Annotated in this window: 58 protein-coding genes, 1 other RNA gene and 1 other annotated feature (1 of these 60 cut by a window edge); of the genes, 18 read left to right on the top strand and 41 right to left on the bottom strand. The window is 54.9% G+C overall.

Annotated features, from left to right (window positions below; translation table 11 throughout):
- The 3 genes from tssC to glgS all read right to left on the bottom strand — a co-directional run.
- Window positions 1-236: the start of a type VI secretion system contractile sheath large subunit gene (gene tssC, locus B3B59_RS02885; RefSeq protein WP_286808044.1), read on the bottom strand. It extends 1,300 nt beyond the left edge of the window; 236 of the gene's 1,536 nt are visible here — the first part of the coding sequence; it begins with the start codon at window positions 234-236; its stop codon lies off the left edge, out of view.
- A 42-nt stretch (window positions 237-278) separates the two neighbouring features.
- Window positions 279-770: a type VI secretion system contractile sheath small subunit gene (tssB, locus tag B3B59_RS02880; RefSeq protein WP_286808043.1), complete on the bottom strand. Its 492-nt coding sequence runs from the start codon at window positions 768-770 to the stop codon at window positions 279-281.
- A gap of 757 nt (window positions 771-1,527) precedes the next feature.
- On the bottom strand, window positions 1,528-1,728 hold the full coding sequence (gene glgS / locus B3B59_RS02875) for a cell surface composition regulator GlgS (RefSeq protein ID WP_212477963.1): 201 nt from the start codon (window positions 1,726-1,728) through the stop codon (window positions 1,528-1,530).
- Window positions 1,729-1,922: 194 nt separating this feature from the next.
- Between glgS and B3B59_RS02870 the strand changes: the two genes are divergently transcribed.
- The gene (locus B3B59_RS02870; protein WP_286808042.1) at window positions 1,923-3,521 is read left to right on the top strand and encodes an FAD-NAD(P)-binding protein; all 1,599 of its coding nucleotides are present in this window, start codon (window positions 1,923-1,925) and stop codon (window positions 3,519-3,521) included.
- A gap of 24 nt (window positions 3,522-3,545) precedes the next feature.
- On the opposite strand, the gene B3B59_RS02865 is transcribed toward B3B59_RS02870, so the two are convergent.
- Both B3B59_RS02865 and B3B59_RS02860 read right to left on the bottom strand, forming a co-directional pair.
- Window positions 3,546-4,004: a DMT family transporter gene (locus B3B59_RS02865; protein ID WP_286808041.1), complete on the bottom strand. Its 459-nt coding sequence runs from the start codon at window positions 4,002-4,004 to the stop codon at window positions 3,546-3,548.
- A gap of 3 nt (window positions 4,005-4,007) precedes the next feature.
- Entirely contained in the window at window positions 4,008-4,442 is a 435-nt protein-coding gene (locus B3B59_RS02860) for a DMT family transporter (protein WP_046885942.1), read from the bottom strand.
- Between the two features lie 99 nt (window positions 4,443-4,541).
- Between B3B59_RS02860 and B3B59_RS02855 the strand changes: the two genes are divergently transcribed.
- Entirely contained in the window at window positions 4,542-5,477 is a 936-nt protein-coding gene (locus tag B3B59_RS02855; protein WP_286808040.1) for a LysR family transcriptional regulator, read from the top strand.
- A 27-nt stretch (window positions 5,478-5,504) separates the two neighbouring features.
- On the opposite strand, the gene B3B59_RS02850 is transcribed toward B3B59_RS02855, so the two are convergent.
- Both B3B59_RS02850 and fhuE read right to left on the bottom strand, forming a co-directional pair.
- Complete coding sequence (locus B3B59_RS02850; RefSeq protein WP_040075960.1) at window positions 5,505-6,140, bottom strand: carbonic anhydrase; 636 nt, start codon at window positions 6,138-6,140, stop codon at window positions 5,505-5,507.
- Between the two features lie 144 nt (window positions 6,141-6,284).
- The gene (gene fhuE / locus B3B59_RS02845) at window positions 6,285-8,444 is read right to left on the bottom strand and encodes a ferric-rhodotorulic acid/ferric-coprogen receptor FhuE (protein WP_286808039.1); all 2,160 of its coding nucleotides are present in this window, start codon (window positions 8,442-8,444) and stop codon (window positions 6,285-6,287) included.
- Between the two features lie 259 nt (window positions 8,445-8,703).
- Between fhuE and B3B59_RS02840 the strand changes: the two genes are divergently transcribed.
- Entirely contained in the window at window positions 8,704-8,844 is a 141-nt protein-coding gene (locus B3B59_RS02840) for a hypothetical protein (RefSeq protein ID WP_046885940.1), read from the top strand.
- A 31-nt stretch (window positions 8,845-8,875) separates the two neighbouring features.
- Here B3B59_RS02840 and B3B59_RS02835 read toward each other — a convergent pair whose 3' ends face one another.
- The 8 genes from B3B59_RS02835 to B3B59_RS02800 form a co-directional block, all read right to left on the bottom strand.
- Window positions 8,876-9,355: a GlcG/HbpS family heme-binding protein gene (locus B3B59_RS02835; RefSeq protein ID WP_286808038.1), complete on the bottom strand. Its 480-nt coding sequence runs from the start codon at window positions 9,353-9,355 to the stop codon at window positions 8,876-8,878.
- Window positions 9,356-9,444: 89 nt separating this feature from the next.
- Complete coding sequence (locus tag B3B59_RS02830) at window positions 9,445-10,056, bottom strand: response regulator transcription factor (RefSeq protein WP_286808037.1); 612 nt, start codon at window positions 10,054-10,056, stop codon at window positions 9,445-9,447.
- Entirely contained in the window at window positions 10,049-11,377 is a 1,329-nt protein-coding gene (locus B3B59_RS02825; RefSeq protein WP_286808036.1) for a sensor histidine kinase, read from the bottom strand. The genes B3B59_RS02830 and B3B59_RS02825 overlap by 8 nt, the downstream gene beginning before the upstream one ends.
- A gap of 130 nt (window positions 11,378-11,507) precedes the next feature.
- Window positions 11,508-11,675 (bottom strand): hypothetical protein, encoded by a 168-nt coding sequence (locus B3B59_RS02820; RefSeq protein ID WP_046885936.1) that lies wholly within the window; start codon window positions 11,673-11,675, stop codon window positions 11,508-11,510.
- A gap of 137 nt (window positions 11,676-11,812) precedes the next feature.
- Window positions 11,813-12,022, bottom strand: coding sequence for a fumarate hydratase FumD (gene fumD, locus B3B59_RS02815; protein ID WP_040075964.1), 210 nt, complete (start codon window positions 12,020-12,022; stop codon window positions 11,813-11,815).
- A gap of 107 nt (window positions 12,023-12,129) precedes the next feature.
- Complete coding sequence (locus tag B3B59_RS02810; RefSeq protein WP_039029111.1) at window positions 12,130-12,942, bottom strand: MetQ/NlpA family ABC transporter substrate-binding protein; 813 nt, start codon at window positions 12,940-12,942, stop codon at window positions 12,130-12,132.
- A 28-nt stretch (window positions 12,943-12,970) separates the two neighbouring features.
- The gene (locus B3B59_RS02805; protein ID WP_040075965.1) at window positions 12,971-13,639 is read right to left on the bottom strand and encodes a methionine ABC transporter permease; all 669 of its coding nucleotides are present in this window, start codon (window positions 13,637-13,639) and stop codon (window positions 12,971-12,973) included.
- A complete protein-coding gene (locus tag B3B59_RS02800) occupies window positions 13,632-14,654 on the bottom strand; it encodes a methionine ABC transporter ATP-binding protein (RefSeq protein WP_233802111.1) in 1,023 nt (340 codons plus the stop codon). Before B3B59_RS02800 ends, B3B59_RS02805 begins: the two co-directional genes overlap by 8 nt.
- Window positions 14,655-14,762: 108 nt before the next feature.
- Between B3B59_RS02800 and B3B59_RS02795 the strand changes: the two genes are divergently transcribed.
- The 4 genes from B3B59_RS02795 to lpp all read left to right on the top strand — a co-directional run bounded on the left by B3B59_RS02795 (window position 14,763) and on the right by lpp (window position 17,262).
- Entirely contained in the window at window positions 14,763-14,930 is a 168-nt protein-coding gene (locus B3B59_RS02795; protein WP_233802113.1) for a hypothetical protein, read from the top strand.
- A 160-nt stretch (window positions 14,931-15,090) separates the two neighbouring features.
- A complete protein-coding gene (locus B3B59_RS20530; protein WP_419395493.1) occupies window positions 15,091-15,285 on the top strand; it encodes a hypothetical protein in 195 nt (64 codons plus the stop codon).
- 7 nt (window positions 15,286-15,292) lie between these two features.
- Window positions 15,293-16,714 (top strand): pyruvate kinase PykF, encoded by a 1,422-nt coding sequence (pykF, locus tag B3B59_RS02790; RefSeq protein ID WP_040075967.1) that lies wholly within the window; start codon window positions 15,293-15,295, stop codon window positions 16,712-16,714.
- A 311-nt stretch (window positions 16,715-17,025) separates the two neighbouring features.
- Window positions 17,026-17,262 (top strand): murein lipoprotein Lpp, encoded by a 237-nt coding sequence (lpp, locus tag B3B59_RS02785; protein WP_001082307.1) that lies wholly within the window; start codon window positions 17,026-17,028, stop codon window positions 17,260-17,262.
- A 63-nt stretch (window positions 17,263-17,325) separates the two neighbouring features.
- Here the strand turns inward: lpp and ldtE are convergent, their stop codons facing one another.
- The 7 genes from ldtE to sufA all read right to left on the bottom strand — a co-directional run bounded on the left by ldtE (window position 17,326) and on the right by sufA (window position 23,960).
- Window positions 17,326-18,339 (bottom strand): L,D-transpeptidase LdtE, encoded by a 1,014-nt coding sequence (ldtE, locus tag B3B59_RS02780; protein WP_233802115.1) that lies wholly within the window; start codon window positions 18,337-18,339, stop codon window positions 17,326-17,328.
- A 96-nt stretch (window positions 18,340-18,435) separates the two neighbouring features.
- Window positions 18,436-18,852 (bottom strand): cysteine desulfuration protein SufE, encoded by a 417-nt coding sequence (gene sufE / locus B3B59_RS02775; protein WP_046885933.1) that lies wholly within the window; start codon window positions 18,850-18,852, stop codon window positions 18,436-18,438.
- A gap of 14 nt (window positions 18,853-18,866) precedes the next feature.
- Window positions 18,867-20,087: a cysteine desulfurase SufS gene (sufS, locus tag B3B59_RS02770; protein WP_286808035.1), complete on the bottom strand. Its 1,221-nt coding sequence runs from the start codon at window positions 20,085-20,087 to the stop codon at window positions 18,867-18,869.
- Window positions 20,084-21,358: a Fe-S cluster assembly protein SufD gene (gene sufD, locus B3B59_RS02765; protein WP_286808034.1), complete on the bottom strand. Its 1,275-nt coding sequence runs from the start codon at window positions 21,356-21,358 to the stop codon at window positions 20,084-20,086. Before sufD ends, sufS begins: the two co-directional genes overlap by 4 nt.
- The gene (sufC, locus tag B3B59_RS02760; RefSeq protein WP_046885930.1) at window positions 21,333-22,079 is read right to left on the bottom strand and encodes a Fe-S cluster assembly ATPase SufC; all 747 of its coding nucleotides are present in this window, start codon (window positions 22,077-22,079) and stop codon (window positions 21,333-21,335) included. The genes sufD and sufC overlap by 26 nt, the downstream gene beginning before the upstream one ends.
- A 16-nt stretch (window positions 22,080-22,095) precedes the next feature.
- Window positions 22,096-23,583, bottom strand: a complete 1,488-nt coding sequence (gene sufB / locus B3B59_RS02755; protein WP_046885929.1) for a Fe-S cluster assembly protein SufB — start codon at window positions 23,581-23,583, stop codon at window positions 22,096-22,098.
- 8 nt (window positions 23,584-23,591) lie between these two features.
- Window positions 23,592-23,960, bottom strand: coding sequence for a Fe-S cluster assembly scaffold SufA (gene sufA / locus B3B59_RS02750; protein WP_233802121.1), 369 nt, complete (start codon window positions 23,958-23,960; stop codon window positions 23,592-23,594).
- 437 nt (window positions 23,961-24,397) lie between these two features.
- Between sufA and B3B59_RS02745 the strand changes: the two genes are divergently transcribed.
- Entirely contained in the window at window positions 24,398-24,553 is a 156-nt protein-coding gene (locus B3B59_RS02745) for a hypothetical protein (protein ID WP_212477951.1), read from the top strand.
- 223 nt (window positions 24,554-24,776) lie between these two features.
- Here the strand turns inward: B3B59_RS02745 and B3B59_RS02740 are convergent, their stop codons facing one another.
- The 3 genes from B3B59_RS02740 to ydiJ all read right to left on the bottom strand — a co-directional run bounded on the left by B3B59_RS02740 (window position 24,777) and on the right by ydiJ (window position 28,523).
- Entirely contained in the window at window positions 24,777-24,971 is a 195-nt protein-coding gene (locus B3B59_RS02740) for a YdiH family protein (RefSeq protein WP_040075977.1), read from the bottom strand.
- A gap of 88 nt (window positions 24,972-25,059) precedes the next feature.
- Entirely contained in the window at window positions 25,060-25,470 is a 411-nt protein-coding gene (menI, locus tag B3B59_RS02735; protein WP_040075978.1) for a 1,4-dihydroxy-2-naphthoyl-CoA hydrolase, read from the bottom strand.
- Window positions 25,467-28,523, bottom strand: a complete 3,057-nt coding sequence (ydiJ, locus tag B3B59_RS02730; protein ID WP_233802125.1) for a D-2-hydroxyglutarate dehydrogenase YdiJ — start codon at window positions 28,521-28,523, stop codon at window positions 25,467-25,469. Before ydiJ ends, menI begins: the two co-directional genes overlap by 4 nt.
- A 312-nt stretch (window positions 28,524-28,835) precedes the next feature.
- Between ydiJ and ydiK the strand changes: the two genes are divergently transcribed.
- Window positions 28,836-29,948 carry an AI-2E family transporter YdiK gene (ydiK, locus tag B3B59_RS02725; RefSeq protein WP_212477949.1) on the top strand — a complete coding sequence of 371 codons (1,113 nt, stop codon included), beginning with the start codon at window positions 28,836-28,838 and terminating at the stop codon, window positions 29,946-29,948.
- Between the two features lie 187 nt (window positions 29,949-30,135).
- Window positions 30,136-30,243, top strand: an RNA gene (gene rprA / locus B3B59_RS02720) — antisense sRNA RprA.
- Window positions 30,244-30,247: 4 nt separating this feature from the next.
- On the opposite strand, the gene B3B59_RS02715 is transcribed toward rprA, so the two are convergent.
- The 3 genes from B3B59_RS02715 to ppsA all read right to left on the bottom strand — a co-directional run bounded on the left by B3B59_RS02715 (window position 30,248) and on the right by ppsA (window position 36,661).
- On the bottom strand, window positions 30,248-32,623 hold the full coding sequence (locus tag B3B59_RS02715) for a glycoside hydrolase family 3 N-terminal domain-containing protein (protein ID WP_286808033.1): 2,376 nt from the start codon (window positions 32,621-32,623) through the stop codon (window positions 30,248-30,250).
- A gap of 3 nt (window positions 32,624-32,626) precedes the next feature.
- Window positions 32,627-34,027, bottom strand: coding sequence for an MFS transporter (locus tag B3B59_RS02710; protein ID WP_286808032.1), 1,401 nt, complete (start codon window positions 34,025-34,027; stop codon window positions 32,627-32,629).
- Between the two features lie 255 nt (window positions 34,028-34,282).
- Entirely contained in the window at window positions 34,283-36,661 is a 2,379-nt protein-coding gene (ppsA, locus tag B3B59_RS02705; protein WP_046885923.1) for a phosphoenolpyruvate synthase, read from the bottom strand.
- A gap of 337 nt (window positions 36,662-36,998) precedes the next feature.
- On the opposite strand from ppsA, the gene ppsR reads away from it, so the two are divergent.
- The 8 genes from ppsR (at window position 36,999) to B3B59_RS02665 (ending at window position 45,108) form a co-directional block, all read left to right on the top strand.
- Window positions 36,999-37,832 carry a posphoenolpyruvate synthetase regulatory kinase/phosphorylase PpsR gene (gene ppsR, locus B3B59_RS02700; protein WP_040075986.1) on the top strand — a complete coding sequence of 278 codons (834 nt, stop codon included), beginning with the start codon at window positions 36,999-37,001 and terminating at the stop codon, window positions 37,830-37,832.
- A 152-nt stretch (window positions 37,833-37,984) separates the two neighbouring features.
- Window positions 37,985-39,031, top strand: a complete 1,047-nt coding sequence (aroH, locus tag B3B59_RS02695) for a 3-deoxy-7-phosphoheptulonate synthase AroH (protein ID WP_233802131.1) — start codon at window positions 37,985-37,987, stop codon at window positions 39,029-39,031.
- Window positions 39,032-39,201: 170 nt separating this feature from the next.
- Complete coding sequence (gene hemP, locus B3B59_RS02690; protein WP_040075988.1) at window positions 39,202-39,396, top strand: hemin uptake protein HemP; 195 nt, start codon at window positions 39,202-39,204, stop codon at window positions 39,394-39,396.
- 68 nt (window positions 39,397-39,464) lie between these two features.
- Complete coding sequence (locus B3B59_RS02685) at window positions 39,465-41,450, top strand: TonB-dependent hemoglobin/transferrin/lactoferrin family receptor (RefSeq protein ID WP_286808031.1); 1,986 nt, start codon at window positions 39,465-39,467, stop codon at window positions 41,448-41,450.
- Window positions 41,451-41,497: 47 nt separating this feature from the next.
- Window positions 41,498-42,526: a hemin-degrading factor gene (locus tag B3B59_RS02680; RefSeq protein WP_233802135.1), complete on the top strand. Its 1,029-nt coding sequence runs from the start codon at window positions 41,498-41,500 to the stop codon at window positions 42,524-42,526.
- Entirely contained in the window at window positions 42,523-43,344 is an 822-nt protein-coding gene (locus B3B59_RS02675) for a heme/hemin ABC transporter substrate-binding protein (RefSeq protein WP_212477942.1), read from the top strand. The genes B3B59_RS02680 and B3B59_RS02675 overlap by 4 nt, the downstream gene beginning before the upstream one ends.
- Window positions 43,344-44,336, top strand: coding sequence for a FecCD family ABC transporter permease (locus B3B59_RS02670; RefSeq protein WP_233802137.1), 993 nt, complete (start codon window positions 43,344-43,346; stop codon window positions 44,334-44,336). Before B3B59_RS02675 ends, B3B59_RS02670 begins: the two co-directional genes overlap by 1 nt.
- Window positions 44,329-45,108 (top strand): heme ABC transporter ATP-binding protein, encoded by a 780-nt coding sequence (locus B3B59_RS02665; protein WP_286808030.1) that lies wholly within the window; start codon window positions 44,329-44,331, stop codon window positions 45,106-45,108. The genes B3B59_RS02670 and B3B59_RS02665 overlap by 8 nt, the downstream gene beginning before the upstream one ends.
- Here the strand turns inward: B3B59_RS02665 and selO are convergent.
- The 13 genes from selO to infC all read right to left on the bottom strand — a co-directional run.
- Entirely contained in the window at window positions 45,105-46,547 is a 1,443-nt protein-coding gene (gene selO / locus B3B59_RS02660) for a protein adenylyltransferase SelO (protein ID WP_286808029.1), read from the bottom strand. The genes B3B59_RS02665 and selO overlap by 4 nt on opposite strands.
- A gap of 54 nt (window positions 46,548-46,601) precedes the next feature.
- Entirely contained in the window at window positions 46,602-47,321 is a 720-nt protein-coding gene (locus B3B59_RS02655) for an EAL domain-containing protein (RefSeq protein WP_286808028.1), read from the bottom strand.
- Window positions 47,322-47,591: 270 nt separating this feature from the next.
- Complete coding sequence (locus B3B59_RS02650) at window positions 47,592-48,056, bottom strand: C40 family peptidase (RefSeq protein ID WP_040075998.1); 465 nt, start codon at window positions 48,054-48,056, stop codon at window positions 47,592-47,594.
- A gap of 73 nt (window positions 48,057-48,129) precedes the next feature.
- Window positions 48,130-48,885, bottom strand: coding sequence for a vitamin B12 ABC transporter ATP-binding protein BtuD (gene btuD, locus B3B59_RS02645; RefSeq protein WP_207293589.1), 756 nt, complete (start codon window positions 48,883-48,885; stop codon window positions 48,130-48,132).
- Window positions 48,885-49,436 carry a glutathione peroxidase gene (locus B3B59_RS02640; RefSeq protein WP_046885913.1) on the bottom strand — a complete coding sequence of 184 codons (552 nt, stop codon included), beginning with the start codon at window positions 49,434-49,436 and terminating at the stop codon, window positions 48,885-48,887. Before B3B59_RS02640 ends, btuD begins: the two co-directional genes overlap by 1 nt.
- Window positions 49,437-49,472: 36 nt before the next feature.
- On the bottom strand, window positions 49,473-50,453 hold the full coding sequence (gene btuC / locus B3B59_RS02635) for a vitamin B12 ABC transporter permease BtuC (RefSeq protein ID WP_212477937.1): 981 nt from the start codon (window positions 50,451-50,453) through the stop codon (window positions 49,473-49,475).
- A 101-nt stretch (window positions 50,454-50,554) separates the two neighbouring features.
- Complete coding sequence (ihfA, locus tag B3B59_RS02630; protein WP_006820203.1) at window positions 50,555-50,854, bottom strand: integration host factor subunit alpha; 300 nt, start codon at window positions 50,852-50,854, stop codon at window positions 50,555-50,557.
- Between the two features lie 4 nt (window positions 50,855-50,858).
- Complete coding sequence (gene pheT / locus B3B59_RS02625; RefSeq protein WP_286808027.1) at window positions 50,859-53,246, bottom strand: phenylalanine--tRNA ligase subunit beta; 2,388 nt, start codon at window positions 53,244-53,246, stop codon at window positions 50,859-50,861.
- Between the two features lie 15 nt (window positions 53,247-53,261).
- A complete protein-coding gene (gene pheS / locus B3B59_RS02620) occupies window positions 53,262-54,245 on the bottom strand; it encodes a phenylalanine--tRNA ligase subunit alpha (RefSeq protein ID WP_286808026.1) in 984 nt (327 codons plus the stop codon).
- Window positions 54,246-54,307: 62 nt separating this feature from the next.
- Window positions 54,308-54,432, bottom strand: a sequence feature (Phe leader region).
- Entirely contained in the window at window positions 54,383-54,427 is a 45-nt protein-coding gene (pheM, locus tag B3B59_RS02615; protein ID WP_001386830.1) for a pheST operon leader peptide PheM, read from the bottom strand. (Overlaps the previous feature by 45 nt.)
- A 235-nt stretch (window positions 54,433-54,667) precedes the next feature.
- Entirely contained in the window at window positions 54,668-55,024 is a 357-nt protein-coding gene (rplT, locus tag B3B59_RS02610; protein WP_000124850.1) for a 50S ribosomal protein L20, read from the bottom strand.
- A gap of 51 nt (window positions 55,025-55,075) precedes the next feature.
- Window positions 55,076-55,273: a 50S ribosomal protein L35 gene (gene rpmI / locus B3B59_RS02605; RefSeq protein ID WP_003030583.1), complete on the bottom strand. Its 198-nt coding sequence runs from the start codon at window positions 55,271-55,273 to the stop codon at window positions 55,076-55,078.
- A 97-nt stretch (window positions 55,274-55,370) separates the two neighbouring features.
- A partial coding sequence (gene infC, locus B3B59_RS02600) for a translation initiation factor IF-3 (protein WP_286808024.1) occupies window positions 55,371-55,763 on the bottom strand: 393 nt, incomplete at its 5' end.

Genomic DNA, 55,763 nt, shown 5'->3' with positions numbered 1-55,763 from the left:
TTTTCCACCTGCTGCCCGGATTTACGGATACAGTCCATAAAGACCTGCATCGCCGCCGTCAAACGCTCGCCCGCAGGCGCATCGGCAAGGGCAGCATCATCCATAAAGGCGTTGATATCGCCAAGATGGGAAGCCGGCGTCAGATTAATTTTTTCGAACAGGGAGGCGTAAACGCTCTCTTTTTCCAGCACCGTAGTATGACCCGGTGCCGCAGCAGTTTCAGTATTGACAGTCATCAGCATGTTCCCGATTAATCCATTAAAAGAGAGGCCCGACGGTTATTTCGGGGCCAGCGCACTCATTTCGTCGCGTAATTCCTGAGACAGAGCCGGATCTTTGAGAATTTTCTCGAGCTCTTTTCTGAAAGTGGCGTTATCAAGGAGATTGGATTTAAGGTCGCGTAATAAATTACGCATTGCCAGCATGGCGCGAAGTTGAGGTATTTGACGAGCAACCTGTTCTGGCTCGAAATCTTTGATATCGGAAAAATTCAGTTTTACATTTTCTGCGGAGTCACTGTTTGCCAGCGTATTCTTAACGCTCAGGTTCACCTCTGGATTAAATTCTGAAAGTACGCTGTTGAAGTTGTTTTTATTGACGTTGATTTTCTCTCGTTCAGACAATGGCCGGGATTCTTTGCCATTACTGAAATCACCCATAGTGAGGAGTTTAAGCGGCAGTTCGATTTTCTTCTGCGCGCCCCCTGTATGCAGGCTCAATTTTAAATTTATTCGAGCTTTTGGCACTTCATTCTGGAACGTGTCAGCCATAGCATTCCCTTTCCTTGCAAAATGTTTATTGAGTGGATGGGCACTTTATTGCAAAAGCGATAATAGTGTAAACCACTAATAAAGATCAACATTTTAGATCTTTGAGCCGCCATAAGAAATTACTTAAGAATTTTCTTCTTCATTGAGAATATGATTAACATTACGCATGCCTGACAGATAAGAGAAATTAGCTGCTTTGTTTGAAAAGGCTAGACATATAGGCTATTAATATAAAAATCATTACTTTTATATCGAAATTATCATTATTTATTGATGTAGATCACTCCATTCAACAACGTATCTTTATTACTGCTTTTATGGAGATTATTTCATTAAGAATATTCTTCGGCCTGTTCTTGCAGGCCTGCGCTGAGATTGACTCCATTATCAGACAAAAAATATCTCAAGCATTTTTGGTTTAAGACTTTCAGAGAGAATTGCGGGCTTCTTCATTCTGATTATGCAGCGCCGGAGACGAACCGCAGACTATTCTTTTCATTCGATACTGAAGGCAAAATCAACAGCAGAAATAAGAGATAGCGTTGACACCACCTACAAAGTATCTCGTCAGGTAAATGTCCAGGCAGGTCGCTATTATCTGAACAGAATATGTTGGTAGCCCTAACCGATTGACAGAATGGGGGGCGGTGGACGGATTCACCCGGACGCACCATTCTGCTGAATCTCAGTGCCTCTCTTTTTAATCACCCTTTTCGACGAAAAGAAAACGGGCCCGAAAGCCCGTTGATCGTGATGATTAGCTCAGCGCTTTTTCCTTTGCCCTTGTCGCCTGCTCCAGGTAACGTTGATATCTTTCCCGAAACCAGACCTTTTGTTCGTCATTCATATTGCCAGTGACAGCACCAATATCAACGGGTCGTCCCATCGCCTGCATCCGGGCAAAACTGCGCGCCAGAAAGTCAAAATTGGTGACGGAATACGGATTGTGTTCGTTCATAGCATCTCCCTCCTGATTGTTGTTTATCGCAAGGTCATATGCTTTCTGAAGTCAGTATTCGCCTGTGGCAGAACATTTTTTACGCACTTCGTGCCTCGTTTACCCGCCAGACCTGCCGGGTTTCACATTTTTCGTCCACACTTGATCTACAGGACTTTTTTCGGCATGGCGTTGAGATAAGGATGCATAAAAAAATGAAAAAAATAGCGATTGTCGGCTCGGGTCCCACAGGGATTTACACGTTCTTTTCGTTGCTTGAGGCGAAAGAAGCGTTATCGATTACGGTTTATGAACAGGGTGATAAAGCCGGTATCGGCATGCCGTACAGCCGTGACGATAACTCCAGGATGATGCTGGCCAACATCGCCAGTATCGAAATCCCCCCTCTCTTTATGACTTACCTCGACTGGCTACGTCTGCAAACTGTTGAACATTTGGCCCGTTATGACGTTGCACGAGACTCCCTGCACGATCGCCAGTTTCTGCCCCGCTTGCTTCTGGGCGAATACCTGCGCGATCGCTTTCTCGCCTGCGTGGAACAGGCGAAAAAACAAGGCTTCGACGTTGAGATAAAAGAGTCTTGTCAGGTTACTGACCTGCAAGCAACACAAGACGGGGTCATGTTGTGGGAAGATTCGGCACCCGAGCCGCGTAGTTATGATTTTGTTGCGATTGCTACCGGGCATGTCTGGCCGGATGAAGAGGAGTCTAGCCGCACGTATTTCCCAAGCCCCTGGTCCGGCCTGATGGAAGCAACGGTTCCGGCCTGTCGGGTGGGCATTATGGGCACCTCATTGAGTGGTCTCGATGCGGCCATGGCGGTGGTGATCCAGCACGGGACGTTTATCGAATCTGATTCACAGCCATGCCGCTTTGAGCTCGATGATGGCCGCGAAGGGTTGAAGGTAGCGTTAATGTCGCGCACCGGAGTGTTTCCCGAAGCGGACTTTTACTGTCCGCTGCCCTACGAGCCCCTTGAGGTGGTCACAGACGCCGCGCTAAAGGCTGAAATCGAACAGGGCCCGGAGGGGTTACTCGACCGCGTCTTTGCCCTGATGGTAGAGGAGATGAGCCTTGCCGATCCGGCCTGGAGTGACCATATCGCGCTTGCGACCCATGATGCAGATAGCTTCTCAAAAGCCTGGTTTGCTGAACGTCGTGAGCATGACCCTTTTAAATGGGCCGAAGAGAATCTGCGTGAAGTCGAGGAGAACAAACGTAACAAGCATACCGTCCCCTGGCGATACGCTATTTTGCGTATGCATGAGCCGGTTCAGGAGATCGTGCCTCACCTGAACGATGACGACAGAAAACGGTTTAAATCCGGCCTGGCCCGGGTCTTTATCGATAACTATGCGGCAATCCCCTCGCAGTCGATTCGCCGCCTGCTTGCACTGCGTGAGGCGGGGATCATCAACATTATCGCGCTGGGCACAGACTATCGTCTGGATATTCAGGAAGACCGAACCATCATTACCACTGACGAGCGGCGCTATGAATTTGATGTCTATATTGACGCACGCGGTCAGCGGGCACTAAAAACCAAAGATCTGCCGTTCCCACGCCTGCGCGAACAGGTTCAGGCCGTCGGGGACGACATTCCGGACGTGACCGAGAATTACACTCTGCACGATCCCGTCGAAGCACGAGGCCGCATCGCCTTTGGTGCCCTGCCATGGCTGATGCAGGACCGACCCTTTGTGCAGGGTCTGACCGAAAGTGCTGACATTGGTGCCGCCATGGCGAGGGCGATTCTCTCTCCGTCGCAACGGATACGCCGACGCTTAGCCTAGCGTCGGCGTGACACAACGGGGGCGCTATGAGCGACGTTTTTCAGCAACGCTGCTGGCGTAGATAAAGCACAGGGCAATGCCCAGGCAGATCACGGCGGCAAAGCGGTTGAAGGAAAAAGGGATAGCCGCATTGCCCAGCCAGCCAAAATTGTCGATAAGCAGGCTCATGGCCAGTTGCCCAAAAATGACCGCCACCGTGGCTACGGCGGTGCCGATGCGCTGCACCGCTATCACCATAATAATGATGTAAGGGACGCCAAACAGGGCGCCGACCAGTTGCCATTTCGGAACATCCAGCAGCGTGACCGGATGAGCGGGTTCAAAGAAGAGGATGAGCAGCGACGTCACCAATGCGCCCACAGAAAAGGTCAGAAACGCGCTCTTGAAGACCCCCACTTTACTGCCAAGCTGCCCGTTAATCGCAGCCTGAATACTCAACATCGCCCCGCCAATCACGGCGAGCATAACCATTACTATCGTCATATCCTACCCCTGCGCGACGAAAATGAGCGCGGCAATAATAAACACCAGCGCAAGAAGCCGTTTACGGTCAATTTTACGGTGCGGCGTACCAAACAGGCCGTAATGATCTATCACCAGGCTTTTGAACACCTGCCCGGCCAGAATACCTATCATCGTTAGCGCAATGCCGATCATTGGGGTGGTAACCGTCAGGATAATGACGTAAACCGGCCCAAGAATGCCGCCCAGCAGCTGCCAACCAGGTTGCGAAAAATACGAAGGCGCATTACGTGGACTAAAAAAGAGCATCAGCAAAAACGTTAATGCCGCGCCTACGCCAAATATGCTCAACGTTGCCCATAAATCGCCCACCTCTTGTCCCAGCGGCCCCAGCAGACCGGCCTCTACGGACAGTCCCATCCCTCCGGCAATGACTAACCCGATCAATAAAAATTGCATAGTAGTAACTCTTTTGTTGTTCAGGTCCGGAAGGGTACGCGTTTGTATTCATGAGAAAAATGCTACAATCGGATAAACACCTTTGCAGGATCTGCATCAATGACCGATTCGGGTAGTATCACCCTGCGTACCTTGCTTATTTTTATAGAAGTCTATGAAACGCATAATTTTTCCGTGGTGGCACGCCAACAGGGGATCTCGGCTTCACAGGTGTCGCGGGTGATCCATCAGCTCGAAGATGCGCTCGGTCAGCAGCTCTTTTATCGCAACACGCGCTCAATCATCCCCACCGAAAATGGTCATCTGTTTATCCGCTATGCCCGAGAAATGACTCGTAGCCTCGACGAGGCGCGTCGGGAGCTAGCCGCCAGAACCCAGCAGCCCACCGGTCTGGTGCGTATTAACGCTCCGGTGTTTTTCGGCCAGCGGCACGTTGCCCCTGCCCTGCCGGGCCTGAGCGAGCGCTATCCGGGACTGGATATCGAGCTCATTCTGACCGACGACTATATTGATCCGCATAAGGACGCTGCTGATGTGATCTTTCGCATCGGCGCGCTGACCAACTCGTCATTTCACGCCCGTACCTTCGGACGCCAGGTGTATCATCTGGCCGCCGCCCCCGGCTATCTTCGCCACTCTGGCACGCCTGCGAGCCCTGACGACCTTTCATCTCACCGTTGTCTGGTGTACCGGGGTTCTTCGGGTCCTAACCGCTGGTTTTTCCGCGCGATGGGCGCTGACTGGACGCACTACCCGGTGTCGCCCTTGATGACGTCTAACAATGCGGAGGCTTTGCTCATCGCCGCGCTGGGGGGTATGGGATTGGTGCTGTTTCCGGACTGGCTGATTGGCGATAAGCTGCAAAGCGGGGAACTTGTTGCGCTACTGCCCGAACTTGAGGCGACCATCAATACCGAGCCGCAACTGATTTCGGCACTTTATCCCGATGCGCGTCATCCTTCTCTGAATGTCAGGGCGGTCATTGATTACTATCTGGAGGCGTTTGGCTCACCCCTCTACTGGCAGAGGGGATAAAAAAACGCGGCCTGAGCCGCGTTTAGATTATTCGCAGTAAACGTCCGGATTATCCGAAAGCGAAACAAACGATTTGCTGTTTTTATCCAGCGCATGAATCACGCCGCTTTCAATATCGTAGACCCAGCCATGCAGGCGCAGCGCGTTGTTACGCAGACCGACCGCGACAGACGGATGGGTTTTAATGTTATTAAGCTGCGCAATGACGTTTTCCTGCACCATCGCGTTCACTTTATCTGTCTCGTTTTCCCAGCTTTTCTTATCCACTACCGCTTTCGCCGCGTCTGAGTAACGTAACCAGTGGGCGACAGCCGGCATCGGCTCCAGATCCTGGTTCGCGGCGATGGCTTTCATCGCGCCACAGTTGGAGTGACCGCAAATCACGATATCGGTCACGCCCAACGCAACCACCGCATATTCGATGGTTGCTGACACGCCGCCAGGCTCTGGGCCGAATGACGGAACGATGTTGCCCGCGTTACGAATCACAAAGAGCTGTCCCGGTTCCTGCTGGGTGACCAGTTCCGGTACCAGGCGGCTGTCGGAGCAGGAGATAAAAAGCGCTTTGGGGTTCTGGCTGGAAGCCAGGCTGCGGAACAGTTCTTTACGTTGTGGGAAAATTTCTTTCTGAAAGTTGAGGAAACCCTCAATGATATGTTGCATAGCACTGTCTCTTTTTCGGTTTTAATGACTGCATGACAAAGATCACAGTTTTAAAGTGTACCACCGGCAGGTAAAACCGGAAGGGGAATTAAGCGAGATGACACGTTTTGCAAGAAAATCCCCGGCCAGGCCGGGGAAGGAAAATCAGAACTGGTAATTGAGGCTCACCGAGAAGTGACGGGGATCGCCATAGACGGCGGAGTCATCCAGGTATGAATAGTATTCACGATCAAACAGGTTGCTGACGTTCGCCTGCACCGCTAGCTGTCGGGTCAGCTGATAGCGAGCAAACAGATCCACCAGCGGATAGCTGCCCTGATGGAGGCGCTGCGTCTCGCCATCAGGCCCGGTCACGTCTTTGTAGACCCGGTTTTGCCAGTTCACGCCGCCGCCGACTGTCAATTCCGGCAGCATCGGAAGCTGGTAACGGGTAAAGAGCTTGAGCTGCGTTTGCGGCGCATAGCTGTTAAACCGGCCGCGCTTATCCCGCGCCACGTAACGCGTCGCGCTGAAGGTGAGCTGCAGATTATCGGTGACGGCACCGTTAACTTCCAGCTCAGCCCCTTTGCTCACCGCGCCTTCCGTCTCCTGATAGGCCTGCTCGCTGGAGCCGTTAACAAACTGGCCGCTGATCGCCTCGGCGGCATGCTCCTGCTCAATGCGGAAAATTGCCAGATTGGTCGTCAGGCGGCCATCCGCCCAGTCGGCTTTCAAACCGGTTTCGTAGTTTTTGCCGGTCACCGGCGAGAGCCATGCGCCGCGGGTGTCGCGTTTTGTCTGCGGTGAGAAGATTGAGGTATAGCTGGCGTAGCCCGACAAACTGTCGGTGATGTCATAAACCACGCCGCCATATGGGGTGAGGTTATATTTACGCATCTCACCGCTGCTGCCGTTGGTGTTGTACTGGGTGTAACGCGCCCCCAGAATCAGCGACAGCGGATCGGTGATCGACAACCGTGCTGCGGTGTAGGCTGATTTCTGCCGGACAACATCATCCGCATTCTGATACCAGTCGCCCCAGGTCGGTTCTGCTACGCTGCCGTCCCAGTTATTGCTAAAAATGCCCATCTGCTCGCTGTCCAGCGGGCCATCGCGGCTTTCGGTCGCATTATGCTGGCGGCTATAGTTGGCTCCCGCCATCAGCTGATGCTGGCGTCCCAGCAGCTCGAAGGGGCCGCTGAGATACGCATCCCAGGCGTCGAGCTTACGTTCGCCGCGATCTTTACTGCCCCAGCCGGTGGTGCCTTCGCCGGTGTTCACATCGGGGTTGCCCATCACATACAGCAAGGTATCGTTAAAGGTCTGCTCTCCGTGCGTCCCGTTAAGGCGGAATGTCCAGCCATTATCCCAGGCGTGGGTGAGGGTCGCGAAGACCTTACGTGATTCAACCTCATAACCCGTCCAGTCGGCCGCCGTGTTGGTACTGCGGTTGTAATGGGTTCTGGTGCCATTGCTATAAAGACTCGGCAGGCCGCCCCAGGTTGGATTAGCGGTATTGTTCTGCTGATAATCCCAGCCCAGCGATAACGTTGTGCGTTCGGTCAGATCGGCATCCACCACGCCGTAGAGGAATTTCTTTCTTTTATGGTAGCGATCCAGCCAGCTGTCTTGATCCTGATACCCCGTCACCACTCGCCCGCGCAGGCTGGCGTCGCTGTTAAGCGGTGTGGCGAGATCGGCGACGTAGCGCTGTGCATTCCAGCTGCCGTAGCTGGCGCTAATATTCGCTGCGGGGGTTTTCGAGGCAGCTGTTTTTCGTACCATGTTAATAGAGGCCCCCGGATCGCCAGCCCCGGTCATGAGCCCGGTCGCCCCGCGCACCACTTCAATGCGATCATAGATGGCGGTATCTCCCGCCGCGTCGCCGTAGTTCCACGCATCGCCCGTGGCGGTGGGGATGTCATCGTAAGAGAAGCTCGTGATCGCAAAGCCGCGCGAATAGTAATAACTACGCTCGCTGTCGATGGCCTGGGACGAAACGCCCGTGGCGTTGGTTAAGACGTCATCCACCGACTGGAGGTTTTGATCCGCCATCCGCTGGGTGGTTACCACGCTCACCGCCTGGGGGATGTCGCGCGGTGCCAGCACCATTTTCGTGCCCGCCCGCGTGGTTTTTACCGCATAGTTTTGCTGTGACTCAGCCGTGTTTTCGCCGCTGCCATACACCACCATGTCTGCTTCGTCAGCGGCATATGCCGGCTGCACCAGCGCATGGATTGCCACCGCCAGCAGCGAGACGGTAAGCGAGTTGAGTGGGGTCAACGCGCCGAGTTTCTTGCCACGCTTTCTGCGTATAAATGTCATTTTGTGCCCTGCCCTTTTTCGTCTTTTACGCCTGCGTCTGATGCCTGCGACGCGTCAATGCGAATAGTAATGAGAACTATTTGTTTTATTATGAGGAGGGCAATGTAAGGGATATGTCAGCAAATGTATAGCGCTCGTCAACAATCTCGCCATGCAGTGCAGTGTGAAACGTCGCGGTAACCGCACAGATTGCGACGTGCAGTTTGCCTGTCACCTGCCTATACTGAGCCGATGATCAAACTGATAAAGCAGGTGATGTATGGAAATCGATCTCGATAATCTGGTCTTTAGCGGGCTGGATGAGGCAGAAGAGCGTAACGCAGAGCGTCTGGAAGATGCAGATAAGAAAGCTCAGGAAATTATCGCGGACAACGACTGCGGCGACGCCTGCAAGATCTAAATGAAAGGCCCCGATACCTCGGGGCTTTTTATTACTTATCGAGGCCTTCAATGGCTTGCTGAGCGCAGGCTTCATCAAGATGGCCCCCCGGTGCGCCGCCGATACCGATGGCCCCAATCACCTCATCCCCCTCCTTCACCGGTAGCCCACCCGCCAGCAGTAAGAAGCCCGGAACATCACGCATGTTTTGTGCCACGGCATTGTTTTGCGCCGCCTCCATCACCTTGCCGGAGGAATTTTTGGTGCTCAGCGCAGTCCAGGCTTTCATCTCACTGGCCTTAACCGTATGCGGGCCCGCGTTATCCGTGCGCTGGACGGCTTTTACCACGCCTGCGCGATCGACCACGGTCACCGTGACCTGATAGTTTTTGGCCATGCAGGCCTGAATGGCCGCCGTCGCCAGGGCATTGGCCTGGGTCAATGAGAGGCTCTTCTGAGCGACAGACTGCGCCTGTGCCGATACGCTTACCAGACCCGCGATCAGGGCCGCTGCCATCATTCTCTTTTTCATTGCTCATTCTCTTGTGAGGGGAAACAGGCACAGAGTACGAAAGCGCGCGATGAAACGTTATTCGGTTGATTACGCAATCCACCTGGTAGTTATACGGATTGCAATTTGTCATATTCACGTATGGCCTGCACCAGGCTGGTGACGCCCAGCTTGGCGAAGACTGCCGCCCGGTGCGCCTCTACCGTACGCGGGGAGAGATGCAGCCGCTGCGCCACCTCTTTGTTACTGTGCCCCTCCATCAGCGCTTTCAACACCTCATGTTCGCGGGCGGTGAGCTGCTCAAATAAGATCCGCACGCGCCGGCTTTCCTGCCAGCGCGTCATGCGCGCGTTGCTCTCCTCCAGCGCGCAACCGAGGGTTTCGATAAGCTTATCGGCGTCCAGAGGCTTAGTGAAGAACTCAAACACCCCGTTATGAAATGCCCGGCGACAGGCGTCGATGGTCCCATGTCCGGTCATCAGGATCACCGGCAGCAGCGGCCACGGCCACTGCCCCTCTTCCAGCCACGTCAATCCCCCTTTCCCCGGCATGCGCATATCCAGCAGCAGGCAGCCGGTCAAGGATGGGTCGCTGCCGTGTACGGCAATAAAGGCGGCAATACTCTCGAAGGGAACGACCTGCCAGCCCATATCCGAGAGCAAAAAGGATAACGATTCCCGGATGGCCGCATCGTCATCGATTAAATAGACGTGACTACCCATGTGTTGTCTCCTCCGGATGGGTGAATTGCAGCGCGATCCGGGCTCCGCCTTCGGGCGCATTATGCAGTGAAATCGTGCCGTTCATTCTCTCTACCAGCGACTCCGTCAGGGTCATCCCCAACCCGATGCCCCCCTGCCGGCCGCTATAAAACGGCATAAAGGCCTTCTCGAGGGCTTCGGGGGTAAAGCCGGGGCCACCGTCGGTTAATGTTACCAGGAGATGCTCAGCCCGACGCTGGCTGGCAATATGTACCCAGCCCGCCGGGCGCTCTTGCTGGGCCTGAATGGCGTTGCTGAGCAAGTTATGCAGCACCTGCTCCAGCCATAAACGGTCTGCCAGGATGCTGCGCCCATCAGGGGGAAAATCGTGGGTAATGCGAATATGTTTCGCGCTGCGCTCATGTTGCAGTAAATTGCCCACATGCTGCCAGCACTCGGCCAGATCGACCGCCTGTAAATCCACTTTCTCTTCGGCCACATGTTCACGAAAGCGGTTTAGCAAGGCGCTGATCCGCTGCGTTTGCACCAGGGCTGCGTCCAGTGCCTGTCCTGTGACATCCAGATTCCCTTGTCGCACCTGTCGCTTTGCACCCTGTATCCAGGTCTGCGCGGCCGTCAACGGCTGGTTAATTTCGTGGACAATCCCGGCGGTGATCTCCCCCAGCGTATTCAGGCGGGCATGCTGATAATACCAGGCGCGGCGTTCGGCATTCTGCCGCTGCAGACGCTGCCAGAGGAACAGTCGGCCGACCCCGGTCACCGCGCCGCAGAGCAGAATCAGCAGCATGAACGGCCCGGCAGAGACCTGAAACCAGGCCGGCTTTGCCTCGGCGCTCAGCAAGAACGGTTGAGTGTGCTGAGGAAACGGGCGCTGCCAGTGCCAGAAGGCTGTGGTGTCGGGTGCGGCAACAGGATCGGTGAGATTCAGGCGCAAGGCGGTAAAACGGTGGTGGGTCTCCAGCATGGATTGCAGGTCAATGCGCACCCGGATTTGTCGCCAGGGGTTATAGAGCCAGTATTGATTTCCGCCTGAGGGTTCAACGCGTGCGGCATCGAGGGGACGGTTAGCCGTTTTTTCCAGCGCCACAATTTGCGGAAATTTTTTGCGCAACGCCAGCAGATCTTCATCGCCGCTAAGCAACGGCAGAACCGATTCGTTTTGGGTGAGTACCGCACCGATGGCTGACCAGAGGGCGCTGAAATCCCGATCGCGATCCCAGTACTGACGGCGGATTTGCTCGGCGTAGAGTAGCGCGCTACAGAGCAGACTAAAGGAGAGCCAGAGCAGGAGGCTACGTCTAATAAAGTTTTTGCTGTTCATCCGTTTAGCTGGCGTGGTGGGTAGACGCCAGAAACCTTAGCAGATTGTCAGGTTACGGACAAAAGGTGCCGGGGATCCCGGTCACAGAACGCACACCTCGTTCCAGTAAGTTTCCCGCATGAGGCGGTTTTTAACGTTGCGTTTGCGCATGGAACCACTCCGGGTCGATAGTGGCGATGTCCACGCCATACAGGCTGGCGACGGGCAAAATCGACTCAATAATACGTTGCGCACTGTTCTCTGCACGCGTTTCGGGTGTGGCAAAAAACCGCCGTAACGTACTTATCCATTTTCGCATGGTCCTGTTCCTCGTCATTTCAGCCTGCCCTTAGTTAAGCAGCAGAAAGAGGACGAGGGAAATACCAAAACCGGCAGAGGTTTTGCGAAATTCGCACAAACCGGACGGGCAGCGCAAAGCGCCCGCGTGCGTGGTGGTTAGCCTGCCAGCGCTTTAATGACGCGCTCCATCGCTTCGGTGGTTAATTCACTTCGCTTCACGCGCTGGTTCGCCAGTGATGTTCTCACTACCCCGGCAATCACAATATGCTTCGGTTCCTGTCCCAGATCACGCATCTCAAGCACCACTTTTCCTACCACCCGGCACATCTCCTGATACAGCGCGTCGTCTTTGCTCACATTGCCCATCGCTTTCACTCCTTTGCCCGAAAAGGCCAGCTTAAAGCATTCATACCTCATATACAAAAAAAGCCCGGCGAGTGGCCCACCAGGCTTTTTTAAAATAAATCAGGGGATTAGTTATTTACCGGGATCACCGCGCCTTTATATTTGGTGCGGATCCAGTCCTGAATCTCTTTCGAGTGCAGCACGTCCACCAGCGCCACGATATCTTTCTTCTTCTCATCGCCACGATGCACGGTGATGATGTTGGCATACGGGTTGTTCTCACCGCTCTCTACCGCGATGGGGTCGTGAACCGGATCCAGACCGGCATCAATCGCGTAGTTGGCGTTAATCACCACGGCGGCGCCTTCGTCGTTGTTATACATCTGCGGCAGCAGAGAGGCCTCCACGTTCGGCGTAAACTGCAGTTTTTTCGGGTTTTCCACGATATCGCTAATGCGGGCGGTTACTTTGTCGATACCCGGCTTCAGCTTGATCACGCCCTCTTTCTCAAAAATGGAGAGGATTCGGCCCTCTTCAGACACGGCGTCACGCATGATGATTTTGCCGCCTTCCGGCAGATCCTTCAGCGATTTGTATTTTTTAGAGTAGATACCGATAGGCTCAATGTGGATAGCGCCTGCGCTGACAAAGTCATACTCTTTGTCACCGGCGTGGTCTTTCAGCACACTGTTCAGATAAGGGATATGCTGGAAATAGTTGGCGTCGATATCACGCCCCGCCAGCGCGGTGTTCGGCAGAATATAGTCCTGGAAAGGTTTAATCTCCAGGTCGATACCCTGCTTCGCCAGAATCGGCTTAGCCTGCTCCAGAATTTCCGCATGCGGGGTGTTAGACGCACCCACGGTCAGGGTGTCTGCCCAGGAGGCAAAGCTCAGGGCGCTCAGGGTTGCGGCGGCGATCAGCGTCAGTGTTTTTTTCATGATGTTGGTTCCTGTGTGTTATTCGTGATTATCTTTTATCTAACAGTGAAGTAATGACATCGCCGCAGAACTGGATAATGAAAACGATGATTAAAATGGTCACCGTTGCCACCAGCGTGACGTCACCATGGTTGCGCTGGAATCCTTCCAGATAAGCCAGATTTCCTAAACCGCCAGCACCAATCACCCCTGCCATTGCGCTGTAGCTCACCAGGGCAATCAGCGTGACCGTCATGCCTGATACCAGCGCGGGTGATGACTCCGGCAATAAAACCCGAAAGATTAATGTGCTCAGTCGTGCGCCCATCGATCGCGTGGCTTCAATAACGCCTTTATCCACTTCGCGCAGGGCGATCTCTACCAGACGCGCATAGAAAGGGGCCGCCCCGACAATCAACGCCGGCAATGCGGCGTTAGCGCCAAGAATGGTGCCCACCACGGTTTTGGTGAAGGGGATCAGCAGCACGATCAGAATGATGAATGGAATCGAGCGGAAGACGTTCACCACAATGGAGATCAGGCTATAGACCGTGCGATTCTGGAACATACCGCCGCGGGCGGTTAAAAAGAGCGCCAGTCCCAGAATCAACCCCAGCGCAAATGTCGCCACGCCAGACAAGGCGGTCATGTACAGCGTCTCCTGGGTGGCGGCCCAGAGCTGGTCCCACTTCAGGTGTGGGAAGAGATTTTCAGCCATGTTTAACTACCTCGCCTTCAATATCGCTTTGCTGCAGGTCGGCGAGGATATTGTTGAGTTGTTCTTCCGTTGCAACGACGTGCAGCCAGAGCTGTCCGAAGACGCCGTGAGCGGTTTGTGTCATTTTGCCGTGCAGAATGTTAAAGGGCAGGCCATAGCGCAGGGTCAGCTCCCCAACGATGGGCTGATGGGTGCTGTGACCGGTGAAGGTCAGTTTGATTACCGTGCCTTCCAGCGCGTTTGTCAGTTCCGGATTGAAGGTCTCCTCTTCTGCATACTGGCTTACCTGACGCACAAATTGCTGCGTGATCGCCTTTTGCGGATGGGTAAAGACCTGCAGCACCTCGCCCTCCTCCACCACTTTGCCGTTTTCCATCACCGCCACGCGGTCGCAGATTTTGCGCACCACGTGCATTTCGTGGGTGATTAATACAATAGTCAGCTTAAAGCGACGATTGATGTCCAGCAGTAGATCGAGGATCTGATCGGTGGTTTGCGGGTCAAGCGCCGAGGTGGCCTCGTCGCAGAGCAGCACATCCGGATTATTGGCCAGCGCCCGGGCAATGCCTACGCGCTGTTTCTGCCCACCGCTCAGTTGGGATGGATAAGCATTTTCACGCCCTTTTAATCCCACCAGTTCTACCAGCTCGGCGACGCGCGCAGCGATGCTGGCTTTGGATACGCCGGCAATTTGCATAGAGAAGGCGATGTTCTCACTCACCGTGCGCGACCAGAGCAGATTAAAGTGCTGAAACACCATGCTGATCTTCAGACGTGCCTGACGCAGGGCCTCGCCTTTCGCCGCGGAAATCTCCTGCCCGTTAATGGTCACCGTGCCTGTAGTCGGTTTTTCCAGTCCGTTTAGCAGGCGAATCAGCGTACTTTTACCGGCACCGCTGTAGCCAATGATGCCGTAAATTTGCCCCTGCTCAATCGCCAGGTTGACGTCGTCAACGGCGGTCAGCGAGACTTTTCCGTCATCAAAAATCTTCGAAATATTCCTGAGAACTATCATTCTTATACTTATCCGTTAGCATTTAGCGGTTTAGCAGTATGGATGTCCAAATGATAGTAATCAGCCGTGATTATCTTTGAAATGACCAAAAAGGAATTTCATATAATTTTGAGTTATAAACGGCAGTTTGACTGGGGAGAGCGGGATATCTGCATTATGGAAAAGGTCAGCTATTTTCCGCAAATGCACCTCTGGTTCGCCTTTTACCTGGATTCACGGGCCAGAAAGGGCGGCGTATCGCTGGAAAAGCAGCAAATCTGGCAAATTTGCGGTTAGGTTTTTCGTTGCCGCAACATCCGCCTGGGCAAGCTTAACGCGTTGATAACAATCCTTTGTGAATCTGCACATATAATTTTTGAAACGCTGTTTTCATTTTCCTTTTGCGCATACTTAGGCGTATAATGCGCGCCTAATCCCTGATGAATGGTTTCAGCGCTTGGAATACAAAAAACAACGCATACAACTTTCCCTCTCCTCCTGGGCTGAAACACAGGCACACTTTCTTCTGCACGCTCAATTGATGTCACCTATCCTTACTGCGTGCCATAAAATCATTCGCAACACAGGTTTGACTCTGAGGCCCAGCGCCCCCGGAGCGAGATTTCCATATCCTTCTCAACTTAAAGACTAAGACTGTCATGAAAAAGACGAAAATTGTTTGCACCATCGGCCCGAAAACCGAATCTGAAGAGATGCTGACCAAAATGCTGGACGCCGGCATGAACGTTATGCGTCTGAACTTCTCTCACGGTGACTATGCTGAACACGGCCAGCGCATTCAGAACTTGCGCAACGTGATGAGCAAGACCGGTAAAAAAGCAGCAATCCTGCTGGATACCAAAGGTCCAGAAATTCGTACCATCAAACTGGAAGGCGGCAATGACGTTTCGCTGAAAGCGGGCCAGACCTTCACGTTCACTACAGACAAGTCCGTGGTCGGCAACAGCGAAATCGTTGCTGTGACTTACGAAGGCTTCACCAGCGATCTCTCCGTGGGCAACACCGTGCTGGTGGATGACGGTCTGATCGGCATGGAAGTGACCGCTATCGAAGGTAAGAACGTTGTTTGTAAAGTGCTGAACAACGGCGACCTGGGTGAGAACAAAGGCGTGAACCTGCCGGGTGTCTCCATCGCGCTGCCTGCCCTGGCAGAAAAAGATAAGCAAGACCTGATCTTCGGTTGTGAGCAAGGCGTTGACTTCGTGGCGGCCTCTTTCATCCGTAAACGTTCTGACGTCGTTGAAATCCGTGAGCACCTGAAAGCGCACGGTGGCGAAAATATCCAGATCATCTCCAAAATTGAAAACCAGGAAGGTCTGAACAACTTCGATGAGATCCTCGAAGCGTCTGACGGCATCATGGTTGCTCGTGGCGACCTTGGCGTTGAGATTCCGGTTGAAGAAGTGATCTTCGCGCAGAAGATGATGATCGAAAAGTGTGTGCGTGCACGTAAAGTGGTTATCACCGCAACGCAGATGCTGGACTCCATGATCAAAAACCCACGCCCAACCCGCGCTGAAGCAGGCGACGTGGCTAACGCCATCCTCGACGGTACCGATGCCGTTATGCTCTCTGGCGAATCCGCAAAAGGTAAATACCCGCTGGAAGCAGTCTCCATCATGGCGACCATCTGTGAGCGTACCGACCGCGTGATGAAGAGCCGTCTGGACAACAACAACGACAGCCGTAAGCTGCGCATCACCGAAGCCGTCTGCCGCGGTGCGGTAGAGACCGCTGAGAAACTGGAAGCGCCGCTGATCGTTGTGGCAACCCAGGGCGGCAAATCTGCGAAAGCTGTACGTAAATACTTCCCGAACGCCACCATCCTGGCACTGACCACCAACGAAACCACAGCACGTCAGCTGGTGCTGAGCAAAGGCGTGGTTCCGCATCTGGTGAAAGAGATTGCTTCTACCGATGATTTCTATCGTCTGGGTAAAGAAGTGGCTCTGCAGCTGGTTGAGTGCGGTCTGGCACAGAAAGGCGACGTTGTGGTGATGGTTTCTGGCGCGCTGGTACCATCAGGCACCACCAATACCGCATCTGTTCACGTTCTGTAATAATTACTGTCCGAATTAATTAGTTTAAAAAGCGCTCTTCGGAGCGCTTTTTTTATTTGTGCCATCGACCATAGTCATTAAAAAATCAAATCGGGTTTTTCTATTTAATACGCACTTTTACTAAGATGAATCCGATTAAAATATTTTGTTTTAACAGCATTTTTTGGCTGATATAGCCGATTTCGATGCTTCTTTGAGCGAACGATCAAAAATAGGCGGATTCCCAACAAAAAAATATTCTCAACCTAAAAAACTTTGTGTAATACTTGTAACGCTACATGGAGATTAACTCAATCTAGAGGGTATTAATAATGAATCGTACTAAACTGGTACTGGGCGCGGTAATCCTGGGTTCTACTCTGCTGGCAGGTTGCTCCAGCAACGCTAAAATCGATCAGCTGTCTTCTGACGTTCAGACTCTGAACGCTAAAGTTGACCAGCTGAGCAACGACGTGAACGCAATGCGTTCCGACGTTCAGGCTGCTAAAGACGACGCAGCACGCGCTAACCAGCGTCTGGACAACCAGGCTACTAAATACCGTAAGTAATAGTACCTGTTAATAAAATGGCGCACATTGTGCGCCATTTTTTTTGCCTGCGATTCCCCTTCCCTACTGCGTAACCTGCTCGCGCGTCTCCTCAACAGAGGTCATCGGCGTGCGCTGATTCTGCACCGACTGCACAGTGTGATTCGCTGAAGGCGTGGCCCCTACCGAAACGGCGACCGGAATGCCTGCCCTGCGTGACATTGCTTTATCCACCAGCGCTTTATCGCTACCGCTCTCAGCAACAAAGGACGCAAAACCAGCAGGCTGCGGAATAGGCAGGATCTGTGGATTATCCCCTTCAATAGCCGCCAGAGGGCGGTGCACCTCAACATAGCGTCTGCCGTCCGGCTCGACGGCGAATTTCACCGGCTCATTGATGATCTGCACCCGGGTACCGACCCGAACCTGCGAGAAGAGCGCTTTAATATCCGGCGCATTCATACGCATACAGCCAGAACTCACGCGCAGGCCTACGCTGTCGGGTGCGCTGGTGCCGTGAATCAGGTATTCGCCGTTACCCACCCCCAGACGCAATGCGAAGCGCCCCAGTGGATTATTTGGCCCTGCCGGGACCACGGGCGGCAGTTTTATCCCCTGCGCCAGTGAGCGCGCCCGGATGCCGGCTGGTGGCGTCCAGGTGGGATTGGGGATCTTCTGGCTGATGCGGGTCGTGGTGACCGGCGTCTCCAGCCCCAACTGGCCTATCCCCAGAGGATAAACCTGCACGCTATTCTCCCCGGGGGGGAAATAATAGAGCCGCAGTTCGGCAAGATTAACCACAATTCCTTCGCGCGGCGTATCGGGCAGTAACATTTGCGATGGAATAGTAATCACCGTACCCGGAGCCGGATAAACCGGGGCAATGGTGTTATTGGTTTCGAGAATTAAGTGCGCAGCAGTATTAAACCGGCGGGCGATTGCCTGCAGATTTTTATCGCCTTCCTGAATAGTGTAAGTCTGATTCTGGCCTATTAGGCGACTGCCCGCAGGCGGCAATGGATAATCTACCGCTCTGGCGCTATTTACCGCGCCGAGCGACCCAAGAAGTAAAAGTGTAATCAGAGACGCGCGCTTCATGCTGATATTCCTTATTCACTGACAGGACGTCAGAAAGCTGAAAACCAGCGAGGCGGGAACCGCCTCGCGAAACAGAATGAATGCTGTCTGGTAAGTTTAGCTAATGTTGGCGGCTTTGGTGCGGATTGCGCGGATCATCGCTTCCAGCCCCTGAGAACGGGACGGCGTTAAGTGTTGTGTCAGCGCCATCTGTTCAAACCACGGGCGCACATCGAAAGCCAGAATGTCCTGCGGAGACATCTGATGATAGAGAATAAACACCACGGCGATCAGCCCCTTCACAATGGCCGCATCGCTATCGCCCTGCAGTTCTATCACCCCCGCCTCGTTCTGATGCATCAGGATCCAGACCTGGCTCTGACATCCCTGAATAATATTGTCCGGGTTATGGGCTTCCGGACTAAGCTCAGGCAGTCGCTGCCCAAGCTCAATGATGTACAGGTACTTCTCTTCCCAGTTTGCGCAACGTGTAAAGTTACGCAGTAATTTATCTCTGTCTGGCAACGCGGCCATCTCTTGCCTCCCTGTTAACCTAACAGCTGGTGGATGCGTTTGAGTCCCGCCACCAGCCTGTCGATCTCTTCTGTGGTGTTATACATGACCAGCGACGCGCGGCACATGGCCGGAACCTGATAAAAGGCCATCAGCGGCATTGCACAGTGGTGCCCGGTGCGCACCGCAACGCCGTAATTGTCGAGGAAGCTCCCCACATCATAGGCGTGATGTTTACCCAGGTTAAAGGCAATGACCCCTTTACGATCTGCCGGTCCATAGAGAATCAGATCCGGCACCTCGGCCAGGGCGTGCAAGGCGTAATCCATCAGCTTCTGCTCGTACGCGGCAATCTTCTCCAGACCAATGGCTGAGACATACTCTATAGCAGCCCCAAGACCAATAATGCCGCCGGTGTTTGGCGTACCCGCTTCAAAGCGCCAGGGCGCTTTAGCGTAGGTCGTCCCCTCGGTGAGGCTGACGGTGGCGATCATCGACCCGCCCCCTTCCCACGGCGGCATAGCCTGCAGGATATCCTCCTTCACGTAGAGCACGCCGATCCCGGTCGGTCCGTAGAGTTTATGTCCGGAAAACACATAAAAATCGCAGTCCAGCGCCTGGACATCGGTACCCTGGTGCATCACCGCCTGGGCACCGTCCACCAGCACCTTCGCCCCCACCTGATGCGCTTTCGCTACAATCTCCGCCAACGGGTTTTCGGTCCCCAGAACGTTAGAGATGTGCGTCACCGCCACCAGTCGGGTACGTTCATCAAGCAGCGCATCCAGCTGCGCCAGCTGCAGCGTACCGTCCTGGTTCAGCGGGATCACCCGCAGTTGGGCCCCCACGCGCTCACAGAGCATCTGCCACGGCACGATGTTGGCATGATGTTCCATCTGAGTGATGACAATATTATCCCCGGCATGAACCGAGGCGCTGCCCCAGCTGTTAGCGACCAGGTTGATCCCTTCGGTGGTGCCGCGCACGAAGACCAGCTCTTCCGGCGAACGGGCGTTTAAAAACGCCGCCGCCTGGTTGCGCACATTTTCCATGCGCTGAGTCGCTTCTGCACTGAGGGTATGGATACCCCGGTGCACCGCCGCATAGCCGTGTCGGTAAAACTCCGCTTCGGCATCGATCACCTGCGCCGGCTTCTGGGCGCTGGCGGCGCTGTCGAGATAGGCGAGCGGCAGACCATTCACTTCACGGGTCAGGACCGGAAAATCCGCCCGCACTTTCTCCACCGGAAAATTCATGCCTTACCTCCAGTCAAGCGCTGACCGATGCGGGCCAGGACCTGCTGTTTTACCCCTTCGTCACCAATAGCTTCTGTCAGCTCAGCGGCAAAGGCGTAGATAATCATCTTTTCGGCAGCCTGCTGGTCAATACCGCGCGAACGGAGATAGAACATCTGCTCATCGTCGATACGGCCCACGGTTGCCCCGTGGCTGCACTTCACATCATCCGCATAGATTTCCAGCTGCGGCTTGGTATCCACCTCAGCCAGGCGCCCCATCAGCAGATTGTTGTTGGTCATCTGCCCGTCGGTCTTGATGGCATGCTGGGCCACCTTGATTAGCCCATTAAACACCGCGCGACCTTTATCGCTGACGATGGTTTTGTGCAGTTGACGGCTGTTGCAGAACCCTTTGTTGTGTTCGAGCCAGGTGCGGGTGTCGCACACTTCGGATTTCACCGGCATCGCCAGGCTGTTAATGCGCAGCGTGGTATTTTCGCCGTTAAGTTGGGTACTGGTATTGTGGCGTAACACCGCGCCGCCCAGCAGGAAGCTGTGGCTGTGGGCCGCCGCGTCTGCAGCCAGCAAGATGTCGTTGTGGCCGAAGTGATGACAAAGCGCATTTTCAAACGCCAGCTTCAGATGGTGCAACTGTGCATTTGCCGCCACGTTCATGGTCATTCGTGAACCGGTAAAATGGCGAACATCATTCAGGCTGACATAGTGTTCGATGACCGTCGCTTCGGCGCCCTGCTCCAGCTCCAGATGGTGGCGGTAGTGGGCGGTGTTCACCTCCTCTTGCCCCGCAAGCCCCTGGGTAATGTGCAGCAACAGCAAAGGCCGGGCGGGACGCTGATTGCGCTTCACGCGAATGTGCGTGACCGATTGCGCCAGGCTTTCGGTAAGATGCAGGAAGAGTTCAGGCTGGACCGGCGCGGGCAAGGATTGACGCGCGTCGTTGATCTCAATGTCAAAACCGCTCCCTTCGCTGCTGTCGCTCAGGCCTGGAATAAACTGACCGTCGACAAAGACCAGCCGTACGGCATCCACCGCTATGCTCAGCGCATCTCGCTGCGCTGCGCTCACCTCGGCCAGACGGGTGACAAACTGGCTATTCAGCAACCCGTCCAGGGGGGTGTACTTCCAGTTTTCATGTTTCCGCCCAGGCAATCCCAGACGCAGCATCTGCTGCAGATGCTGTTGGGCCTGTTCAGAGCGCGGTTGACCTTGCGCCTCAAACAGGCGATGCCACTGCTGTAGCGCGTTACTGCTGTTCGGTAAGCCAGCCATAGCCCTGCTCCTCCAGCTGTTTAACCAGGGTGAAATCACCCGATTTCACAATGCGCCCTTGATAAAGTACGTGTACAAAGTCTGGCTTGATGTAGTCGAGAATACGCTGGTAGTGGGTGACGATGATAAATGAGCGGTTGCCATCGCGCAGGGCATTCACCCCGTCGGCAACGATTTTCAGCGCATCAATATCCAGACCGGAGTCGGTCTCATCCAGAATACACAGCTCAGGCTCCAGTACCGCCATCTGCAAAATGTCGTTACGCTTCTTCTCGCCGCCGGAAAAGCCGACGTTTACCGAACGTGTAAGCAGATCTTCCGGCATTTTTAGCAGCTGAATCTTCTCTTCCATTAAGTCCTGGAAGTCGAAGCGGTCCAGCGCTTCCTGATCACGGTACTTACGCACGGCGTTTAACGCGGTTTGCAGGAAGAACTGATTACTGACGCCCGGGATCTCGACCGGATACTGGAAGGCCATAAAGATCCCTTCACCGGCGCGCTCTTCCGGCGACAGTTCCAGCAGATCTTTGTCCTTGAACGCCACCGAGCCGCCCACCACGTCGTAATCTTCACGCCCGGCCAGGGTTGCAGAGAGCGTACTTTTCCCGGAACCGTTCGGCCCCATAATGGCATGCACCTCGCCCGGGCGAACCTCCAGGCTCAGCCCACGCAGGATCGCTTTATCTTCCACACTGACCTGTAAATCTTTAATGCTTAACATGTGCTTTCCTTAATGCTTAACCGACGCTGTGTTCAAGGCTAATCGCCAGCAGTTTCTGTGCTTCAACGGCAAACTCCAGCGGCAATTCAGAGAATACGTCCTTACAGAAGCCGTTAACAATCATGGAGATGGCATCCTCTTCGCTGATGCCGCGCTGCAGGCAGTAGAAGAGCTGATCCTCACCAATCCGCGAGGTGGTGGCTTCATGCTCCAGCTGTGCGCTGTTGTTCCGGCACTCCACGTAGGGGAAGGTGTGCGCCCCACAGTCTGGCCCGATCAGCATCGAATCACACTGGGTGAAGTTTCGGGCGTTGGTGGCCGTTGGCATGATTTTTACCAGCCCCCGATAGCTGTTCTGGCTCTGTCCGGCAGAGATCCCCTTCGAGATAATGGTTGATTTGGTGTTTTTGCCGATATGGATCATCTTGGTGCCGGTATCAGCCTGCTGATGACCGCTGGTCAGCGCCACGGAGTAAAACTCACCGATGGAGTTATCGCCGCGCAGAATGCAGCTTGGGTATTTCCAGGTGATGGCGGAGCCGGTTTCCGACTGGGTCCAGGACATCTTGCTGTTTTCACCTTCGCACAGGGCTCGCTTGGTGACGAAGTTCAGGATGCCGCCGGTGTTGTTATCCCCCGGGAACCAGTTTTGTACCGTGGAGTACTTCACTTCCGCATCTTTGTGAATAATCACTTCCACCACGGCCGCATGCAGCTGATAGCTGTCTCGTACCGGCGCAGAACAGCCCTCGATGTAACTGACGTAACTGCCCTCATCGGCAACCAGGATGGTGCGTTCAAACTGACCTGTTTTTTCCGCATTGATACGGAAATAGGTCGACAGCTCCATCGGGCAGCGCACCCCTTTTGGCACGTAGATGAAGGTGCCGTCCGAAGCCACGGCCGCATTCAGCGCTGCAAAGAAGTTGTCGTTGCTGGGCACCACGGTGCCAATATATTTCTGCACCAGCTCCGGATGATCGTGTATCGCCTCACCAAAGGAGCAGAAGATAATCCCCTGTTCCGCCAGTTTTTCACGATAGGTCGTCGCCACGGAGACGGAGTCGAAGATGGCGTCTACGGCCACTTCTCGCCCTTCACGCACCGGCACCCCGAGCTGCTCAAAGGCCTCTTCCACCTCTTTACTCAGGAAGGTGTTGGCGCCGGTCTGCTGTACGGCCCCCGGCTCAGAGGCGCAGGTATCGTCGCAGTTACCGCAGGAAGGGGCGGAGTAGTAGCTGTAATCTTGATAGTTCAGCTTATCGTAGTGCGCCTTCAGCCAGTGCGGCTCGTCCATTTCCAGCCAGGCTTTGTAAGCGCTCAGGCGGAATTCAAGCATCCACTCAGGCTCATTACGGCGTGCTGAGATAGCGCGCACCACCTCTTCGCTGATCCCTTTTGCCAGCTCGTCGGTTTGTAATTGGGTGAAGAAGCCCTCTTTATAATTGAGTTGGCCACCGGACCAGGTTTTGACATCGTCAGTTGCTTCAGTATTACGAGACATAGTACCGCCTATACCCCAAAGCTTTCGCCGCACCCACATTCGTTCTGGGCTTTCGGGTTGTTGAATTTGAATAACTGGTTTAAACCTTCGCGCACGTAATCCACTTCGGTACCGTCAATAAACGGCATCGCCTGTAACGGCACATACAATTTTGCACCGTCATGCTCGAAAATAAGGTCGTCTTTTTGCGGCTCGCTGACGGTATCCAGCACATAGCCAAAACCGGCGCAGCCGGTCGTCTTGACGCTTAAGCGCACGCCCAGAATGCCGGGCTGTTTCTCCACCAGCTCATGAATATGCTTCGCTGCCGCAGGGGTAAGCGACAGTCCGCGCCATGTGAAATCCGCTGGGTTGAACGTTTCTGAATGCAATTCCATAGGTCCACCTCATTTGTTGCGCCATCAGGGCATAACACCATGTTAGTGATAACGATTATCACTTCAACCCCCTGACAGCAGGGACTTTCTGCTTAATCGCCCTTTTTGGCTACTTTCATTAAGCATAGACCCTGTCTGAGTTGTTATCAGGCAAGGATTTTTTTAATCAATTTATTGATTAATAATGGATTTAGACGCGCTAATCGATGAGACGGGTAGAAATGGAAAAGTTGTATAGGGAATGCCTATTTATGAGATAGTTTTTTGAGCAGGCTTTGTTGATGAAGAGCGCGGCCGGCAACCCGACTCTTTCGGAACAGTTATAGAAGGGAAACCAAGTGTGAAGCGAGACCCTACCTGTATTGGCGGTTCGCAAAGTCTGGCGTTAGGCGGTAGACCCGGTTACGTTATCTGCCTCTCAAAGATCAGGTGCCACTATGAATACATTTTCGATTATTGCCATCCCGTTTTTCGTGGTGGCTATAGTAATGCTGACGCTCGCGGGCACTCGCAAAAACCGGGCGTTTCTCATCGTGGGTGGAGTCTTTATGGCTTCGAGCATGGTGAACGCGGCGATCGGCCTGTCATTGTAATTCAGCCAAAAGAAAACCCTTAAGACTACCCGTGGGTAATCTTAAGGGTTCCTTGCTCCATCCGGCGCTTATCTCCGGCACTCTGTGGCTTAGCTCTTGAAGGAGCATCAGAATAGTCTCATGAATAGCGGGCGGTAATTTGACATAAATTGCGGCGCCGCTCTGCAAAGCGCACAGAAAGCATAAAGGCCGCAATCGCGGCCTTTATTACAGAGTGCAGAAATTAATGGACGTGAACACCCAACCGCCAGGCAAAGTAGATCTCTTCTTTCAGTTCGCTTGAAGAGAGCGTGAGCAGATCCGTAAATTCCAGTTCAAGCTGTTTCAGCTTTTTCAAATACTGAGCCGGAGAAAGGTTGCTCGTATCGCGGCGTAAATATTCAATGGCCAGTTGGGTTGGGTTCAAATCGGTATCCATAATGTCCTCGTTTATGTACAAAACGCGACCAGTATATCACACTTTGTTGTTCGTTTTTTGACCATAAACAAGGCATCCCCGCCTTTTTTTACACCACCGCGGTTGTGAGCCGCGAGGAGCAGCACAGCCGTTGCTGCTCATCGTAGATCTCAATCTGCCACACCTGATGGCGCCCCCCGGCGTGCAGCGCGCGGCACACGCCGCGCACCCTACCACTCCGCACAGAACGAAGATGGTTGGCATTGACCTCGAGGCCTACCACCTTCTGTTCCCCCTCGGTGCAGAGATAACCGGCGACCGACCCCAGCGTTTCGGCGAGCACCACGGAGGCGCCGCCATGCAGCAGACCGAATGGTTGATGCGTCCGGCTATCGACGGGCATGGTGGCTTCCAGCTCATCATCACCGAGGCGGGTGAATTGTATATCCAGCAGGCCGACCATATTGTCCGCGCCCATGGCGTTTAAGGCCTCAAGCGTCGTGGTACGTCTCCAGATCATCCCATAATCTCCAGTAATGCCTGCAGAGGGTGACGCACGCCGCTGCCCTCGATGCGCTTCACCTGGCTGCGGCAGGAGTATCCGGTAGCCAGACAGCGGTTTCGCGGCAGGCGCTGCATCGCCTGGCGCCAGGAGAGCTCATAAATACCCAGCGAGTTGGCATGGTTTTTCACCTCATGTCCGTAAGTTCCTGCCATACCGCAGCACCCTACGTTGACGTTTTCCAGCTTCGCGCCAAAACGGGCGAAGATAGATGCCCACTGTCCCGGCGCCCCGGGCAGCGCCGTCACTTCTGTACAGTGACCAAACAGATACCAGGACTCTCCGCTGGACTCCGTTACCGCAGGGTTAGTCAGCACGGCTGGCAGCCATTCATGCACCAGTTGAACGTGAAAATCTCCACGTTTGTCACCCAGCGTCTGTTTGTACTCATCGCGATAACAGAGCACCAGCGCCGGGTCGACACCCACCATCGGCATCCCCAACTGCGCCATGCGGTTGAGGAAATCAGAGGTCTTCTGCGCGGTTTTCGCAAAGCGGTTGAGGAACCCCTTAATATGCTGCGCCTTGCCGTTGGGCGAGAACGGCAGCACCACGGGTTGATAATCGAGGCGTTCCACCAGCCGGATGAAATCGGCCACAACCTGCGCGTCGTAATAGCTGGTAAACGGATCCTGCACCACCAGCACGGTGCGGGCTTTCTGTTCGTCGCTCATGGCTTCGAGCTGTTCGAGCGTAGTGTTGGCGGAGCGGTGACCCACAAGCTGCTGCTGCAGCGACGGCACCGACAGCAGCGGCAGATCGATCATACCGATGTGCTTACCGGAAAGTTTGCGCACCATCGGCTGTTTAAGGAAGAAGTTGAAGGTCTTCGGCGCGCGGGCCATCAGGGGGGCGTAGCTCTCCACCGTCGCCACCAGGTGATCGCGCACCGGGCGCAGATAGCGGGTGTGATAAAGCTGCAGGAAGCGTGACCGGAACTCCGGCACATCGATCTTGATTGGGCACTGCGTAGAGCACGCTTTACAGGCCAGACAACCGGACATCGCCTCTTTTACTTCATGCGAGAAGTCATACTCCCCTTTGCGGGCATGCCAGCTATTGCGCGTGCGCTCGATAAGTGAACGCAGGCTGGCGCGTTTCCCGGGCAGCTCTTTTTCCAGCACCAGCGGATCCACACCCCGATCGGCCAACAGACGCAGCCATTCACGCACCAGGGTGGCGCGCCCTTTTGGCGAGTGAATGCGGTTGCTGGTGATCTTCATTGACGGGCACATCGGACTTTTTGCGTCGAAGTTAAAGCACAGCCCGTTACCGTTACACTCCATCGCGCCGCGCCAGGAGGCGCGCACTGCGATAGGGATCTGACGGTCAAAGGTGCCACGTTTGACGGCATCGACCTTCATCATGGGGGCATCGATGCCCTCAGGCGGGCAGATCTTTCCCGGGTTCAGGCGGTTGTCCGGATCGAACGCCGCTTTTACCTTGCGCAATTCGCCGTAGAGCGCCTCTCCGAAGAACGCCGGGCTGTACTCCGCGCGGAAGCCTTTACCGTGTTCACCCCAGAGTAGCCCGCCGTATTTTGCCGTTAACGCTACCACGTCATCAGAGAGCTGTTTCATCAGCATCTCTTGCTGCGGGTCGCACATATCCAGCGCCGGGCGCACATGCAGAACACCCGCATCCACGTGACCAAACATGCCGTAACTCAGGCCGTGGCTGTCGAGCAACGCCCGGAACTCCACAATATAGTCGGCCAGATGTTCGGGAGGCACGCAGGTATCTTCGGCAAAAGGAATGGGCTTGGCCGCGCCTTTGGCATTCCCCAGCAGCCCCACCGCTTTTTTACGCATAGCGTAAATACGTTCTATACCCGCCAACTCACTGCACAGTTGCCAGCCAATCACGCCGCCTTCGCCCGCGGCGATCAGCTCATCGAGGCGCTGGCAGAGCGTGTTAACCTGTTGGTCGATCAACTCGCCGTTATCGCCGGCAAATTCGACGATATTCAGACCGAGCATCTCTTTATCGGGAACGTCGGTAATAAGTTCGCTTACCGAGTGCCAGACGATATCTTCCCGTGCGAGGTTCAGCACTTTGGAATCGACCGTCTCTACCGACAGCGCCCGCGCATCGACCATAAAGGGGGCATTACGCAGCGCGGAGTCGAAGGAGTTGTATTTCACATTCACCAGACGGCGCACTTTTGGCAGCGGCGTAATGTCCAGCCGCGCTTCGGTAATAAACGCCAGCGTTCCTTCGGAGCCTGCCAGAATACGGGTTAAATCAAACTCGCTCAGATCGTCATTGAAAACGTGGCGCAGATCGTACCCCGTCAGGAAGCGGTTCAGTTTCGGGAATTTATCAATAATCAGCTGGCGGTTATCCCGGCAACGCTCCAGCACGGTACGATAAATTCGCCCCGTGGCGGTGCTGTCGTTGCCCAGCGTCTCGGCCAGCGCAACCGGCATGGGCCGGGTATCAAGGATGTCACCGCCCAGCAATACGGCACGGACGCCGAGGACGTGGTCGGATGTTTTGCCATACACCAGCGAGCCCTGGCCGGACGCATCGGTGTTGATCATCCCCCCGATGGTGGCGCGGTTACTGGTAGAGAGTTCCGGCGCAAAAAAGTAGCCGTAAGGCTTGAGGTGCTGATTAAGCTGGTCTTTGATCACCCCCGCTTCTACACGCACCCATCCCTCTTCCGGATTGATTTCGATGATGCGGTTCATATAGCGGGACATATCGATGATGATGCCCTGGTTAAGCGCCTGACCATTGGTGCCGGTGCCGCCGCCGCGCGGGGTAAAAATCAGTGACGTAAAACGCTCCTGCGAGGCAAGACGGGCAATCAGCGCCACGTCAGCGGTAGAACGGGGAAATACCACGGCATCGGGAAGTAGCTGGTAGATACTGTTATCGGTGGCCATGGTCAGCCTGTCGGCGTAGCCCGTGGCGGTATCGCCGGTAAAACCCTGTTGCTCCAGTGCTTGCAAAAAATTGAGCACCAGCTGAACGACGCCGGGTGCCTGAGAAATCTGTGGGATCATTACTGTCGACCCTAATAAGAGTTGTGGATCCCCTTACTCATTCGCGCTACAGAAAGGCGGCATGTGAACAGATCCCCGGGCGCACAGCACACCGGGTGAATACACGCAGCCCACGCATCTGCAGCTTGAACCAGGAGGGGGATAATCGTTTGCGTTGTGTCCGGAAAGTTTTATCACATTTTTTTCTTATACGCTCAGTAGAATTACAGGCAGAATCCGCCTGTTAAAAACCGGGGAAATCACTGATGATTAGAGTGACGCGGTTTCCCTTCCTGCCAGCCCGGCGGGTGTACATTAAGGAAAATTTCATTTATGACCTCTCTTCGTCAGCCCAGGGATGTTGCGCAGATACTGCTGTCGGTGCTGTTTTTGGCCATCATGATCATTGCGTGTCTGTGGATTGTTCAACCCTTTATTCTCGGCTTTGCCTGGGCGGGTACGGTGGTGATTGCCACCTGGCCGCTCTTTATCCGTCTTCAGCGCCTGCTGTTTGGCCGTCGTTCACTGGCGGTGCTGGTGATGACCCTTCTGTTGGTGCTGCTGTTTGTGATTCCTGTCGCCCTGCTGGTGAACAGCCTTGTAGATGGCAGCGGCCCGATTATCAAAGCACTGACCAGCGGCGATCTCACGTTACCGGATCTGGCCTGGCTGAACAGCATTCCGCTGGTGGGCGATAAGTTGTACGCCGGCTGGCACAACCTGCTGGATATGGGCGGCAGCGCAATTATGGCGAAGGTACGCCCGTACGTGGGCGCCACCACGGCCTGGTTTGTCGGCCAGGCGGCACATATTGGTCGCTTTATCGTGCATTGCGCCCTGATGCTGCTGTTTAGCGCTCTGCTCTACTGGCGGGGCGAGCAAGTGGCGCTGGGTGTACGTCACTTCGCCACGCGCCTCGCCTCTGCGCGCGGCGATGCCGCGATGGTGCTGGCTGCGCAGGCGGTCCGCGCCGTGGCGCTGGGTGTTGTGGTTACCGCGCTGGTGCAGTCGGTGCTGGGTGGCATTGGTCTGGCGATTGCGGGTGTGCCCTACGCAACCCTCTTCACCGTCGTAATGCTGTTCTCCTGTCTGGTGCAGTTGGGGCCGCTGACGGTATTGGTGCCATCGATTATCTGGCTTTACTGGAGTGGCGATACCACCTGGGGCACCGTGTTGCTGGTCTGGAGCTGCGTTGTGGGCACGATGGATAACGTCATTCGCCCAATACTTATCCGGATGGGCGCAGATTTGCCGCTCATTCTGATTCTGTCCGGCGTCATCGGCGGGCTGATCGCCTTCGGCATGATAGGCTTGTTTATCGGCCCGGTCCTGCTGGCCGTCTCCTGGCGTCTTTTCTCAGCGTGGGTGAATGAAGTGCCCTTCCCCGTCAAGGATCCGCTCCTGGTACCGGAAGAGATTAGCGACGCTGAACAACGGCATAAGTAAAACCACGGTTCTGGTGGGTTCGCCCACCAGAATGTTAAGCGTTGCTAATATTTATTGAGTGTATTTATCCCCTCTGACCTACTAAGTGCCCGCAATTGCCTCATAAACCTCGAAAAATCTTCAACGCTTTTAAACTATTGAGAGGAATCCGATCGACGCAAAAAGCGCGCAAGCCTACTATTAGGTCACGGTTATGAATCAACGCGTTGATTTATAAGCATGGAAATCCCCTGAGTGAAACAACGAATTGCTGTGTGTAGTCTTTGCCCATCTCCCACGATGGGCTTTTTTTTATCCTGCTATCCGCGATTGACCTCACACCGCCCCACCATTCGCCATTGGGCAGGCAGAATCCGAGTCTCACCCGTTACGTTGACCGTGGCAACATCACGAATATCCGCCGACGACGCCCCGAGCTGGAGTTCAAACTCGCCGGGCTCGACGATGCGCTTGCCGTCGCGGCGCGTAAAGTTGAACATATCGACAGGCAGCGTGAAGGTGAGCGTCGCCGATTCGCCTGGCGCAAGCGTGACCCGCTGAAACGCTTTCAACTCCTGTAAGGGCCTTACCTGCGTCGCTACTTTATCGCGTACGTACAGCTGGATGACTTCACTGCCGCTACGCTCGCCTACGTTCTTCAGGGTAATACTCACCGCAACGTCACCGGTTATCGCAACCTGACTATCAGCGAGTTGCGCCGCGCTCCAGTCAAATTGCGTCCATCCCAGACCAAAGCCGAAGGGGTAGCGCGCGCCAAAATGGAAAGCAAACGGCGTGCCGCCGCTTTTCAGCTTGTGGTTGTAGTAATACGGCATCGCCCCTGCGCTTTTCGGTACGCTGACCACCAGCCGGCCTTCAGGCTCTGCGCGCCCTGTCAGCACGTCCGCGATGGCCCAGCCCCCTTCCTGACCCGGAGCCCAGGCCAGCATCAGGGCGGCTACCTTCTCCTCCAGCCCCTGCAGGTTGTAAGGTCGGCCGCCGGTCATCACCACAATTACCGGTTTGCCGGTGGCAACCAGCGCTTCCAGCAGTTGCTGTTGTACACCCGGTAAATTCAGGCTATCGGTATCGGACCCTTCTCCAACAGTGCCACTCTGGAATAAGCCCGCCAGATCCCCGACGCATGCCACCACGACCTCGCTATCCTGCGCGGCGCGCACCGCCTGCGCTATCAGACCGGTATTGTGCGAGACCGGTGATTGCTGCATTGGCTTGCCGCTGCTCTCCCCCGGGAAGACCGGCGCCCCTGCCATGCGGTGCTCAATGATATGGCAACCTTTGGCATAGTGGACATTGCCCTCCCCGAGGTAGTGTTTCAGGGCCGCCAGCGGTGTAGTGACCTGAACAGTTTCCTCCACCATATCGCTAATAATCAGATGCACCGGGAAGCTATAGCCACTCAGCAGCGCAAGGGGATCATCGGCGGTAGGCCCGACGACGGCCACCTGCGGTGTCGAAGACAGCGGTAAGATCCCGTTATTCACCAGCAGGGTCATGGAGCGCGTGGCCACTTCGCGCGCCACCTGCCGGGTCTCTTCGTTCTGCAGGTCGATACCGCTCTCATCCACGTAAGGCTGTTCAAATAAGCCAAGACGGAATTTTTCCGTGAGCACGCGCGCGACGATTTCATCAATCTTCGCCATCGTTATCAGCCCGCGCGCGACCGCATCTGCGAGATGGCGGGCGCAATCATCCTTCGGTAGCTCGACGTCCAGCCCGGCATTAAACGCCAACGCCGCAGACTCCGCGGCATCATGAGAGATACCGTGATGCTGATGCAGCAAACTTACGCCGCCGTAATCGGCGACAATGAGCCCGTCAAACCCCCACTGTTCGCGTAAGACCGTGGTCAGCAGGAAGCTATCGCTATGCCCCGGCTGATTATCGATATCGTGGTAGGCCGGCATCACCGAGCCGGCGTTGGCCAGCTTAACCGCCATTTCGAACGGCAGCAGGAAGGTATCGTTCAGTTCGCTAAAGCCAAGATGTACCGGAGCATGGTTACGCGCCCCTTCGCTGAAGGAGTGGCCCACATAGTGTTTTAGCGTGGCCAGCAGATCGCGCTCTTTTCCCTGCAGCCCTTTGACATACGCCGTCGCCATCATCCCCACCATCCAGGGGTCTTCCCCAAAGGTCTCTTCTGTGCGGCCCCAGCGTACATCACGGGAGACGTCCAGCACCGGCGCCAGTCCCTGCTGGCAGCCCACAGATCGCGCCTCCTTGCCAATCTGCTCTGCGGCACGCTGAACCAGTGCCGGATCCCAGGTCGATCCATAATTCAGTGAAGAGGGAAACAGGGTGGCGTCTTTACATAACAGGCCGACCAGGCACTCTTCATGGAACAGCGCAGGAACACCCAGCCGGGTTTCCTCCATCATCATTCGTTGCAGCCGGTTTGCGGCACGAACGCCGGTTTTTGCCTCCACAATATGGGTTCCCAGCGGACGGGTGATCTGTCCCACGCCTAACTTGAGGCGTTCGTTGAGGGATGCCTGCTCAGTGACGCCCGCAAATTCATCGCTGAGATCGCTGCGCTCACGGTGGTGGCCGTGCTCATCGAGGATCAACCAGTAGGCGTGCATCTGGGCAAATTTCTCTTCCGGAGTCATGCGCGCCAGTAAATCAGCAACGCGTTCCTGAACGGGACGGCCCGCATCCTTGTAGATAGCAGTCATAGTTTACTCCTGTGTGGCAGATTGAATGGCAGGGTTAAGCGGCCTGGCAGCGGTCTGTGCGTCGCGCTTGCTGGCGAGCTCACGGGCGATGGAATCCACCACCCGACTGTTAAGCTTGTAGAGGGTAAGCAGTACCACCATGCCGAGAAATAGCGCGCAAGGAATGAGGGTAAACAGCGCATTAATCGTGGTAAGCACGTGCGGCGTCTGGGTCGCCTGTCCTGGGGCATAATTCACCATACCCAGCACCCAGCCCACAACGGCACCGCCCAGCGCCAGGCCGAACTTAATGGCAAACAGCGCGGTTGAAAAAACCAGCCCATCAAGGCGACGACCGCTGCGATGTTCTTCGTAGTCGACCACGTCAGAGAACATCGTCCACTGTAATGGCGTCGTCAGGTTTTGAATAAAGCTAAAAATGATATTCAGGCCAAAGATAAGCCAGATCTGTGATGGGGGAATAAAGAAGATCAGCGCACCAAATATCACGAAAGAGATTATTGTCCACTGATAAGCACGTACGCGGTCGAATTTACCTAACAGACGTTCGGACAATAACGCCCCGCTCAGGGCTGCGACCATTCCGGCCACGATAAACGCAAAGACCAGATCCGGGCGCAGCAGGACATAATTAACGTAATACATTGTCGCCGAGCCACGCGTCACCACTGCGGTTAACAGTAAAATATTAAACAGGAAAACAATTCGCCACTGGCTGTTGCCGGCCAGCAGTTTTAAATCAGACAACATAGAGCCCGAAGTATCATTTCGCGGGGAATAACGTTCGCGGGTCATGAAGAAGCAGCAGAAAAATAAAATGATACCCAGTAACCCCATCAGGCTCATGGCGTAGAAATAACCTTTCTGCACGTTTCCATTACCGAGGAGCGAAACCAGCGGCAGGGCAATCACCGTGACAATCAACCCGCCGATGAACGACAGCCCAAAGCGCCAGGATTGTAACGAGTGACGTTCACGCGGATCCAGCGTCAGGGCACCGGGCATGGCGCAATACGGGACGTTGATAGCAGAGTAGATCAGGCTCAGGAGGGTATAGGTGAGGCAGGCATAGACTATTTTCGCCGTCGCCCCCACGTCCGGTACGTAGAAGGTGATGAGACAGCTTACGCCAAACGGAATGGCGAACCACAGTAGCCAGGGACGAAATCGACCATGGCGGGTTTGCGTCCGGTCAACCAGGGCACCGATGCAGGGATCGACAAAGGCATCCACGACGCGAACCACTAAAAACATGGTTCCCATAATCGCTGCAGGCAAACCGAAAACATCCGTATAGAAATAAGCAAGAAATAACGTTGCTGTTTGCCAGACCAGCGCACTGGCCATATCGCCAAAACCGTAACCTATTTTATCTTTCGTAGTTAAAACAGAGGAGAGTGTCATTTTATTGGCCTTATTATCAGGTTAAAACGTGTTTCAACCAGGATGCGCAGATTTCAGGGCAATGCGCAGTTAAGGCCAAAGTATTAGCAACACCTGCCAGGCTAACAATTGTCGAAATTAACAGACAAATTATGATATTTAGTTTTTTGCATTATTTGTGATGCGCAGCAAATAAGAGAAAATAAAAAGGGCGAGGAGTATTCTCCTCGCCCTGTTCACTCTTTCCCGGCCTTATAAAAAAACCGGGTTCAGGTTTTACTTATTCAGCTCAGCCAGGCTCAGCCAGGTCTGCACCACGGTATCCGGGTTCAGGGAGAGGCTATCGATACCCTCCTCCATCAGCCACGCCGCAAAGTCTTCATGGTCGGACGGGCCCTGTCCGCAAATCCCGACATATTTGCCCTGCTTCTTCGCCGCGCGGATAGACATAGAAAGCAGCGCTTTCACCGCTTCGTTACGCTCATCAAACAGCTCAGAGACCACGCCGGAGTCGCGATCCAGACCCAGCGTCAGCTGCGTCATGTCGTTCGAGCCGATAGAGAAGCCATCAAAGTGCTCAAGGAACTGTTCTGCCAACAGTGCGTTGGACGGAATTTCGCACATCATGATGATCTTCAGCCCATTCTCACCGCGCTTCAGCCCCTGACGCGCCAGCTCGTCTACCACCGCTTTCGCCTGGTCTACGGTACGCACAAACGGGATCATGATCTCAACGTTGGTCAGCCCCATGTCGTTGCGCACGCGTTTCACCGCCTCGCACTCCAGCGCGAAGCAGTCGCGGAAGCTGTCGGAGACGTAGCGACCCGCACCACGGAAGCCCAGCATCGGGTTCTCTTCTTCCGGCTCGTAACGCTCACCGCCGACCAGATTGGCGTACTCATTCGATTTAAAGTCCGACAGACGTACGATCACGCGTTTCGGGTAGAATGCCGCACCCAGGGTGGCAATTCCTTCGGACAGACGGCCCACGTAGAACTCTTTCGGTGAGTCGTAGCCTTTCATTATTTCACGGATTTCGTTCTGCAGCGTCGCCGGCTGGTCATCAAACTCCAGTAGCGCACGCGGGTGAACGCCAATCATGCGGTTGATGATAAATTCCAGTCGCGCCAGACCCACGCCTTCGTTCGGCAGACAGGCAAAGTCAAAGGCGCGATCCGGGTTACCGACGTTCATCATGATCTTCAGCGGCAGATCCGGCATGGTATCCACGCTGGAGCTTTTCACGCTGAAGTCCAGAATATCGGCGTAGACATAACCGGTATCACCCTCGGCACAGGAGACGGTCACCTTCTCATCATCCTTCATGCGCTCCGTCGCATCCCCACAGCCAACAACGGCAGGGATCCCCAGCTCACGGGCGATGATCGCCGCGTGACAGGTACGGCCGCCACGGTTGGTGACGATGGCCGCGGCCTTCTTCATGATCGGTTCCCAGTCCGGGTCGGTCATGTCGGTGACCAGCACATCGCCGGGCTGAATGCGGTTCATCTCGCTGATATCGTGGATCACTTTTACCGGGCCGGCGCCGATACGATGGCCGATGGCACGGCCTTCAGCAACAATTTTGCCCTGCGCATGCAGCGTGTAACGCTCCATCACCTGCCCGCGTGAGCGCACGGTTTCCGGACGCGCCTGGACGATAAACAGCTTGCCGGTGTTGCCATCTTTGGCCCACTCAATATCCATCGGACGGCCATAATGTTTCTCGATCTGTACCGCCTGTTTCGCCAGCTCCTGCACTTCGGCATCGGTCAGAGAGAAGCGGTCGCGCTGTTCCTGCGGTACATCTTCAATCGTCACCTGTTTACCGTGCTCCTGGTTCGGGGCATAGATCATACGGATTTTTTTCGAGCCCATGGTACGACGCACAATCGACGGGCGCCCGGCGGCCAGCGTCGGTTTATGCACGTAGAACTCATCCGGGTTCACCGCCCCCTGGACCACCATTTCGCCCAGTCCCCAGGCCGAGGTGATAAAGACCACCTGATCGAAACCGGATTCGGTATCGATAGAGAACATCACACCCGATGAGGCGAGATCGGAGCGCACCATGCGTTGAACGCCAGCAGACAGCGCCACGCCGCGATGGTCGTAGCCCTGGTGTACGCGATAAGAGATGGCGCGGTCGTTAAAGAGGGAGGCAAAGACGTGTTTCACTGCCACCAGCACGGCATCATAGCCCTGCACGTTGAGGAAGGTCTCCTGCTGCCCGGCAAAGGAGGCATCGGGCATATCTTCTGCGGTGGCGGATGAGCGCACGGCAAAAGAGGCTTGTGCGTCATCAGCCGAGAGCTGGTTGTACGCATCGTGGATGGCTTTTTCCAGTTCCGGCTGGAAAGGTGTGTCGATAATCCACTGGCGGATTTGTGCCCCGGCTTTTGCAAGCGCAGAGACATCATCAATATCCGTGTTGTCCAGCAGGTCGTAAATGCGCTGGTTTACGCCGCTCTGGTCTAAAAACAGATTAAACGCATCGGCGGTGGTAGCAAATCCATTCGGTACGGAGACACCCATACCTGACAGATTTGTAATCATTTCACCCAGGGAGGCATTTTTGCCTCCAACTCTGTCTACATCATTCATGCCGAGTTGGTTATACCAAAGCACCAGCGGTGACGAGCCATTGTTGGACATCGAAACAATCCTTTTATGATATATGAACGGGTTAAGAAACACCTTACTGCGGTATTTATACTGGCATATTTATCCGCGCTAAAAAAACGGTGAATCGTGTAAGCAGATTTATTTTTTCGCTTTTCGGACTGTTCCCGCTCAATTGCTAACCTAATGATTAATATGGATTCCCACAAAAATAATCGGTATACAACGCTGTTTATAAAAATGAAATCCACTTTTCATTAAAAATAAAAACACCATTTCATTTTTAATTAGGCCCGCTGATTGACTGTTGTAATTTACTTTTTTAATTTATGCTTTCAGTCAATTACGTTTGATATTCAGGGTACGCAAAATGGATAATGCTGTGGATCGCCAGGTTTTTTATATTTCCGATGGGACGGCAATTACCGCCGAAGTGCTGGGCCACGCGGTAATGTCACAGTTCCCGGTCGCCATTAACAGCATCACGCTCCCTTTTGTGGAAAACGAAAGCCGCGCCAGGGCGGTGAAGGATCAGATCGACGCTATTTTTCAGCAAACTGGTGTCCGACCGCTGGTGTTTTACTCCATTGTGCTTCCTGAAATCCGGGCCATCATTTTGCAGAGCGAAGGATTCTGCCAGGATATTGTCCAGGCGCTGGTTGCTCCGTTGCAGAATGAGTTGCAACTCGATCCGACCCCTATTGCCCACCGTACGCACGGCCTGAACCCGGCCAATATCATCAAATACGATGCCCGTATTGCCGCCATTGATTACACCCTGGCGCACGACGATGGCATTTCAATGCGTAATCTTGATCAGGCGCAGGTGATCCTGCTGGGCGTCTCGCGCTGCGGTAAAACCCCCACCAGCCTCTATCTGGCGATGCAGTTTGGTATCCGCGCCGCCAACTACCCCTTTATTGCCGACGACATGGACAATCTTGTCCTGCCTGCGGCCCTTAAACCGCTGCAACACAAACTTTTTGGCCTGACGATCAACCCGGAACGGCTGGCCGCTATCCGCGAAGAGCGCCGCGAAAATAGCCGTTACGCCTCTATGCGTCAGTGCCGGATGGAAGTCTCTGAAGTGGAAGCTTTGTACCGAAAAAACCAGATCCCCTGGCTAAACAGCACTAACTATTCGGTGGAAGAGATTGCCACCAAAATCCTCGACATAATGGGGCTGAGCCGCCGCATGTACTAACATGCTAGTACATGAATTCATAAAAGCGTATACTGCTGCGCAACGGCAGGGCGGATAACGCCCTGCACTTGAAATCAGCGGGGATTGGTTTAAGGTGATGCCCATCACTTCCCGGTAGTTTGCCGATGAAGCACAAAATTCTGAGATATTCCATGAATAAAACCGATGAACTCCGCACGGCGCGCATTGACACTCTCGTCACGCCAGCCGAACTGGCCGAGCGCTATCCTCTCTCTGCCGCCGTGGCAGAAAACGTGACAACGTCACGAAAAAGTATCGAAAAAATCCTTAATGGCGACGACCCTCGCCTGCTGGTAATTGTTGGCCCTTGTTCCATCCACGATCTTGATGCCGCTATCGACTATGCCCAACGGCTGAAAGTGCTGCGTGACAAACATCAGGCCCGGCTTGAGATCGTCATGCGCACCTACTTTGAAAAACCACGCACGGTGGTGGGCTGGAAGGGGCTGATTTCCGATCCCGATCTGAATGGCAGCTACCGCGTTAATCAGGGTATTCAACTGGCGCGTAAACTGCTGCTGCAGGTGAACGAGCTTGGCATGCCGACGGCCACCGAATTTCTCGATATGGTGACCGGACAGTTTATCGCCGACCTCATTAGCTGGGGCGCAATCGGCGCCCGTACGACGGAAAGCCAGATCCACCGTGAAATGGCCTCAGCGCTCTCCTGCCCTGTGGGCTTTAAAAATGGCACCGACGGTAATACCCGTATCGCCGTAGACGCGATTCGCGCGGCGCGGGCTAGCCATATGTTCCTCTCGCCGGATAAAAACGGTCAAATGACGATCTACCAGACCAGCGGCAACCCGTACGGTCACATCATTATGCGCGGCGGCAAAAAGCCGAATTATCATGCTCAGGATATTCATGAGGCGTGTGAAACGCTGCGTGAATTTGACCTGCCGGAGCAGCTGGTCGTCGACTTCAGCCACGGTAATTGCCAGAAACAACATCGTCGCCAGCTGGAGGTTTGTGATGACGTTTGCCAGCAGATCCGCAGCGGCTCCACCGCCATCGCCGGCATTATGGCTGAAAGCTTTATCAAAGAAGGGACGCAAAAAGTGGTGGTCGGTCAGCCGATTGCTTACGGCCAGTCCATTACCGATCCGTGCCTCAGCTGGGAAGATACTGAGCTGCTGATTGAAAAGCTCGCTGCCGCGGTTGATACCCGGTTTTAAACTAATACCCGGCCTTTGCGCCGGGTTTCTCCGCGCTTAATCTCCTCATTTTCTTCACATTTGTTGGTAATCCGATCCTCTCGCGCTTTTTTGGTAAAAACGCTTGCCGTGCCAGATCTTTTGTTGATAATGATTATCATTGTTACATTGATTGCTATTTTGAAAACACTATGTCACGTATGGATAACACTGCAGCAACGCTTTCTCGTCCTGAAGACAAAACACAGCCTGCGCCCGATGCAGCCGATCGTCGTATTAGCAGTAAAACGCTGCTGGGCGATGAAGGCCGCGTCATTATCGAGCATGACGGCCAGCAGTATCTGCTGCGTCAAACCCATGCCGGAAAATTAATCCTGACAAAATAAAAAACCTCGCCAGCCACCCAGGTCATCCCCAGGCAGCCAGCGCTTTCATATCCTTATGGAGAGTTGCTATGCCATACCTGCATTCCGCGTCTTTGCGCCCGTCGCTGCTGGCGCTGGCGATTTTCAGTACCCTACCCGGCGCCGCTTTTGCTGCTGCGGAGGAGATGACCGTCACCGCCACGGGCAACGCCCGGAGCACCTTTGAAGCCCCGATGATGGTGAGCGTTATCGATGCCACCGCCCCAGAAAATCAGACCGCCAGCTCTGCCGCCGATTTGCTGCGCCAGGTACCGGGGATAACCCTCGACGGTAGTGGTCGCACTAACGGCCAGGACGTGAACCTGCGCGGTTACGATCGTCGTGGCGTACTGATCCTGGTAGATGGGGTGCGCCAGGGGACCGATACCGGTCATCTCAACAGCACTTTTCTCGATCCCGCCCTTATTAAGCGCATCGAAGTGGTGCGTGGCCCCTCCGCCCTGCTGTACGGCAGCGGCGCGCTGGGGGGCGTGATTGCTTACGATACGGTGAATGCCAGCGATCTGCTGGAGGCGGGAAAAAACAGCGGATATCGCGTATTCGGCACCGCCGCCACCGGGGATCATAGCCTGGGCATGGGCGCCAGCGCCTTTGGCCGTACCGACACCCTCGACGGCCTCCTCTCCTGGTCCAGCCGCGACCGGGGCGATATTCGTCAGAGCGACGGCGATACCGCGCCCAACGATGAATCCATCAATAACATGCTGGCAAAAGGGAACTGGAAAATTGACAGCGCTCAGACCCTGAGCGGAATGCTGCGTTACTACAATAATGCCGCGCAGGAGCCAAAAAACCCGCAAACGCCAGGCGAAGTGGATAGCAGCAACCCCATGACTGACCGTTCTACTATTCAGCGTGACGCCCAGCTTGGCTATAAGATTGCGCCGACGGGTAACGACTGGCTGAATGCGGATGCCAAAGTGTACTGGTCAGAAACCCGCATCAACGCGCAAAACCTCGATGACACCGGCGAATTCCGCAAACAGACCACCAAAGGCGGGAAAGTAGAAAACCGCTCCCGCCTGTTCAGCGACTCCTTCGCCTCTCATTTACTGACTTACGGCGGCGAGTATTACCGTCAGGAGCAGAACGCATCTGGCGCTGCGACAGGCTTCCCGGATGCGAAAATCGACTTCAGCTCAGGCTGGTTGCAGGATGAGATCACCCTGCGCGATCTGCCGGTCACCCTTCTTGGCGGTACCCGCTATGACAACTATCGCGGAAGTAGCGACGGCTATGAAGATGTGGATGCGCATAAGTGGTCATCGCGTGCCGGGTTAACCGTTAGCCCAACCGACTGGCTGATGCTGTTTGGCTCGTATGCCCAGGCCTTCCGCGCCCCAACCATGGGTGAGATGTATAACGATGAGAAACACTTCTCCATCGGCAGCTTCTACACCAACTACTGGGTACCAAACCCGAATCTGCGACCAGAAACCAACGAAACGCAGGAGTATGGTTTTGGTCTGCGCTTTGACAATCTCTGGCTTGGCAACGATGCGCTGGAGTTCAAAGCCAGCTACTTTGATACCAACGCCAAAGACTACATCTCGACCACCGTCGATTTTGCCGCTGCGACCACCATGTCCTACAACGTGCCGAATGCCAAAATCTGGGGCTGGGACGTGATGGCAAAATATTCCGCCGACCTGTTTAGCCTCGACATGGCCTATAACCGCACCCGCGGCAAAGATACCGACACCGGGGAGTACATCTCCAGCATCAACCCGGACACTGTCACCAGTAAACTGAACATACCGGTGGCCCAGAGCGGCTTCTCCGTCGGCTGGATCGGCACCTTTGCCGACCGTTCAACCCACGTTAGCAGCAGCTACAGTAAGCAGCCTGGCTACGCGGTAAATGACTTCTACGTCAGCTACGAAGGACAGGCGCAGTTGAAAGGTGTTACCACCACGCTGGTGCTGGGCAACGCCTTCGACAAAGAGTACTGGTCACCGCAGGGCATCCCGCAGGATGGCCGTAACGGTAAGATCTTCGTAAGTTATCAGTGGTAATCCCCTTGCCCCGGTTCGCCGGGGTCTTTATTCGGAAGGAAGAGACAATGAATGACTACACACGCTGGCTTGCGCTAAAAGAAGAACATCCGGGTAAATATGCTCGTGACATCGCAGGCATGATGAGTATCTGCGAAGCAGAACTCACCTCTGCGCGCGTTGGGCATGATGCCTGGCGTCTGCAGGGCGAGATCCGCGAGATCCTTGGCGCGCTGGAGGCCGTGGGAGAAACAAAGTGCATTTGCCGTAATGAATATGCGGTACACGAGCAGGTCGGTGCCTTCAGCAATCAGCATCTTAAGGGTCACGCCGGGCTGGTGCTGAATCCGCGGGCCCTGGATCTGCGCCTGTTCCTCGGCCAGTGGGCCAGCGCCTTCCATATTAGCGAGGTCAACGCCCGGGGCGCGCGTCAGAGCATCCAGTTTTTTGACCATCAGGGCGATGCGCTATTGAAGGTTTACGCCACCGACAAGACTGACGTTGCCGCCTGGGGCGACCTGCTCACGCGCTTTATCTCTGCCGACAATCCGCCGCTGACGCTCAAACCGGCCGACGCCGTCACCTACGCCGAAGGGGCAGATGCCGCTACCCTGGATAAAGAATGGCGCGCCATGACCGATGTGCATCAGTTCTTTGGTCTGTTGAAACGCCATAACCTGAGCCGCCAGCAGGCCTTCCGCCTGGTGAGTGACGATCTGGCCTGCCGGGTGGATAACAGCGCCCTGAGCAGACTGCTGGAGACCACCCGTCAGGATGGCAACGAAATTATGGTTTTTGTCGGCAATCGTGGCTGCGTGCAGATTTTCACGGGTGCGGTCCAAAAAGTGGTGCCGATGAAAGGCTGGCTAAATATCTTTAACCCGACTTTCACCCTCCATCTGCTGGAAGAGACCATCGCAGAAACCTGGGTGACCCGTAAACCCACCGCCGACGGTCACGTCACCAGCCTTGAGCTCTTTGCGGCCGATGGGACGCAAATCGCCCAGCTTTATGGCCAGCGCACCGAAGGGGAGCCAGAGCAGCCCCAGTGGCGGACTCAGATCGACACCCTGCTGCCTAAGGGGCTGGCCGCATGAAAAGACTGTTGGTCCTGATCGCCGCCTTGCCGCTGACGGTTTTTGCCGCCACTCCGCAAAAAATCGTCGCCCTCGGGGGCGACGTTACCGAGATCGTCTATGCCCTGGGTGCGCAGTCGTCGCTGGTAGCGCGAGACAGTACCAGCCTGTGGCCCGCCGAGGCGAAATCATTGCCGGACGTGGGCTATCTGCGTCAGCTCAATGCCGAAGGGATCCTCGCCATGCGTCCGACGCTGGTGCTGGCCAGCGATCAGGCGCAACCCTCTCTGGCCCTGAAGCAGGTTGAACAAAGCCGCGTCGCGGTGGTCACGGTGCCAGGGAGTCCTGACCTGAGCGCGATCGATGAGAAAGTGCGGATTGTGGCTAAGGCGACGCACCGGGAGGCTGAAGGCGAGGTTCTGCGCAACAGGCTGCGCGCGCAGCTGGCTGCGCTGCCTGACTCTTCGCTTCACAAGCGTGTCCTTTTCATACTGAATCACGGGGGAATGACCGCGATGGCCGCAGGCCAGCAAACCGCTGCCGATGCGGCGATCCGTGCCGCCGGATTGCAAAATGCGATGCAGGGATTTACCCGCTATCAGCCCCTTTCGCAAGAAGGGGTGATCGCCAGCCAACCCGATCTGGTGGTGATCTCGCAGGACGGCGTGAAAGCGCTGGGCGGCGAGGATAACCTGTGGACGTTACCCGGGCTGGCACAAACCCCGGCCGGGCGTCATAAACAGCTTCTGGTTATTGACGATATGGCGCTGCTTGGCTTTAGCGTTCGCACGCCGCAGGCCATCCAGCAGCTGCGTACCAAAGCCGGGCAACTCCCCTGATGTCCCGTAAAATCACGCTCTCGCTATGGTTACTGGCCCTTTCGCTGGCCCTCGCGACCCTGCTTGCTACCGGTTTTGGCGCGTTGCGCCTGCCGGTAAGTCTCTTCTGGAGCAGGGGTGACGACGCTCTGCGCCAGATATGGTTTACCATCCGTTTGCCCCGCGTGTTGCTGGCGCTGGTGATTGGCGGCTCGCTGGCGTTGGCAGGCTGCGTGATGCAGGGGTTGTTTCGTAACCCCCTCGCCGATCCGGGCCTGCTGGGGATCAGTAGCGGTGCGGCGTTAGCTGTGGCTTTATGGGTGGTCTTACCGCTCTCTTTACCCGCGCTATTGATGCTCTACGCGCCAATGCTGGCAGCGTTTGTCGGCGCTCTGGCGGCCACCGGAGTGATCTTTATCCTGAGCCAGCAGCGCGACAGTTCGCTGTCTCGCTTGCTGCTGGTGGGGATCGCGATCAATGCCCTGTGCGGTGCCGCAGTGGGCGTATTGTCGTGGGTCAGTAACGATGCCCAGCTACGCCAACTCTCGCTATGGGGCATGGGTAGCCTGGGTCAGGCCCAGTGGTCAACGCTACTGGCGATCACTTCCCTGATGCTCCCCACGGTATTAATTATCTGTCGGTTGGCGTCGGCGCTTAACGTGCTGCAGCTGGGCGATGAAGAAGCACACTACCTCGGCATTGAGGTGCGGATGGTGCAGCGGATTTTACTGCTCTGCAGCGCCCTGCTGGTGGCTGCTGCCGTGGCGGTAAGCGGCGTGATTGGCTTTATCGGGCTGGTGGTTCCCCATCTGTTGCGCATGTGGCTGGGTTCCGATCATCGGGCGGTGATCCCAGGCTCCGTGCTGGCGGGAGCATTACTGCTGCTGATCGCCGATACGGCCGCCCGTACGCTGGTGGCGCCTGCGGAGATGCCGGTTGGCCTGCTGACCAGCCTCCTCGGCGCCCCCTGGTTCCTGTGGCTGATCTTCCGCCGGGGAGGGCACCATGGCTGAGACGTTTGTCGCACAAAACCTGACTTACCGCGTGGCGGATCGGACGGTGATCCGCAACATCTCTCTCACTCTGGCACCGGGTGAACTGGTGGCGCTGATTGGCCCCAACGGAGCGGGGAAATCGACGTTATTACGGCTGCTGACCGGCTACCTGAAGCCCGAGGCCGGGCAGTGCAAACTTGAGGGTAAAGACCTGGCACACTGGAGCGCCCCGGCCCTTTCGCGTACCCGGGCGGCGATGCGCCAGCTCACCCAGCCTGGTTTTGACTGGCCGGTTGAAGCGGTCGTCGCCATGGGGCGTACCCCCTGGGGCTTAACGCCGGACAGGTCAATAATTACGCAGGTCATGCAGCTGACCGGCTGCCTGCCGCTGGCCGGACGTTCTTATTCGGCGCTCTCCGGCGGTGAGCAGCAGCGGGTGCAGCTTGCCCGTGCGCTGGCGCAGCTCTGGCGCAACGGGGCGCCCCGAGGCTGGCTGTTTCTGGATGAACCTACCTCAGCGCTGGATCTTTACCACCAGCAACACATACTGCGTTTATTGAAGCGTTTGACAGGACACGGGCATCTGCATGTGTGCGTTGTCCTGCACGATTTGAACCTCGCCGCGCTGTGGGCAGATCGTGTGCTGTTGCTGCACAACGGCGATCTCGTTGCCGGGGGAACAGCGCAGCATGTTTTACAAGCTGATACCCTCACCCGCTGGTATGGCGCTGAGATCCACGTTGGTACGCATCCTGCCAGCGCTACACCGCAGGTTTTTCTTGCCCCTTAGCTTGAGCAACTCACTTCCAGCCGCTTGCCCCAGTCCGGTGGGCGGCTGACGTAGTCATCATCCCGTTCGGCAAACGGCGTACGAAGCGCCTCATGTAGACGATGGAGTTCGGCATAATCCCCCTGCTCTGCCTGCTCGATAGCGCGCTGTGCCAGCCAGTTACGCAGTATCATTGCCGGGTTGACGGCGTTCATTTGCGTCTGTCGGGCAGCATCGTCCGCATCTTCCAGCTGTAGGCGCTCGCGGTAGAGCGCGAACCACTGGTCGAAGGCCTGGCGGTCAATAAATTCATCCCGCAGCGGGGACGCCGCGCTCTGGCGCTCCGTCTGGCCCAGCATGCGGAAGGTTCGCGTATAGTCACTGCCCTCTTTTGCCATCAGCGTAAACAGCCCGTTCAGGAGGGTGTTATCGCCCTTCTCCTGACGCATCAGCCCCAGTTTGCGGCGCATCAGTTTACCGTACTGCTGCAGCAACACCTCCTGATACTCATCGAGCGCATCATTGAGGGCATCCACGTCGATAAACGGCGATAACGACTGGGCCAGCCGTTGCAGGTTCCATAATCCCACGGACGGCTGGTTATCGAAGCTATAGCGTCCCTGATAATCGGAGTGGTTACAGATAAAACCGGGCTGGTAATCATCCAGAAAACCGTACGGGCCATAATCAAAAGTCAGACCCAGTATCGACATGTTATCGGTATTCATTACCCCGTGCGCAAAACCGATCGTCTGCCAGCAGGCCATTAGCGAGGCGGTGCGGGCGACAACATCACGGAACCAGAGCCGATACTTATCGGCATCGTTCTGCAGGTGGGGCCAGTGATGGGCAATAACGAAATCCGCCAGCTGTCGCACTTTTTCTGGCTCACGGCGATAGTAAAAGTGTTCAAAATGACCGAAACGCACATGGCTTTGGGCTATACGCATCAGCATCGCACCCTGCTCCACCGATTCACGTGATACCGGGGTATCGCTGGTGACGATCGATAAAGCACGGCTGGTGGGCACGCCCAGCGCGTGCATCGCCTCGGAAGCGAGGGCTTCCCGGATGGTTGAGCGCAACACGGCTCGGCCATCCCCCATGCGGGAGTAAGGCGTCAGGCCAGCCCCTTTCAGGTGCCAGTCGACCGTCTGACCATTCGCAAGCTGCTGTTCGCCCAGCAGGATGCCACGACCATCGCCGAGTTGTCCGGCCCAGACGCCAAACTGATGGCCGCTATAGACCTGTGCCAGCGGCTTCATGCCCGGGAGCAGCGTTTCGCCTCCCCAGACGCCAGCCCCTTCGGCTGGGGTAAACAGTGATGCAGGGATATCCAGTTCGTCCGCCAGGGCGGCGTTATGCCAGACCAGACGAGCATTACTGAGCGGCGTGGGTTTCAGCGCGGTGTAAAAACCTGGCAGTTCATCATGCCAGTGAGAAGTAAAAGACAGGGTCATAGATCCTCCTGCCTTTAGTGTAGTGCGTTTATCCGGTGTTAAACACGGGGTAACCTAAGGGTTATCCTGCACCAGAGAGGTGATGTTTTCTACAGATACCGGGGGCCACAGACTCCCCTGCATGGCGCTAAAGCCAAAACCCGATAGACGCTGCAAGGTCTCTTTGTCATCCACTCCAGCCACCATCACCGACTGACAATAAGGTGAAACCTGCATCATGATGGCCCGGATAAAGGGTTCAAACGTTCGATCAGTTAAATGTTGTTGAATGAAGTTTTTATCCAGCGCCACGCGATTAAACAATCCATCGAAAATGGCTTTAGTGGAGGCATCCCCCGCACCAAAATTGGCTAATACCAGCGGAAAGCGAAGCGCGAAGTTCATCAAACTGGTATTTTCTTTTCCTTTATTAAGTTCAGGATAATTCTCATTAACAGTAAACTCGAGTGACGGGTAACGTTCACAAATTGCAATACCATTACCTTCGCTAATTAACCAGGTTACGACCGTAGGGGTAATATTTATCCATGCGGTCAGCTGATGTTGAATAAAAAAGAGTTTACAGCTATCGAGCATTAACAACTTTTCCTGAAACAGCTCAATCTCTTGCCTGGCCGTGAGATACGGCATAACCAGTTCAGTCGGCATACGTACATTTGTAGCCACGCCAACAAAGTTGACGATTATTTCGATTCCGATTAGCGCCCCTGAATCATTGCGGGCTGGCACTATTAACAGCTCAGACTGATAAGCGTTATCCAGCGTAATTATCATTTTCCCGCCCCGTACTTATGACGCTATGTGTCATCCTGAAACATATAGATATGTAATTCAATATCATGGATTTTAATAGGAAGAATTTCATTAGTTCCGTTATAATTTTAGGAGTTTCCTTAGACTCGAAATAATCTTATCCTGGATATCCATTAATAGCCAGTTTTTGATAAGCAACGCATTTACGGCTAATTATTACAACAGAAAATAACGTCGTTGAAAGAATATTGCGGGACTTTTAAAGCAAGAGCGCCATGCGGCGCTACCCATTTATATACGTCTGGCCTGCCAGAAATTTTTACGCCAGTAGACATTATCCAGCGACGAGCGCATCACGCCGCGGCTGGTAGAAGCGTGAATAAACTGGTTGTCGGTATCATAAATACCGACGTGAAGCCCACTCTCGCCCGACCCGGTTTTGAAAAAAACCAGATCCCCTGGGAGCAGGTCATCTTTATTAATTTCGGTGCCTATTTCAGCCTGTTTACGCGTCTCCCGGGGGAGTTGCAAATCAAACTTGTCGCGGAAGGTCATTAACACAAAGCCCGAGCAGTCCACCCCGCCACGACTCATCCCGCCATAGCGGTAAGGTGTGCCGCGCCAGTTCTGCAACTGATCGTTTAGGTTAGCAATGACCGTGATCGAGTCAGAGAGGCGCGCGTTTGGCGGTGGCGCACGATGGCTACTGCACCCGGCCAGAAATAGCGCCACCACAAGGGGAAACCAGAATCGCATTCCAGACGAATCCTCTGCTTTTTTTGTTCTTTCCGTAATTTAGCCTGTCTTAGCGCTACGGCGCAACCTGCGCTTATTCCTGTCCGGTGGAAATGATCATTCTGTGACCTTCGATATCCAGCCGGCGGAATGGCATCCCGTAGGCGCGGGCAAGATTAGGCGGGGTTAAAACCTTGTCTCGCGCGCCGCTGGCGAGCAACTCGCCGCGCTTTAATAGCCATACGCGGTGGGCATGCCGCAACGTATGATTAAGATCGTGGCTGCTCATCACAATGGCGATCCCCTGCTGCGATAGCGCGCTGAGCGCTCTGTCGAGCGCTACCTGCTGCGCAACATCAAGGCTGGTCATTGGCTCATCCAGCAGCAGTAACTGGCCGTGTGGGTTACCTGACGGATGAATTTGCAGGATCACTGCAGCCAGGCGCACTCGCTGCCACTCGCCGCCGGAAAGCTGATTGACATTGCGGGTGAGCTTATCCTTAACGCCCAGCGCGCCCGCAACTTCCAGCAGTAACGACTCCTGGGCTTTATCGTGCTGATGCAGCATCAAATAGTGCCAGACCGGCATGGCAAACGGCGGGGTTTGCTGCTGAACCAGCCAGGCGCGTCGAGTGGCAAGCGAGGCCGGCGACCAGTCGGCCAGCGGTTTATCCTGAAAAAGGATCTCCCCTGCACCGTCTGATAACCCTGACATCCGGCTCAGCAAGGTGCTTTTACCGGCGCCGTTCGGCCCCACAAGGTGAATAATCTCCCCTGCGTTGACCTGCACATCGATCGGCCCCAGCCTGTTCGCCACCGCAACGCCGTTGAGCTGCATCAGCGCCGTCATTAGCTGGCCAGTGCCTTCTCAATGGCGGCAGTGATTTGCGGATCGTCTGGCGTCATATCCGGTGAAAAGCGCTGAATGACCTGTCCGTCGCGGCCAATGAGGAATTTCTCGAAGTTCCAGAGAATATCGTCCGGATAGAGCGGCGCGCGACCTTTGCTTGCCATTCGCTCGTAAAAACCACTGCCCTCTGGAGCGACGGCCGCAGGAGCCGCAGCGATAAGCTTCTGGTAGAGAGGATGACGCTGCTCTCCGTTAACTTCTACCTTACTGAACATCGGGAACGTCACGCCATAAGTCGTGCTGCAGAAGGTCTTGATCTCTTCTTCGCTGCCTGGCTCCTGTCCCAGAAACTGATTGCACGGGAAGCCGAGTACGGTGAAGCCCTCTTGTTCTTTGCTCTTTTGCAGCGCTTCCAGCTGTTCATACTGCGGCGTGAGGCCACATTTTGATGCCACGTTCACCACCAGCAAAACGTTACCTTTATAGCTTTCCAGGGTGGTCTTTTCCCCATCGATGGTCGTCACTTCAGTATGCAAAATATCTGTCGACATAGTTTTACCTCAGGTTGTGTTTCAGGTTGGCGGCGATTAACGTCCGGCCTTTAAGAGTAGCCAGATAAACACCGGTGCGCCCAATGTCGCGGTCACGACACCGATGGGCAGTTCTGCAGCATTCAGCGCCAGCCTGGCGATGATATCGGCCAGCAGCAATATGGCCCCCCCGGCCACCGCCGCGGCAGGCAGCAACAGACGATGATCGGTGATACCGGCTAAGCGCAGCATGTGTGGAATGACAAGACCAATAAATCCGATGGCACCCGCCAGCGCCACGCTGACGCCCACCATCCATCCGATAGCCATCACCAGCGTGTTACGCCAGAAGGTCAGCGGCAGGCCGAGCTGGCGCGCGGAGGTCTCTCCCAGCACTAACATATTCAGCGGCGAGGCTTGCAGGCACGCCCAGAGAATCACCGGTATCAGCAGTAGCATCAGCCAGCCTTGACTCCAGTCGACACCACCAAAGCCCCCCATCATCCAGTACATTAGCTGGCGAAGGTCAAATGAGGTGGAGAAATAGACCGCCCAGGTCATGAGCGCGCTACAGATAATGCCCAGCGCCACGCCTGCCAACAGCAGGCGACTGGAGGAGAGATGTTTGCGGGCGAAGCGCAGCAGGATAGTGGTAATGATCAGCGCGCCGAGAATGGCGTAGAGGCTTAGCGCCGTCCCCGAGAGCGCCCCGCCCCCCAGCATGACTGCCGCAATCAGACCCACACCGGCACCGTTTGAGACGCCCAACAGACCGGGCTCGGCGAGGGGATTATCAAACAGCGCCTGCATAATGGTACCGCTCAGGGCCAGAGCCGCCCCCACCAACACCACCGCCAGGGTACGCGGAAGCCGTATTTGCCAGATGTAAAGACGCGCGTCATCACTAAACCAGGCCTGCGGCGAAATCCACTGCTCACCCGCACACAGGCTAAACACCAGTGCCGCCACCAGCGCCACTATCAGCAACAGTAATTTTCGCAGATCGGCGCGGTATTGATGACGGGCGAATTCGGGCATGGGTATCATTATGCGAATGAATGAGGTGATTGATTTTACGGTGGGTTTACAACAGCGCAAAGAAAAAAGGCCGCAAAAGCGGCCTTTTTAGTTAGTTCATATCACTCTGCTTTTGGCGAAGCGTTTTCGACACGGCTTTTTAACTTCTGTCCGGGTCTGAAGGTCACCACGCGGCGGGCTGTAATGGGAATATCTTCCCCCGTCTTCGGGTTACGGCCCGGACGTTGGTTTTTGTCTCGCAAATCAAAATTGCCAAAGCCGGAGAGTTTTACCTGCTCACCATTTTCCAGAGCACGACGGATCTCTTCGAAAAACAGCTCTACCAGCTCTTTAGCATCCCGTTTGCTAAGCCCAAGCTTATCAAACAGATATTCTGACATTTCAGCTTTTGTAAGCGCCATAGGTTCAATCCCTCAATGATGCCTGGAATCGCTCTTTTAATGCCTCTACACATTTGGCAACGGTAGCGGCAATCTCCTCTTCTTCGAGTGTACGGCCGGTATCCTGAAGGATCAGGCTGATAGCCAGGCTCTTAAAGCCCTCTGCTACGCCCTTGCCGCGGTACACGTCAAATAAGTTTACGCCAACTACCTGATTTACGCCAACTTTCTTACATTCGGCCAAAATATCTGCGGCAGGCACGTTTTCGGCCACCACAACAGCGATATCACGACGGTTCGCCGGGAAGCGAGAAACGTCCTGAGCCTGAGGAATAACGCGGTCTGCAACCTTGTTCCACTCCAGCTCAAACGCCAGCGTACGGCCATTCAGGTCCAGTTTACGCTCAAGCTCCGGATGGATAACGCCAATGACACCAACGCGTTCTCCCTGCAGATAAATTGCCGCACACTGGCCCGGATGCAGGGCTGGAATAGCTTCAGCACGGAACTCAATTTCGGATAATTTACCGGTCAGATCGAGCACGGACTCGAGGTCACCTTTCAAATCGTAGAAATCAACGCTGTTTTTCGTCAGATCCCAGTGCTCTTCGTAGCGGTTGCCGCAAATGGTGCCAGCCAGCATCAGATCCTGACGGATACCGAGATCAGCCTGGGTATCCGGTACGAAACGCAGGCCGGTTTCAAAGATACGTACGCGGCTCTGCTGACGGTTCTGGTTATAAACGATGGTACTCAGCAGACCGGTCAGCAATGACAAGCGCATTGCAGACATTTCGCTGGAGATCGGGCTTGGCAAAATCAGCGCTTCTTCACCTGGATGAACCAGCTGCTGCACTTTCGGATCGACAAAGCTGTAGGTGATGACTTCCTGGTAGCCTTTGTCGTTAAGCATGGTTTTCACACGCTTCAGGGACAGGTCAGCTTCGCGGTGCGAGCCCATGACCAGACCCGCCTGAACAGGGGCGTCAGGAATGTTGTTGTAGCCATAGACGCGGGCAACTTCCTCAACCAGATCCTCTTCGATCTCCATATCGAAACGCCAGCTTGGGGCAACAGCCTGCCACTGATCCTGACCTTCGGTCACTTCGCAGCCCAGACGGCGAAGAATGTCACCTACCTGCGCATCGGCAATGTGGTGACCAATCAGGCGATCCAGCTTGCTGCGGCGCAGCGTAATGGTTGCACGCTTCGGCAGGGTCGCTTCGTGAGTGACATCGATAACCGGGCCTGCTTCGCCGCCGCAGATATCGAGCAGCAAGCGTGTCGCACGCTCGATCGCTTTATACTGCAGTGCAGGATCCACACCACGCTCGTAGCGGTGAGACGCATCGGTGTGCAGGCCGTGACGACGTGCACGACCGGTGATGGAGAGCGGACTGAAGAACGCACACTCCAGCAGCACGTTCTGCGTTTCATCATTAACGCCAGAGTGCTCCCCACCAAAGATGCCGCCCATGGCCAGCGCTTTGTTATGGTCAGCAATTACCAGCGTATCGGCATTCAGTTTGGCTTCGGTGCCGTCCAGCAGAACCAGGGTTTCGCCCTCTTTCGCCATACGCACCACGATGCCGCCTTCGATACGATCTTTATCGAACGCGTGCATCGGCTGACCCAGCTCCAGCAGAACGTAGTTAGTGACGTCAACGACGGCATCGATAGAGCGAATGCCGCAACGACGAAGCTTCTCTTTCATCCACAGCGGAGTTGGCGCTTTCACGTTGATGCCTTTGACCACACGCCCCAGGTAGCGCGGACAGGCGTCTGCAGCTTCAACCTGGATAGGCAGCGTGTCGCTGATGGTCGCTTCAACAGGCACGATTTCTGGTACGTTCAGCTCGGTCTGATTCAGCACGGCGACGTCACGTGCCACACCGATAATACCTAAGCAATCCGCACGGTTTGGCGTAACGCTAATTTCGATGGTGTTGTCATCGAGTTTCAGGTACTCACGAATGTCGGTACCGACAGGCGCATCGGCCGGCAATTCGATAATACCGTTATGATCGTCGGAAATACCCAGCTCAGAGAAGGAGCAAAGCATGCCTTCGGAAGGCTCGCCGCGCAGTTTTGCGGCTTTAATTTTGAAGTCACCCGGCAGTACGGCGCCGATGGTCGCCACCGCAACTTTCAGCCCCTGGCGACAGTTAGGTGCGCCGCAGACGATATCCAGCAGGCGTTCGCCGCCTACGTTGATCTTGGTAACACGCAATTTATCGGCGTTAGGGTGCTGACCGCACTCCACCACTTCGCCCACTACCACGCCGTTGAAAGCGCCCGCAACCGGCTCAACGCCGTCCACTTCCAGGCCAGCCATGGTGATCTGGTTAGAAAGCGCTTCGCTGTCGAGAGAGGTATTCACCCATTCGCGTAGCCACAGTTCACTGAATTTCATTGTTCTGTCCTGCCCTTATTTAAACTGTTTGAGGAAACGCAGATCGTTCTCGAAGAAAGCGCGTAAGTCGGTTACGCCGTAACGCAGCATGGTCAGTCGCTCCATACCCATGCCGAACGCAAAGCCGGAGTAAACTTCCGGATCGATGCCCACGTTGCGCAGTACATTCGGATGCACCATACCGCAGCCCAGCACTTCCAGCCATTTGCCGTTTTTACCCATCACATCCACTTCAGCGGAGGGTTCGGTGAACGGGAAGTAGGACGGACGGAAACGCACCTGCAGATCCTCTTCAAAGAAGTTATTCAGGAACTCGTGCAGCGTGCCTTTCAGATTGGTGAAGCTGATGTTCTTATCAACGATCAGACCTTCCATCTGGTGGAACATCGGGGTGTGAGTCTGGTCGTAATCGTTACGGTAAACACGGCCCGGCGCGATGATGCGAATCGGTGGCTGCTGGTTTTTCATGGTGCGAATCTGTACGCCAGAGGTCTGGGTACGCAGCAGACGGGTCGCATCAAACCAGAAGGTGTCGTGGTCGGCACGTGCCGGGTGGTGACCCGGAATGTTCAGGGCATCGAAGTTATGGTAGTCATCTTCAATTTCCGGCCCGGTGGCGACGGTAAAGCCCAGTTCACCGAAGAAACTTTCAATACGGTCAATGGTGCGGGTAACCGGGTGCAATCCACCGTTCTCTACGCGGCGACCCGGCAGGGAGACGTCGATGGTCTCTGCAGCGAGACGGGCGTTCAGCGCGGCATTTTCTAAATCGGTTTTACGCGCATTCAGAACTTGCTGGACCTGCTCTTTGGCTTCGTTAATCACTGCGCCTGCAGCTGGACGCTCTTCCGGCGGCAGCTCACGCAGGGTGGTCATCTGAAGAGTCAGATGCCCTTTCTTGCCCAGGTATTCGACGCGGACGTTGTCTAACGCGGCAACATCTGAGGCCTGGTTAATGGCAGCCGTTGCACTGGCAACCAGCTCTGCGAGATGTGACATGGTTTTCCTCATTATGTCGGTGCAGACACCGATTTGGTGGACTTAATCTCTCGAATTTAGACACAAAAAAAGCCTCCATCGGGAGGCTTAATTGGCGCTGTTTTTCGTTTCATCTTTCACGCGCTAGCCTCCTGAATTCAGGTGCTAAAGTAAAAGAAGAAGCGGAAAATAGCAGCATTCATGCTTGCGTTACCTTGTGTGGAAAAACCGTTAAGCGCTTATTGAAAAGCCTGCACGGATAAATGTCAATGTTCTGATAAGGTTATACCCCAAATAATTCACGTTGTAACAAGGCGGCAAGAGAGAGAATCCTCAGGCCCTTACATCAGTGACTGAAGTGAACGAACGCAGCCAATGCAGGTACAGCTTGAAGTATGACGGGTATATGAAAAGAGGGAGCAAAGCCCCCTCTTTCAACTGGCTTATGCCAGAGCTGCTTTCGCTTTTTCGACCAGAGCGGTGAACGCTACTTTGTCGAATACTGCGATGTCAGCCAGGATCTTACGGTCGATTTCAACAGAGGCTTTTTTCAGGCCGTTGATGAATTTGCTGTAAGAAATACCGTTCTGACGTGCTGCTGCGTTGATACGCGCAATCCACAGTTGACGGAACTGACGCTTACGCTGACGACGGTCACGGTAAGCGTACTGACCTGCTTTGATAACAGCCTGGAAGGCAACGCGGTAAACGCGTGAACGCGCACCGTAGTAGCCTTTAGCTTGTTTCAAAATTTTCTTGTGACGTGCACGTGCAATTACACCACGTTTTACGCGAGCCATATGTGCTCTCCTGTATCTATATTCTTAGTAAAAAAATTAAACGTTAACGGCTTATGCGTACGGCAGGCACGCGATAACCAGACCCAGATCGCCTTTAGAAACAAGGCCTTTTGGACGCAGGTGACGTTTACGCTTAGTAGATTTTTTGGTCAGAATATGACGCAGGTTTGCGTGCTTACGCTTAAATCCACCACCACCGGTTTTTTTGAAGCGCTTAGCAGCACCGCGTACGGTCTTAATTTTTGGCATCTTAATAACTTCCACTTCGCATTGTTAAATAAACGAAACATAGGCGAGCAAAACCTATGAGGCCCGAAGGCTCCACAGATTTTGCTGCTTGAAGGCCTTACTGTTTCTTCTTAGGAGCGAGCACCATGATCATCTGGCGGCCTTCGATCTTCGTAGGGAAGGATTCGACTACTGCCAGTTCACTCAGATCTTCACGGACGCGGTTAAGCACTTCCATACCGATCTGTTGGTGGGCCATCTCACGACCGCGGAAACGCAGTGTGATCTTGGCCTTATCGCCATCTTCCAGAAAGCGAATCAGGCTGCGGAGTTTTACCTGATAATCGCCATCGTCGGTACCAGGACGGAATTTGATTTCCTTAACCTGGATAACTTTTTGCTTCTTCTTCTGTTCCTTAGAAGACTTACTCTTTTCATAAAGGAACTTGCCGTAGTCCATGATACGACAAACTGGCGGTTCGGCGTTAGGGCTGATTTCAACTAAATCTAC

The organism is Leclercia sp. UBA2479 (assembly GCF_002341985.1).
GTDB lineage: Bacteria > Pseudomonadota > Gammaproteobacteria > Enterobacterales > Enterobacteriaceae > Enterobacter > Enterobacter pneumoniae.
The sequence above is the reverse complement of the archived record's forward strand: the minus strand, read 5'-3'. Positions and strand labels throughout refer to the sequence as shown.

What these genes read in the sequence shown, in the direction of transcription:
- ppsR (WP_040075986.1), top strand. Translation starts at nt 36,999, where the DNA reads ATGGATAATGCTGTGGATCGCCAGGTTTTTTATATTTCCGATGGGACG.
- B3B59_RS02680 (WP_233802135.1), top strand. Translation starts at nt 41,498, where the DNA reads ATGAATGACTACACACGCTGGCTTGCGCTAAAAGAAGAACATCCGGGT.
- pheS (WP_286808026.1), bottom strand. Translation starts at nt 54,245, where the DNA reads ATGTCACATCTCGCAGAGCTGGTTGCCAGTGCAACGGCTGCCATTAAC.
- tssB (WP_286808043.1), bottom strand. Translation starts at nt 770, where the DNA reads ATGGCTGACACGTTCCAGAATGAAGTGCCAAAAGCTCGAATAAATTTA.
- rpmI (WP_003030583.1), bottom strand. Translation starts at nt 55,273, where the DNA reads ATGCCAAAAATTAAGACCGTACGCGGTGCTGCTAAGCGCTTCAAAAAA.
- sufE (WP_046885933.1), bottom strand. Translation starts at nt 18,852, where the DNA reads ATGGCCGCGTTGCCAGACAGAGATAAATTACTGCGTAACTTTACACGT.
- lpp (WP_001082307.1), top strand. Translation starts at nt 17,026, where the DNA reads ATGAATCGTACTAAACTGGTACTGGGCGCGGTAATCCTGGGTTCTACT.
- B3B59_RS02745 (WP_212477951.1), top strand. Translation starts at nt 24,398, where the DNA reads ATGAATACATTTTCGATTATTGCCATCCCGTTTTTCGTGGTGGCTATA.
- B3B59_RS02825 (WP_286808036.1), bottom strand. Translation starts at nt 11,377, where the DNA reads ATGAACAGCAAAAACTTTATTAGACGTAGCCTCCTGCTCTGGCTCTCC.
- B3B59_RS02640 (WP_046885913.1), bottom strand. Translation starts at nt 49,436, where the DNA reads ATGTCGACAGATATTTTGCATACTGAAGTGACGACCATCGATGGGGAA.
- B3B59_RS02810 (WP_039029111.1), bottom strand. Translation starts at nt 12,942, where the DNA reads ATGAAAAAAACACTGACGCTGATCGCCGCCGCAACCCTGAGCGCCCTG.
- sufS (WP_286808035.1), bottom strand. Translation starts at nt 20,087, where the DNA reads ATGAATTTTCCGGTGGAGAAAGTGCGGGCGGATTTTCCGGTCCTGACC.
- ldtE (WP_233802115.1), bottom strand. Translation starts at nt 18,339, where the DNA reads ATGAAGCGCGCGTCTCTGATTACACTTTTACTTCTTGGGTCGCTCGGC.
- B3B59_RS02675 (WP_212477942.1), top strand. Translation starts at nt 42,523, where the DNA reads ATGAAAAGACTGTTGGTCCTGATCGCCGCCTTGCCGCTGACGGTTTTT.
- B3B59_RS02830 (WP_286808037.1), bottom strand. Translation starts at nt 10,056, where the DNA reads ATGGGTAGTCACGTCTATTTAATCGATGACGATGCGGCCATCCGGGAA.
- B3B59_RS02805 (WP_040075965.1), bottom strand. Translation starts at nt 13,639, where the DNA reads ATGGCTGAAAATCTCTTCCCACACCTGAAGTGGGACCAGCTCTGGGCC.
- B3B59_RS02740 (WP_040075977.1), bottom strand. Translation starts at nt 24,971, where the DNA reads ATGGATACCGATTTGAACCCAACCCAACTGGCCATTGAATATTTACGC.
- sufD (WP_286808034.1), bottom strand. Translation starts at nt 21,358, where the DNA reads ATGGCTGGCTTACCGAACAGCAGTAACGCGCTACAGCAGTGGCATCGC.
- B3B59_RS02820 (WP_046885936.1), bottom strand. Translation starts at nt 11,675, where the DNA reads ATGCGAAAATGGATAAGTACGTTACGGCGGTTTTTTGCCACACCCGAA.
- hemP (WP_040075988.1), top strand. Translation starts at nt 39,202, where the DNA reads ATGTCACGTATGGATAACACTGCAGCAACGCTTTCTCGTCCTGAAGAC.
- pheT (WP_286808027.1), bottom strand. Translation starts at nt 53,246, where the DNA reads ATGAAATTCAGTGAACTGTGGCTACGCGAATGGGTGAATACCTCTCTC.
- B3B59_RS02840 (WP_046885940.1), top strand. Translation starts at nt 8,704, where the DNA reads ATGGAAATCGATCTCGATAATCTGGTCTTTAGCGGGCTGGATGAGGCA.
- B3B59_RS02670 (WP_233802137.1), top strand. Translation starts at nt 43,344, where the DNA reads ATGTCCCGTAAAATCACGCTCTCGCTATGGTTACTGGCCCTTTCGCTG.
- sufB (WP_046885929.1), bottom strand. Translation starts at nt 23,583, where the DNA reads ATGTCTCGTAATACTGAAGCAACTGACGATGTCAAAACCTGGTCCGGT.
- glgS (WP_212477963.1), bottom strand. Translation starts at nt 1,728, where the DNA reads ATGAACGAACACAATCCGTATTCCGTCACCAATTTTGACTTTCTGGCG.
- B3B59_RS02855 (WP_286808040.1), top strand. Translation starts at nt 4,542, where the DNA reads ATGACCGATTCGGGTAGTATCACCCTGCGTACCTTGCTTATTTTTATA.
- B3B59_RS02715 (WP_286808033.1), bottom strand. Translation starts at nt 32,623, where the DNA reads ATGACTGCTATCTACAAGGATGCGGGCCGTCCCGTTCAGGAACGCGTT.
- sufC (WP_046885930.1), bottom strand. Translation starts at nt 22,079, where the DNA reads ATGTTAAGCATTAAAGATTTACAGGTCAGTGTGGAAGATAAAGCGATC.
- pykF (WP_040075967.1), top strand. Translation starts at nt 15,293, where the DNA reads ATGAAAAAGACGAAAATTGTTTGCACCATCGGCCCGAAAACCGAATCT.
- B3B59_RS02710 (WP_286808032.1), bottom strand. Translation starts at nt 34,027, where the DNA reads ATGACACTCTCCTCTGTTTTAACTACGAAAGATAAAATAGGTTACGGT.
- btuD (WP_207293589.1), bottom strand. Translation starts at nt 48,885, where the DNA reads ATGACGGCGCTGATGCAGCTCAACGGCGTTGCGGTGGCGAACAGGCTG.
- B3B59_RS02870 (WP_286808042.1), top strand. Translation starts at nt 1,923, where the DNA reads ATGAAAAAAATAGCGATTGTCGGCTCGGGTCCCACAGGGATTTACACG.
- ppsA (WP_046885923.1), bottom strand. Translation starts at nt 36,661, where the DNA reads ATGTCCAACAATGGCTCGTCACCGCTGGTGCTTTGGTATAACCAACTC.
- B3B59_RS02685 (WP_286808031.1), top strand. Translation starts at nt 39,465, where the DNA reads ATGCCATACCTGCATTCCGCGTCTTTGCGCCCGTCGCTGCTGGCGCTG.
- sufA (WP_233802121.1), bottom strand. Translation starts at nt 23,960, where the DNA reads ATGGAATTGCATTCAGAAACGTTCAACCCAGCGGATTTCACATGGCGC.
- ihfA (WP_006820203.1), bottom strand. Translation starts at nt 50,854, where the DNA reads ATGGCGCTTACAAAAGCTGAAATGTCAGAATATCTGTTTGATAAGCTT.
- ydiK (WP_212477949.1), top strand. Translation starts at nt 28,836, where the DNA reads ATGACCTCTCTTCGTCAGCCCAGGGATGTTGCGCAGATACTGCTGTCG.
- ydiJ (WP_233802125.1), bottom strand. Translation starts at nt 28,523, where the DNA reads ATGATCCCACAGATTTCTCAGGCACCCGGCGTCGTTCAGCTGGTGCTC.
- B3B59_RS02650 (WP_040075998.1), bottom strand. Translation starts at nt 48,056, where the DNA reads ATGCGATTCTGGTTTCCCCTTGTGGTGGCGCTATTTCTGGCCGGGTGC.
- B3B59_RS02835 (WP_286808038.1), bottom strand. Translation starts at nt 9,355, where the DNA reads ATGAAAAAGAGAATGATGGCAGCGGCCCTGATCGCGGGTCTGGTAAGC.
- fumD (WP_040075964.1), bottom strand. Translation starts at nt 12,022, where the DNA reads ATGGGCAATGTGAGCAAAGACGACGCGCTGTATCAGGAGATGTGCCGG.
- B3B59_RS02665 (WP_286808030.1), top strand. Translation starts at nt 44,329, where the DNA reads ATGGCTGAGACGTTTGTCGCACAAAACCTGACTTACCGCGTGGCGGAT.
- fhuE (WP_286808039.1), bottom strand. Translation starts at nt 8,444, where the DNA reads ATGACATTTATACGCAGAAAGCGTGGCAAGAAACTCGGCGCGTTGACC.
- btuC (WP_212477937.1), bottom strand. Translation starts at nt 50,453, where the DNA reads ATGCCCGAATTCGCCCGTCATCAATACCGCGCCGATCTGCGAAAATTA.
- selO (WP_286808029.1), bottom strand. Translation starts at nt 46,547, where the DNA reads ATGACCCTGTCTTTTACTTCTCACTGGCATGATGAACTGCCAGGTTTT.
- B3B59_RS02860 (WP_046885942.1), bottom strand. Translation starts at nt 4,442, where the DNA reads ATGCAATTTTTATTGATCGGGTTAGTCATTGCCGGAGGGATGGGACTG.
- aroH (WP_233802131.1), top strand. Translation starts at nt 37,985, where the DNA reads ATGAATAAAACCGATGAACTCCGCACGGCGCGCATTGACACTCTCGTC.
- B3B59_RS02850 (WP_040075960.1), bottom strand. Translation starts at nt 6,140, where the DNA reads ATGCAACATATCATTGAGGGTTTCCTCAACTTTCAGAAAGAAATTTTC.
- B3B59_RS02655 (WP_286808028.1), bottom strand. Translation starts at nt 47,321, where the DNA reads ATGATAATTACGCTGGATAACGCTTATCAGTCTGAGCTGTTAATAGTG.
- B3B59_RS02865 (WP_286808041.1), bottom strand. Translation starts at nt 4,004, where the DNA reads ATGACGATAGTAATGGTTATGCTCGCCGTGATTGGCGGGGCGATGTTG.
- rplT (WP_000124850.1), bottom strand. Translation starts at nt 55,024, where the DNA reads ATGGCTCGCGTAAAACGTGGTGTAATTGCACGTGCACGTCACAAGAAA.
- menI (WP_040075978.1), bottom strand. Translation starts at nt 25,470, where the DNA reads ATGATCTGGAGACGTACCACGACGCTTGAGGCCTTAAACGCCATGGGC.
- B3B59_RS02800 (WP_233802111.1), bottom strand. Translation starts at nt 14,654, where the DNA reads ATGATAGTTCTCAGGAATATTTCGAAGATTTTTGATGACGGAAAAGTC.